This window comes from Streptomyces carminius, from assembly GCF_002794255.1.
Taxonomy (GTDB): domain Bacteria; phylum Actinomycetota; class Actinomycetes; order Streptomycetales; family Streptomycetaceae; genus Streptomyces; species Streptomyces carminius.
Genome location: NZ_PGGW01000008.1, coordinates 55,340 through 113,010 on the forward strand (window position 1 = coordinate 55,340; position 57,671 = coordinate 113,010).

The window sequence follows — 57,671 nt, forward strand, 5'->3', positions numbered from 1 at the left end:
GGCCGGGTCGGCCGGCGCCCAGGCCAGCACGGTGACGCGCCCGTCGCCGTGCCGCGTCACCAGGTGGTCCTCGCCCCGGGCGAGCACCTGCTCGCCCATCTCGGCCATGAACGTGTACAGGTGGTAGGTGGGCTTCTTGATCTGGCGGTGCGTCAGCAGTCCGAAGCCGCCGTGGAACGGCGCGGTGGGGATGCCCACCTCCTCGAACACGTCGCTGAACGTCCAGTACGAGAAGGAGTCCGCGATGTCGCCCCCGTTCACCAGCACCGGCGCGAGGTACGCCGCGTGGAACGCGGTGTCGTGGATCGGGTTGTCCGGCCGGTACGAGGAGTTGAACTCGGTGATGTGGACCGGCAGGTCCGCGAGCCCGGTACCCGCCAGTTGCCGACGCGGGGCGCCGAACTGCTCCAGCAGCGCCGACGCCGGCATGAGCGTCTGGTGCGTGCCGAACGGCACGGACTGTTCGGGGCCGGAGGAGTAGGCGTGGCGGCTCACGAAGTCGATCGGCAGGTCGCGGGCCTCGACGAACTCGGCGAAGCGCCGGATCCACCCGTCCTCGTAGCCCGGCGCCAGTGAGGGGCCGCCGACCTGGAGCTCGGCGTCGACCTCCTTGACGGCCAGCGAGGTCACCTCGTAGAGGCGGTGGTAGGCGTCCTGGTCCGCCGCCCAGAAGATCTCCAGGTTGGGCTCGTTCCACACCTCGATCGGCCACCGGCGCACCTGGTCGATGCCGTAGCGGTCGACCAGGTGCCCGATGACGGCGCGGACGAGGTCCGCCCACTCCTTCTCGTCGCGGGGAGGAGTGATGTTGCCCTTCCACCAGAACACGGTGTCGTCGCCGGAGGCGAGCCCGGAGGGCATGAAGCCGAGCTCGAGGAAGGGCGCGATGCCCGTCTCCAGGTAGGCGTCCACCACCTGGTCGACGTACGTGAAGGCGTGGCGCACGCGCCGCTCACCGGCGTGGTCGTAGGGGCGGTGGACGCCCGTCCCGTCGCTGAGCAGGCCGTGCCCCCGGATGTGCCGGAAACCGATCTCCCGCTGGACGAGGCCGAGCGATTCCTGGTAGTCGCGCCGCAGCGCGAGGTCGAACCGGCCCGTGCCGACGCAGTGGCGCCAGGCGTCGGAGAGCTGAGCTGTCGGCTGCCGGGGAACGACGATCCGCATGGTGGAGGTCCCTTTGCTGCGGTGCGGTGCGTGTGAGGTGAGGCTCGCCGGGGACGGGAGGTGGATCAGCGGTGCCCTCGCCTGATGTGTTGCGCACCGTAGGGAGCCGGTGAAAACCGTGTCAAGAGGCGGAGCGGCCCGCCTGCCGGCGCCCGGTGGCCTCCCGGTGCGTGTGCCGGCGGTGCGTGTGCCGGCCGGTCAGGACCGTGGCGAGCATCTCGTACTTCCTTCCCGCTCGGCGACAGCCGTTCCCGGGGCCTGTGCCCCGGAGGAGCGCCAGGGGCGTCCACATGGGAGCCGGCCTCCCCGGATAGGGCCCGGACAGGGCCCGGACAGGGCCCGGAAGCCGGGGCCCGGCCGGGTGTGACTGAGCCCGCCGCCGGCCGTCACCGCGTCCGCTCGTGACCGCGTACGACGGCGGCTGGATCGGTAACGATTGCGCAACTTGCGAAAACTGTTGGTTGCCCCTTGTTCGTTTCTGACTGTACACCTTAGCTTCCGCTTCGCGGATGGCTCATTAGTTTGCGCAAACTAACGGCAGTTGGATCACTGACAACAGATCAGGGAGTTTCCACGATGATGAGGAAAACCCGCAGCGCGACGGCTGCCGCGATCGGCCTGTGCATCGCCGTCGCCGCCACCGGCTGCGCCGGCGGCGGCGACGACAGCGGCGGTTCGTCCGACGGCCAGGCCACGTTGACCATCTGGACGAACGCGATGGAAGGGCGCGGTGCGGAGTACTGGAAGGAGGCCGCGAAGGAGTACCACGCGCTGCACCCGGACGTCACGATCAAGATTCAGTCGGTCCAGAACGAGGACCTCGACGGCAAGCTGCAGAACGCGCTCAACTCGAACTCCGCGCCCGACATCTTCCTGCAGCGTGGTGGCGGCAAGATGCAGGCCATGGTGGACGCCGGTCAGATCCAGGCGCTGGACCTGACCGACACCGACAGGACGAATGTGGGCGAGGCAGCACTCGAGGGGGTCTCGATCGACGGCAAGGTCTACGCGATGCCGCTCGACACGCAGCCCGAGGGCATCTACTACAGCAAGGACCTGTTCGAGAAGGCCGGCATCACCTCGCCGCCGACGACGATGGACGAGCTCAAGGACGCCGTCGCGAAGCTGAAGGCGATCAAGGTCGCGCCGATCGCGGTCGGCGCCAAGGACGCCTGGCCGGCCGCGCACTGGTACTACAACTTCGCCCTGCGCCAGTGCAGCCAGGAGGTCATGCAGGAGGCCGCCAAGTCGCTCACGTTCGACGACGCGTGCTGGACCAAGGCCGGTGAGGACCTGGAGTCGCTCCTGGAGGTCGACCCCTTCCAGAAGGGTTTCCTGACGGCATCGGCGCAGCAGGGCGCCGGGTCCTCGGCGGGCATGCTCGCCAACCACAAGGCGGCCATGGAACTCATGGGCAACTGGAACCCCGGTGTGATCGCCGACCTGACCCCGGACAAGAAGCCGCTCCCCGACCTGGGCTGGTTCCCCTTCCCCGCCGTGCCCGGCGGCAAGGGCGACCCGACCGCCATCATGGGCGGCGCCGGCGGATACTCGCTGTCCAAGAACGCGCCGAAGGAGGCCCTCGGCTTCCTCCAGTTCGTCGTGACCAAGGAGCAGCAGGAGGCCTACGCCGAGGCCTTCGACACGATCCCGGTGAACAAGGAGGCCCAGGGGGTCGTCACCGAGCCCTACAACATCTCGGCCCTGGAGGCCTTCAACAAGGCCGCCTACTCGATGCAGTTCCTCGACACCGTGTACGGCCAGAACGTCGGCAACGCCATGAACATCGCCGTCGTGAACCTGCTGGCCGGCAAGGGTTCTGCCGCCGACATCGTCAAGGACGTCGAAGCTGCCGCCGAGAAGGGCTGAGTAAGCAGACATGAGCAACACCCTGGGTACTGACACGGCCGACGGCCGCCAGTCGCAGGGCACGCCTCGAGCCGGGGACGCGTCCACGTCCGCGTCCCCGGCTCCGCCGCGAGCGGCTGCGCACCGCCGGGGCCGTGCCAGGGTGCGACTGGAGATCGCGGTCCTGTCCGCACCGGCGATCATCACGTTCCTGGCGTTCGTGATCTTCCCGGTCGCGCTCGCCGCGTACTACGGCTTCTACCAGTGGAAGGGCTACGGGGAGCCCACGGACTGGGTCGGCCTGAACAACTACAAGCTGATCCTCACCGACCCCCTGTTCCACGACGCCCTGGGGCACAACGGCCTGATCCTGGTGCTCTCCCTGCTCATCCAGGGTCCGCTGGCGATCGTCCTGGCGCTCCTGCTCAACCAGCGGATCCGCGGCCGCTCGGCCATCCGTGTCCTGATCTTCGTGCCCTACATCATCTCCGAGGTCATCGTCGGCACCGGCTGGGGCCTGATGCTCCAGAGCAACGGAGCCGTCAACGACCTGCTGCACCAGATCGGTCTGGGCTCCCTGGAAGCCGACTGGATCGCCGACCCGGACCTGGCCATCTGGTCGCTGATGGCCATCATCTCGTGGAAGTACATCGGCTTCGCGGTGATCCTGATGCTCGCCGGCCTGCAGTCGATCCCCGACGAGATCTTCGAGGCCGCGCAGATCGACGGTGCCTCCTACTGGCAGATCCAGCGCCGCATCACGCTGCCGCTGCTGGGGCCGACGATCCGCATCTGGGCGTTCCTGTCGATCATCGGCTCGCTGCAGTTGTTCGACCTCGTCTACATCATCTGGGGCCAGTACGTCTCGGGCACCGCGGGCACCTCGACCATGGCGATCTACATGCTCGCCCAGGGCCGCAACGCGGGCAACTACGGCTACGGCAGCGCCGTCGCGGTCGTGATGTTCGTGATCTCGCTCATCGTCGCGCTGATCTACCAGCGCTTCGTCCTGCGCCGCGACCTCAAGGGCGCCGTCACTGAAGGGACCGTGTGATGAGCGCGACGACCGCCACCCCCGGTATGTCCCCCGAGGTGGAACAGAAGGCGCCCACCGGCCGCCGCGGCAACCGCGACAAGCCCCAGAAGTGGGGGAGTCCCGTCACCTACTTCGTCGCGCTGCTCTTCGTCGGCATCTGCGTCGCACCGGTGCTCTACATCGTGATCGGCGGATTCCGCACCAACGCGCAGATCACCACGGACCCGGCCGCCCTGCCGAGCCCCTGGGTGGTCGGCAACTACATCGACATCCTGAAGTCGACGGTGTTCTGGGGCGAGTTCGCCAACTCCCTCATCGTCGCGATCGCGAGCACCGCCGGCACCGTCGTGCTCGGCCTGATGGTGAGCTTCGTGATCGCACGCTACGACTTCAAACTCAAGGGCGCGATGTACTCCCTGTTCGCCGCGGGCCTGATGTTCCCGCTGGTCGTCGCGATCACTCCGCTGTACCTCGTCATCAAGGACCTCGGCCTCGTCGACAACCTGCTCGGTGTGATCATCCCGCAGATCGCCTTCGGACTGCCGGTGACCGTCATCATCCTGGTGCCGTTCCTGCGGGCCATTCCGAACGAGCTCGAGGAGGCCGCCGCGATCGACGGCATGAGCCGGCTCGGGTTCTTCTTCCGCATGGTGGTCCCGCTGTCAGTGCCCGGTGTGGTCACCGTCGGCATCCTCGGGTTCATCGGCAGCTGGAACAACTACATCCTCCCCCTGTACGTCCTCAACACGCAGGCGAACTACACCCTGCCGCTCGGCGTCCAGGTGTTCTCCTCGCAGTACTCCACGGACACCGCGAAGGTCCTCGCGTTCACCTCACTCGCCATGCTGCCCGCACTGATCTTCTTCTCGGTCTTCGAGAAGCGCATCGTCGGCGGCCTCACCGGCGCCGTGAAGGGCTGAGGCCGGCACAGGATCCCAACCGGACCGTCCCACGCCTGCCCCTGCCACGCCTCCGGCGGGGGCGGGCCGCTGACCGACGGCATCGCCCAGCCCGCGGCACGCCCCGTGCCATCCCCTGGAAAGGACCGCCGAATTGCCCCGCGCCCACATCGAGCTCGACAGGCAGGCCGTCATCGCCCCTGTCCGGCGCCGCACCTTCGGCTCGTTCGTCGAGCACCTCGGCCGCTGCGTGTACACCGGGCTCTACGAGCCGGGACACCCGAGCGCGAACGACGAGGGGTTCCGCATGGACGTCGTCGAACTCGTCAGGGAGCTCGGCAGCACCACCATCCGCTATCCGGGCGGCAACTTCGTCTCAGGGTTCCGCTGGGAGGACTCCGTCGGCCCGCGCGAGAAGCGCCCGGTGCGCCGCGACCTCGCCTGGCGCTCGATCGAGTCGAACCAGGTCGGCCTCGACGAGTTCGCCAGGTGGCTCAAGCTCACCGGCTCCGAGCTGATGCTGGCGGTCAACGTCGCCACCCGAGGCATCCTGCCCGCCCTGGACCTGCTCGAGTACGCCAACCACCCGTCCGGCACGGCCCTGTCGGACCTGCGCATCGCCAACGGCACGCCGGACCCGCACAACGTGCGCATGTGGTGCCTCGGCAACGAGATGGACGGCCCCTGGCAGACCGGGTTCATGACGGCGGACGACTACGGAAAGCTCGCCGCCCGTACCGCCGCCGCGATGAAGCGGGCCGACAAGGACCTCGAACTCGTCGTCTGCGGCTCCTCCGGGTCCGACATGCCGACCTTCGGCGACTGGGAGCGCACGGTGCTCGAGCACGCTTACGACCATGTCGACTACGTCTCGTGCCACGCGTACTACCAGGAGCACGACGGCGACCTCGGATCCTTCCTCGCCTCGGCGACCGACATGGACTACTTCATCGACACCGTCGTCGCGACCGCCGACCACGTGGGGCACAAGAAACGCTCCCACAAGAAGATCGACGTCTCCTTCGACGAGTGGAACGTCTGGTACCTCAAGGAACACCAGGAGTCCGAGGAGGCCTACGACGAGTGGCGCCACGCCCCCCGGCAGCTCGAGGACACGTACACGGTGGCGGACGCCGTCGTCGTCGGCAATCTGCTGATGACGCTCCTCAAGCGCAGCGACCGCGTCACCTCGGCATCGCTCGCGCAGCTCGTCAACGTGATCGCTCCGATCATGACCGAGCCCGGCGGCCCGGCCTGGCGGCAGACGACCTTCTACCCGTTCTCGATCACGAGCCGGCTCGCGTCCGGCGAGGTGATCCGGCCCGTGATCGAGGCGCCGGTGTACGAGACGGCGCGCCACGGCGAGGCATCCGTCATCGACGCCGTCGCGACCGCCGACGAGGACCGGGCCGCGGTCTTCCTCGTCAACCGTGACCTGGCGGAGACCGCGCAGGTCACGATCGACGTGCGCGGCCTCGGCTCGTCACGCATCGACGAGGCGGTCACGCTCGCCGACTCCGACGTGTACGCGAAGAACACGCTCGACAAGCAGGACCGGGTGACCCCCGCCGCGAACCCGAGCGCGACACTCGCCGACGGCCTGCTCACCATCGAGCTGCCGCCGACGTCGTGGACGGCGATCGCCCTCCGGTGAGCGACGACACGGAACCCGGCCGGGAGCCGGCCCGCTCCCGGCACGGCGGCCCGGTCCGGAAACCGCCGGCCTCCGTCGCCGAGCGCCGCGAGGTGGCCTGTGCGCTGCGCGACGGAACACGGCTCCGGACCGTCCTGCTGGTTCCGCACGGGACCGGGCCGTGGCCGGCCCTGCTGACCCGTCACCCCTATGACGTGACCGGTGACGAACACGACGGGATGCTCGACGTCGGGCGCCTGGCCGCCGCCGGATACCTCGTCGCGCTCCAGGACGTGCGGGGGCGCTTCGGCTCCGAAGGCGTCTTCGACCCGTGTGCGCAGGAGGTGGCCGACGGCGCCGACGCCGTGGCCTGGCTCGCGGCACTTCCCGAATGCACCGGCGCCGTCGGAATGTGGGGCGCGTCCTACGCCTCGGAGACCCAGTTCAGCGCTTTTCTGGGGGGCGCCCCGGCGCTGCGGGCGATCGCTCCCGCCCTGACGCCGGCGATGTCGGCGCTCGACGGTTTCCGGTTTCGCGGCGGGGTGCCGGAGATCGGAAGCACCCTCGCGTGGTCGCACTACGCGATCGCCCCGGACCTGATCACGCGCATCGACTCCGCCCGTGAACGGGAGGCCGAGCAGAGGCGGTGGGAGGCGACCGAGCGCGCGATCACGACCCGGGAGGCGTTCCGGGCCGGCACTCTGCGGGCCCGCCCGGATGCCGATCGGGACGCCGAGTCGATCGTCGTGTGGGGTCTGGACCGGCTGCGGGAGCCGCTCGGGTCGGCGCGGCACCGCGCCGGGAAGATCGTCGACCGAATCGACGAGATCGACATCCCGGTCCTCCTGACCGGCGGGTGGTTCGACGTCTTCCTCGGGTCGACCCTGGAGATCTACCGGCGTCTGCTGCGCCGTGCGAAGGACACCGGTGGGCCGGTGCCCCACCTCCTTGTCGGCCCCTGGACGCATGACAACCTGTCGGGCCGGACAGCCGGGGTGGACTTCGGGCCGGGAGCGTCCGCCGACGACCTCGGCGGCAGTGGGGACCTCACCGCGCAGCACGTGCGGTGGTTCGACGCCGTCCTTCGCGCGGGCGCGGCGGACACGCCGCCGGTGCGCGTGTTCCTGATGGGCTCGAACCGGTGGATCGGACTGGAGGAGTTCCCTCCGCGCGACACGCGGACGCTCGAGCTGTACCTGAGCGCCGGGGAGTCACTGACGGCCGAGCCGGCCGGGAGCGGTGAACGGCGGCTGACCAGCGATCCGGCATCCCCGGTGCCGACGTGCGGCGGCGCGGTGCTCCTCGTCGCGCCGTTCGAGGCGGGACCCGCCGACCAGACGGCGATCGAGTCGCGGCAGGACGTGGTCTCGTGGCGCACCGTGCCGCTCGCCGAGGAACTCACGGTGCTGGGCGCGGTCCGTGCCGTCGTCCACCTCGCGACCACGGGAACGGACGCGGACGTGGTCGTGCGGCTGTGCGACGAACACCCGGACGGCAGCAGCCTCGTCATCGCCGACGGGGTGCAGCGAGGGTCGGCGCGGTCCGTCGACCCGGTCACGGGCCGCGGCGACAGGCGACCCGTCGAGCCGCATCAGGTGCAGGAGTTCACCGTGGACCTCTGGTCGACGGCACACACGTTCCTGCCGGGCCACCGGGTACGCGTCGACATCGCACCGAGCTCGTCACCCCGCTGGGATGTCGGATGCAACGCCTTCGACCCGGCCGGGGCGGTCACGGAGCCCGCCGTGGCGGAGTGCACGATCCGCCACGGCGCCGCCCATCCGAGCCGCCTCGTCCTGCAGATGGTGGGGACGGCGCCGCGATGAGAGCGGGCGCCGCGAAGAGAGCGGTCGGCACACGCCTGCCCGCGTCATCGGCGTAGTGCCGCGGTCGCCGGGGCGGACCCGGTGGAGGCACGGACGACCAGCTCGGTGGCCAGCTCCATGCGGACGGGGGACCGGGCACTGCCGTCCTCTCCCCGGGAGAGCTCGATCAGCAGCTTGACCGCCGCGGCACCCAGCTCGGTGCTGGGCTGTCTGACGGTCGTCAGCCCGGGGGTGACGTACTGCGCCTCGGGCAGGTCGTCGAAGCCGATGACGCTGACGTCCTCGGGAATCCGCAGACCCCGAGCGCCCAGCGCGTCGTAGATGCCGAGCGCCATCGGATCCGAGCAGGCGAAGATCCCCGTGATCCGCGGGTCGCCGTCGAGCAGGGCGTGGGTGGCGGTCGTCGCCTTGGTGCGGTTCCACCCGCCGTAGACCACGGACACCGCGGCACCGCCGGCGGTCGCCGTGTCGGCCGCCGCACGGAAACCGTCGACACGCGCCCGGCTGAAGAGATGGCGGGCATGGCCGGCGACAACCCCCATCCGCGCATGGCCGAGGGACAGCAGGTGCTCAGCGGCCATGCGGCCGCCATCCCAGTTCGCCACGCCGATGCTCGCCACCCCTGACGGCGGTGTGCTCATCGGGTCGATCAGCACCACGGGGACGCCCGCGGCGGACAGCGCGTTGAACTGCCGCGAGGTGGGATCGATCAGCGTCCCGATCGTGCCGGCGGTGCGCCTTCTCAGGACCCGCGACACCCAGTCGCTGTGCGGTTCGGCGAGCGTCAGCACGACATCGAGCCCCGCTGCCGCCGCCTCCCGCCCGACCCCGGCTATCAACAGGTTCGCCCATGACCCCTCGAAATGGGTGACCACGAGATCGAGCACGCCGGACAAGCCGCTCTCGTCCCGCACGCTGTCGCTCTTGGACCCGGCCCGGCGGGTGTAGCCGACGGCTCGCACGGCTTCCATGACCTTCGCGCGCGTCTCGGCCGAGACGTCGGTCCCGCCTCGCAGCACCTTGGACACGGTGGGCACGCTCGTACCGGCAGTCTTGGCCACCAAGGACAGGGTGGGGCGCGATCCGGCGGGACGGGGGGGCATGGGGACAGATTAACCGGCGAGGAGGCCGCCCAGGACGCCGGGTCGGCACCGCGGCCGGCCGAGCCGGCCGCGGACGAGGGCTCCGGGGCGGTGCGGGCGGCCCGGGCAGGCGAGGACGGTCGTGAGCAGGGCAGCGGTGCGAGTGGTGCTGCGGAGGTGCTCGCCGCCGGCGCCTGCCGGATCAACACCGCTGCTCCTGGTCCTCAGCGCGTGGTCTCCTGGCATGCCGGGTGCGGCATCCGCACGGACGCAGGTGCCGCACACGGCCGCGCGCCGGGCGTCACGCGGAGGGGGCCGGGGCCGGGGTGTACTCGAACCAGTCGAAGGCGACCGTGCCCTCGGTGGCGTACATGCCGATCACACGGCCGGTGAAGCCGCAGGCGACCTCGGTGGAAAGGTAGCGCCCGTCCAGTTCGGCGAGCGGCCGGGCGTCCGGGGCGCCGGGATCGCCGAGCCAGAAGGCGACGGTGTCGGGGCCCGTGGTCCCGCCGTCGGTGAGTTCGGGTGACGCGGGCACGAGGCCGGACGTCCGGATCGTCACGGTGAGGGTCAGCGGCCCGGCCGGGACCGGCCGGGCCGCCATGGTCTGGCGCAGCGGGCCGATCCGGGCGACGACGCGGACCTCCCCGTTTCCGACCTCCAGTTCGTAGTGGTGGGCCTCGTCCAGGCGCACGCACAGGCCGCCGCGTCCGGTACCCGGGTCGATCGCGGCGGTGACGCGGCAGTCGTGGTGCTGCTGGCGGCGGCCGACGAAGGTGTACCCGGGGCGGTCGAGGGTGGAGCCGGTGGCGTTCAGGACCAGCAGGCCGGGGCGCTCGGTGAGCGACCAGGAGCCCTCCGGGCGGGCGAACGGCGAGACCCAGTGCGGCGCGAGAGCGGCCCCGTCGAAGTCGTCGCGGGCGGGCGGGGCCGGAACGGGATGCCAGGCACCGCCGGGGGCCGCATGGCGCTCGGGAACGGGCGCGACGACGGGCCAGCCGTCCTCGTCCCACTCCACGGGGGTCAGGAACGTCTCGCGGCCGAGCACGTGCACGTCGGGAGTGAAGCCGCGGGGGCGGACGCCGAGCAGCACCATCCACCAGCTGCCGTCGGGAGCCTCCACCAGATCGGCGTGGCCGGTGTTCTGGATGGAGCGGGCGGTACCGCTGTGGGACAGCAGGGGGTTGGCGGGTGCGCCCTCCCAGGGACCGCGCGGCGAACGGCCGCGGGCGACGGACACGCTGTGGCCGCGTTCCGTGCCGCCTTCCGCGATCAGCAGGTACCACCAGTCGCCGATGCGGTAGAGGTGCGGCGCCTCGGGGTACTTCAGGCCACTGCCCGACCAGGTGGCGAAAGGCCCCTCCAGCACCTCGCCCCCGACCGGGTCGATCCTGGCCATGTTGATGCCGCCCTCAGGCCCGGAGAAGGCACACCAGCAGGTGCCGTCCTCCTCCCACGCCAGGTCGGGGTCGATCCCGGACAGGTCGATCCACACCGGGTCGCTCCACGGACCCTCGGGCCGCTCGGCCGAGACGACGAAGTTGCCGCCGCCGTCGATATTGGTGTTGACGACCCAGAAACGGCCGTCGTGGTGGCGGATCGTGGGGGCGTAGAGGCCGCCGGACGCCTTGGCGCCGGGGAGGGGCAGCGGCAGTTGCCCGGGCCGGTCGAGCACGTTGCCGATCTGCTCCCAGTGCACGAGGTCCTTGCTGTGGAAGAGCGGCAGCCCGGGGAAGTACTCGAAACTGGAGCACACCAGGTAGTAGTCGTCGCCGACCCGGCACACGCTCGGATCGGGATGGAACCCGCTGATCACAGGGTTGTCGTACGTATGCACGGAAACGTGCTCCCTCCGAGCCGCCGGGCGCCGTGGAGCGAGTCTAGTGCTGTGACCGGGAACGTTCGCCGGGGGCAGCTCGATCAGTCCGGCCGTGCTGCTTCCCACCTCCATGAGGTCTGGCGGGGGAGCCCGTCGAGTTCTCCGCGGCCGGTGCACCAGAGGAGTACCCGAGTGGCATCTCCGGGCGGGGCGGCGGGGAGGAGCCGGTTGAGTACTGCCGCGCTCAGCGGTGCCGGTGGCAGCCAGTCCACGGACAGTCCCTGCGTGATGTCGTGGGTGTGCAGCAGGATTTCGGCGACGCCCATCGCGGCGAACCCTTCGGGGTCGCACGGGCCCCAGTGCCAGGCCCGCAGGGTCGGGCCGGCTGTGGCCAGGGCGCTGCTGAGCAGTCCGCCGCAGGCGGTGACGGCCTGGAGTACGCCGGCCGACGAGGCGGTGGGACGGATGTTCAGGTCGATGGGAAGGCAGGCGTCGGCGGGCTGTGCCGCCGGCTGCCCTGCGTAGGCCGGCAGGTCGTGGCCGATGTGGGCGGGGATGTTGTCCGGGATGATGCGGATCGGGGCGCCGTCGGGTCGGGCGGCGCGGACCGACTTCAGAGCCGTCAGGCTGTTGCCGGTGCCCTTGCGGCGGCGGTCGACACCCCACAGACGGTCGTCGCCGTCGGAGTTGTGCCGCCCCAGCAGGCGCTCTCGTGGCCGCAGCCGTCCCGGTGCGGCAGGATCGATGCGGGCGGCCCCGGTTTCCGCTTCGTGCGCTGTTCCCGCGACTACGCGGACCACCCCGGCTGGGAGGGTACGGGGTCCGCGCTGTGCCGCCGTTTCCGCGCGTACGACGCCGCCCGCCGGGAGAAACGACGTACCGCCGGAGCGGCCCTGGGGCAGGGCGGTGGCCCGGTGCCGCCGGGCTCCCCCGGCAGGGAGTCGGCGGCGGTACGCCGGTCACACCGTCGCCGGGCCGCCGTCCCGCCGGAACGGGGCGATGATCTTCCGTACGGCCTCCGCGGCCCCCCAGTCGTCGTCGTCATGGGCGATGACGCTCAGGAGTTCCCGGAGATGGAAGAGGTCCATCCGGTCCCGCCAGCCGCCGTTGATCCCGGTGATCTCCTCGTACACGGCGAAGAAGCGGTCCGAGGCGGGCGGGCGCGGGGAGCACCACAGCATGCTGAGGTCGATCTCCGGCCAGTTGTAGGACACGGCGGGATCGATGAGTACGGGCGCGCCGTCGGCGGTGGCGACGATGTTCTCCTGCCACAGATCGCCGTGGGTCAGGCACGGGGGCCGGTCCGGCACGAGTTCGGGCAGGGCGGCGCAGAGCCGTTCCAGGGCCTGCCGTTCCGCGGTGTCGAAGGCCGCCGCGACCAGAGGTTCCGACAGCCAGCGCAGGATGCGCCGCTCCGCGAGGAACGCGTGGCCGTCGCTGTCCCACGTGTTGTCCTGGCGCAGTCGGCCCAGCCAGCCCGGACGATGCCAGCCGAACCGCTCGGCGGTCGTGGAGGTGTGCAGGGTGGCGACCGTGTGGGCGAGCCGCTCCCAGAAAGGCTCGTCGTCGCGGCGTGGCCGCATCCTCTCCAGCACGAGCAGCCGGGGTGAGGCGCACAGCACCTCCGGCGTGATCACCCCGCCGGTCTCGCGGAGCTCCGTCAGGCCGGCGGCTTCGACGGGGAAGATGTCCCGGTCCGGCCCGAGAAGTGTCTTCGCGAATATCTGGGAATCGTCCTCGAGGGTTGCCAGACCGGCGATTGCGACCACTCCGCCGGTGGCTTTCTTCACCTCTCTGGCCGCGTATCCCGCTTCCTGGAGACGCTTGGTGAGTATCTCTTCGTCAGACACCCGGAAATCGCATCATATTTTTCCCGGACACGCCAGGGGACCGTTCCGGTCACATTCATCGGTGGCCGCGGGCCGGGAGCGTGTACAGCTCCGCGTGGGGACCGTCGCGTCACAGCGGTACGGCGCGGTCCCCGGCTTCCGCGATCCGGCCGTCCTCGACCACGACGACGAGGTCGGCCACTCCCGCCGTGGAGAAACGGCGGGAAATCAGCAGCGTGATCCCGCCGTCGGTCGCCGGCCTTTCGGCCCGCACGGCATATTGACCCGAGACCGTTGGGTCTCTGATTCGCTTATCGCCATGAGAGTGAGATGTCGGGGAATGCGCGCCGCTTGTCGCCATCGGCGCAGGAAGCGCTGCGGGCGCGGGCGGTGGCCGCACTGGCCGGAGGAAAAGCGGGTCGGCGAACACCAGGTGCTGTCGGAGGCAGAACAGCAGGCGGTGAGGCAGGCAGTGCTCGACCACCGGCTGTGTGACCTGGGACTTCGGGGTGTTTGTGGGCTCGGGGCCGGATTGGCGCGCTCGTCGCGAAGCTGTATCGGGTGAGGACGACCGAGCCGGGGTGGGTGCGCACCTGCGCCGCTGGGCCCTGTCGTTCCGGCGTCCGGACAAGCGCACGGCCGAGCAGGCTCCGGAAGCGGTCCGCTTCTGGCACGAGCAGACCTGGCCGGAGATCCGGGCCCAGGCAAGGCAGAGGGCCGCGAGGTGCTGTTCGCCGACCAGGTCGGGATCCGCTCGGACCGGGTCACCGGCCGCACCTGGGGCGCCAAGGGGCACTTCATGGTGTTCACCGAATCCCTCGACGCGAAGGTCGTGTGCCGTTTCCCGGACCGGCTCGTCGGACACTTCCATCACAAGATCCGCCTTGTGGTGGACCGGCACTCGGCACACCGCTCCAATCAGACTGAGGCAGGAAAGATCCACCACCCCTGCGGGGTTCCGGTCAGCGACAAGAGGCCGGACATCACTCTTGCACCGCCGTGACCGGCCAGGCCAGGGGCGCCGCATCGGCGGTGCCCCGCTGCCCGGCGGTCCGCTAACGCAGTGACTCGATCTCGATCGCCGGGCAGCGGTCCATCACCATCTCCAGACCGGCCGCGCGGACGCGCTCCCAGGCCGCCTCGTCGACCACGCCGAGCTGGAACCAGACCGCCGAGGCACCGATCTTCACCGCCTCGTCCGCGACACCGCCCGCCGCCTCGGAGTTGACGAACACGTCCACCACGTCCACCGGGAAGGGGATCTCCGACAGGGAGGCGTAGCCCCGCTCGCCGTGGACCGTCTCCGCCTTCGGGTGGACGGGCACGATCCGCTTGCCGAAGCGCTGGAGGACCTGGGCCACGCCGTAGGCCGCCCGGTTCCGGTTGGAGGACAGGCCGACCACCGCCCAGGTGTCGCCGGTGGCGGTCAGGATCCTGCGGACTGTCTCTGCGTCTCCGTACATGTCCGGCTCAACCGGCGGCCCGCCCGGGCCATTCCCGGGCGCACGGCCTAGGGTGGCCGGATGCGGGAGCAGTATGTGACGGTCGCCGGTGAAGGCGTGCACGAGACCGAGGTCAACCGGTCGCGCTTCATCTGCACGCTCGCCCCGGCCGCCACCGAGGAGGAGGCGCAGGCGTTCGTCGCCCGGGTGCGGGCCGGGCACGCGGACGCCACCCACAACTGCTGGGCCTATGTCATCGGCGCCGACGCGGGGGTGCAGCGGGCGAGCGACGACGGTGAGCCCGGCGGCACGGCGGGCGCCCCCATGCTCCAGATGCTGCTGCGCCGCGAGGTGCGCTATGCCGCCGCGGTCGTCACCCGCTACTTCGGAGGGGTGAAACTGGGCGCGGGCGGACTGATCCGCGCCTACGGCGGCGCGGTCGGCGCGGCTCTGGACACGCTGGGCACCGTCACCCGGCGGCGGATGAGGCTGGTCACCGTCACGGTGGACCACCAGCGGGCGGGGCGTGTCGAGAACGAGCTGCGCACCGGCGGCCGGGAGGTGCGGGAGGTGCGCTACGGCGCCGAGGTCACCATCGAGCTCGCGCTGCCCGAGGCCGGGCTCGACGCCTTCCGCGCCTGGCTCGCGGACGCCACCGCGGGAACCGCCCGGCTCCAGCCGGGCGGCGAGGTGTACGGAGCCGCCTAGGCACCGCACCCGCCGGCCGCCACGGGCGGCCGCGGGGCTCTCCTGCCGTCGGTGTCCCGTGGCTTCCGGCGGCTCGTGGGGCGGCGTGTGTGTTTTTGAGACAGTTTCGGCGGCGTGAAGCCCTGTCGAACCCCGCAGGTCGGCGGTGTGACGGCCGGAGCCGGCGGCGGGCGGCCGGCGCCGGCGTGCCGTGATGAGCGCCTGTGGGGCGGGAGCGCCGCCATCGGGTCTTCAACGGTTGCGGGCGAAAACCTGACCAAATGTTCACTGGCGCTTCACGTGTCCTGTGTGAACCGCGCGTCGCAAGTGGTCGCAGCTTGGGTGAACGGCAGCCAAAATCGGCAATTGTGTTCTAGTCTTCACTCTCGGTACGGAGGCGACTGCAAAGCCGACAGTGTCGTCGGCCGAGTGGGGAGGAAGGGGCGCACCACCGAACAGTAGGGGGGCAGGGGATTGTCCGAAGCTGCCGGATCGCGGGTCATCGAGTCACCCGCGGACTTAGCAGAGCCGTTCCGCGTCCGGGTACGCGAGCGGCGGAGAAAGAGGAGACCGAGGGCGGACCGGCGCCTGCCGTTGATGCTGGCGGTGGACCTGCTGGGTGCCGCCGTGCCGGCCGGTGTGCTGTGCGCGATGGCGAATCTGCCGCATCCGCTGTGGACGGGGGCGCTGATCGGCGCGGCCTGGCCGCTGACCGCGGCGCTGCGGAAACGCTACGCCGCCGGTTCGCTGGGCGAGAGCGGCGCGGTACTGCCGGTCGTCCGGGACTGGCTGGTGATGCTGGGCGTACTCGCCGCGGTGTGTGTCGCGGCGCGGATCGAGGTCCCGGTCGCGAGCTGGCTGCTCGCGCTTCTGCCGTGCCTGGTGCTGACCGCCGTCCACCGCAGACTGGTGTTCCGGCGCACCCTGGCCCGGCGGCGCAACGCCCGGGGGCTGCGGCGGGTGCTGGTGGTGGGCGAGGCGGCGGCCGTCGACGGCATCCTGGCGCGGCTGGCCGCCCGCACCGACAACCAGTACCTGGTGGTGGGCAGTTGTGTGACGGGGGGTGGGGCCGCCGGCGCCGGGCTGCCCGCGTCCGTCCGGCTCCCCGGTGGCCCGGGAGGCGGGGAGGACGCCGACACCGTCCTGCGGTGCGCGACGGAACTCGACGCCGAGCTGGTCTTCGTCGCCCCGGGCGGGCGGATCTCCGGGGACTGGCTGCGGCGGCTGTCCTGGACGCTCCACGGCAACGGCCTGGAGCTGGCGGTCCTCCCGGGCCTGTTCGACGTCTCGCGGCACCGGGTGCGGCTGGCCGGGGCCGCGGGGCTGACCGTGCTGCACGTCGCCCCGGCGGCGCGTCACGGGCTGCCGGCACTGCTGAAGCGGGCCACCGACGTGGCGGGAGCGCTGCTGCTGTCCGTGCTGCTGGCACCCCTCCTGCTGGTGGTGGCGGCGGCGGTGCGGCTGTCCTCCCCGGGGCCGGTGCTCTACCGGCACGTCCGTGTCGGCCGGGGCCGGGTGCCGTTCCGGATGTGGAAGTTCCGCACGATGGTGAACGACGCCGACCGGATGCGCCGGGAGAAGGAGGTGCCGAACGAGCACGACGGCGCGATGTTCAAGCTGGAGAGGGACCCCCGGGTCACGCCGCTGGGCCGGTTCCTGCGCCGCTACTCCCTGGACGAGCTGCCGCAGCTGTACAACGTGCTGGCCGGCCACATGTCGCTGGTGGGACCGCGCCCGCCGCTCCCGGACGAGGTGGAGCAGTACGACGACACCGCGCTGCGCCGGCTCGCCGTCAAGCCCGGCATCACCGGGTTATGGCAGGTCAGCGGACGGTCGGACCTGTCGTGGGACGAGACCGTCGCGCTCGACCTGAGCTATGTGGACAACTGGTCCTACGCCCGGGACATCGACGTCCTGGCCCGTACGTTCCGGGCCGTGGTGAGTGGCCGTGGCGCCTACTGACCCCGCGGGCACCGGCCCGGACCGGAGCCCGGGCCCGGCCTCACACCGGCTCCGGGGCGCCCCGCCAGGCCCGGTAGGTCGCGGCGACACCCTCGGCGAGGCCGATCGAGGGGGACCAGCCCAGCTCCCGTATGCGGCCGATGTCCAGCAGCTTGCGCGGGGTGCCGTCGGGCCGGGCCGGGTCGAAGGCGATCCGGCCGCCGTACCCCACCACCGAGGCCACCAGTTCGGCCAGTTCGCGGATGGTGAGATCCTCGCCGCAGCCGACGTTGACGGGCTTGTCGCCGTCATAGCGGCGCAGCAGCACCTCGCACGCCGCGGCCAGGTCGGCCACGTGCAGGAACTCGCGGCGCGGGGTGCCGGTGCCCCACAGCACGACCTCCTCCAGACCCTGCTCCCGCGCCTCGTGGAAGCGGCGGATCAGGGCGGGCAGGACGTGCGAGGTCTCGGGGTCGAAGTTGTCGCCCGGGCCGTAGAGGTTGGTCGGCATCGCCGAGACGAAGGAGGCGCCGAACTGCTGCCGGTAGGACTGGATCTGGACGATGCCGGCGATCTTGGCGAGCGCGTAGGCCCGGTTGGTCGGCTCCAGCGGGCCGGTCAGCAGGGCGTCCTCGGTGATCGGCTGGGCGGCGTGCCGGGGGTAGATGCAACTGGAGCCGAGGAAGAGCAGCCGCCGCACCCCGGCGGCGTGGGCGCCGGAGACCACCGAGAGCTGGATGCGGAGGTTGTCCTCCAGGAACGGGACGGGGTACGTGCTGTTCGCCATGATCCCGCCCACCTTCGCGGCGGCCAGCACCACGGCGTCGGGCCGGGCCTCGCGCAGGTACGCGGCGGTGGCGGCGCCGTCGCGCAGGTCGAGTTCGGCGCGGGTGCGGGTGAGCACCTCGTAGCCGCCGCGGGACAGGTGCCGGGCCACGGCGGAGCCGACCAGGCCGCGGTGCCCCGCGACGAAGACACGGGCGGGCGGAGGCAGCAGATCATCCATGGCGCGGATTCTGCCAGGGACGGACCGCGCCTGTCGTACAAGCCATGAAATATGAGTAGTTATCGCCGCCGGAGACCGCCCGGCGACCACCCGGCCGGACGTCCCGCCGGGCGGCCCTCCACCCGAAACCCCCAGCAGAGGAAGCACATGTCGCGCACCGCTGTGATCACGGGCATCACCGGACAGGACGGCTCCTATCTGGCCGAACTGCTGCTGAGCAAGAACTACACCGTGCACGGCCTGATGAGACGCTCGTCCAGCTTCAACACCGAGCGCATCGACCACATCTACGAGGACCCGCAGACCCCGGACCGGCGGCTGGTCCTGCACCATGTCGACCTGTCCGACGGGGTGGCGCTGGTCAACCTGCTGCGCGACGTGCGGCCGGACGAGGTCTACAACCTCGGGGCGCAGTCCCATGTGCGGGTCTCCTTCGACACCCCGCTGTACACCGGCGACGTGACCGGCCTGGGCGCCTTACGGCTGCTGGAGGCCATCCGCGCCAGCGGGGTGCGCACCCGGGTGTACCAGGCGTCCTCCTCCGAGATGTTCGGCGCCACCCCGCCGCCGCAGAACGAGTCCACGCCCTTCCACCCGCGCAGTCCGTACGGCTGCGCCAAGGTCATGGCGTACTGGAGCACCGTCAACTACCGCGAGGCGTACGGCCTGTACGCGGTGAACGGCATCCTGTTCAACCACGAGAGCCCGCGCCGCGGCGAGACCTTCGTCACCCGCAAGATCACCCGCGCCGTCGCCCGCATCCGGGCCGGCCTGCAGGAGCACCTGTACCTGGGCAACCTCGACGCCGTCCGCGACTGGGGCTACGCGCCCGAGTACGTCGAGGCCATGTGGCGGATGCTCCAGCGCGACGAGCCGGACGACTACGTGGTCGCCACCGGCCGGGCCGCGACCGTCCGGGACTTCCTGCGGACCGCCTTCGGCGCCGCCGGCCTGGACTGGGAGCGGTATGTCCGCCACGACTCCAAGTACGAGCGCCCCACCGAGGTGGACGCCCTGATAGGGGACGCCTCCAAGGCCCGCAGGCTCCTGGACTGGACCCCGGGGACGCACTACGACGAGCTGGCCCGGATCATGGTCGAGGCCGACGTCCAGCAACTGGAGGCCGAGCTGTCCGGCCGCCGGGTGAGGGTGGACCGGTGACCGCCCCGCCGGCGGAGCGCCGGCTGCGCGGCTTCACCGGCGCCGGCTACGACAAGCAGCGCGGTCTGCTGGCGCAGGCCGCCTGGTTCGCCGCGCTCAACGTGCTGTTCGTCAAGTGGTGGTTCCCCGCGCGCTGGCGGCCCGCGCTGCTGCGGGCCTTCGGCGCGCGGGTGGGGGAGCGGGTCCTCATCCGGCACCGGGTGCGGGTGCACTGGCCCTGGAAGCTGACGGTGGGCGACGACGTGTGGATCGGAGAGGGCGCCTGGCTGGTCAATCTGGAACCGGTCACGATCGAGCACGACGTGTGCGTCTCCCAGGAGGCGGTGCTGTGCACCGGCAGCCATCTGCGCACCTCGCCCACCTTCGAGTACGACAACGCCCCGATCCGCCTGGAGCGCGGCTCCTGGGTGGCCGCCCGCGCCCTCGTCCTGCGCGGGGTCACCGTCGGCGCGGGCGCCGTGGTCGGGGCCGGGGCGGTCGCCCACCGCGATCTGCCCCCGGGCGCCGTGCACACCGCCGGAGGCAGCCGGTGAGAGTCGTCCATGTGGTGACCCTGGTCGGCGACGACGGCGCCTACGGCGGCCCGGTGAGCGTGGCCACCGGCCAGCTGGCCGAGCTGGCCGCCCGCGGGCACGGTGCCGAACTGCTGTCGCTGTGGCGCGGCGCCGGCCCGGTGCCGCGCACCGCGGACGGCGTCCCGCTGTACGCCCACCGGGCCCGCACCCTGGTGCCCGGCCAGGGGTTCCTGGGGCTGTTCCACCCCCTGCTGCTGCTCACCCTGTGGCGCCGGGCGGGCCGGGCCGACGTGGTGCACGTCCACGCCGGGCGCGATCTGGTCTCGCTGGCCGCGCTCGCCGTCGCCGTACTGCGCCGCCGGCCCTTCGTGGTGCAGACGCACGGCATGGTCCAGCCCCGCCGCTCGGCCGTGGCCCGGATCTTCGACCGCTGCTACGTACCGCTGCTGCGCCGGGCGCGCGCCGCGCTGGTGCTGACGGAGGAGGAGGAGACCGGACTGCGCCGGGTGCTGGGGCCGTCCGGGCCGGCCCTGGTCCGGCTGCCCAACGGGGTGGCCCCCGGGCCGGCGGACGGCGGTGGACGGGACGGGCGGGAGGACGGGCGGGCGACGGCCGAGGTGCTCTACCTCGCCCGGCTGCACCCGCGCAAGCGCCCCGAGGCCTTCGTGCGCATGGCGGCGCTGGTGCACCGCAAGCACCCCGAGGTCTCCTTCGTCCTGCACGGCGCGGACGAGGGCTGCCTGGAACGGGTGCGCGCGCTGATCGGGAGCGAGGGGCTGGCGGGAGTGGTGGAGTACGGCGGGCCGCTCGGCCACGCCGACGCGGTGCGGCGCCTGGCCCGCGCCACCGTGTACGTCCTGCCCAGCGTCGACGAGCCGTTCCCGATGAGCGTGCTGGAGGCACTGGCCGCGGGTACCCCCGTGGTCTGCACGCGCAGCTGCGGTGTCGCCGCGTCCCTGGAGCGGCGCGGGGCCGCCCGGATCACCGACGGCTCCCCGGAGCAGCTGGCCGACGCGGTGCTGCGGCTGCTGGAGGACCGCCCGCTGCGGGAACGCACCGCGGAGGCGGGGCGGGCCGCGGTGGCGGAGGAGTTCTCCATCGCCTCCGTGGCCGGCCGGCTGGAGGGGCTGTACCGGTCCGCGGTCCGGCCCGGCACGGGGTGAGGTCCGCGCCCGCGGCGGTGGCGGACGGGACGGCGGACGCGGCGGGCCGGCGGCGGCCCACGCCGCCCTCCGACCCGCCACGCGGCCCGTCAGCCGTCGGCCAGCGCCTCCCGCAGCAGCCCCGTGACGCGTTCCAGCCCGGCCCGCCGGCTCAGCCGCCGCTCGGCGTACGCCCGGCCCCGCTCGCCCAGCTCCGCGCAGCGCTCCGGATCGCCCGCCAGCGAGCGGACCGCGGACAGCAGGGCCCCGGGGTCCTCCGGCGGCACCACCACCCCGCCCGCCGAGTGCTCCACCTCCCGCGCGGTGCCGCTGGCGGCGGCCACCGAGGCGAGAACGGGCCGGCCCGCGGTGAAGTACGAGGTCAGCTTGGAGGGCAGGCTCATGTCCAGCACCGACGCCTTCTGGGTGACGGCCAGCACGTCCGCGGCGGCCAGGATCTCGGGGAACTCCTCGTCGCCGGCGGGCGGCAGGAAGGCCAGCGACCGCACCCCCTCGGCCAGCCCCAGCAGCCGCTCGCGCTGGTGGCCGTCACCCATCAGCACGATCCGCACGCCGCCCCGTCCGTCGCCGTCGCTCCCGCCGTCTCCGCCGTCACCGGTGCCTTCGGCGTCGGCGAGCCGGGCGGTCTCCACCAGGACCTCCAGACCCTGCTTGAGCCCCATGTTCCCGGAGTGCAGCACCACCGTGGTGTCGTCGGTCCAGCCCAGCCGGGCCCTGGTCCGCGCGCGGTCGCCGCTGGGGGCGCGCACATGCGTCCAGTTGGGCACCACCCGCACCCGCTCGCGCGGCACGCCCATCGCCGCCACCCGTTCCGTGAACGACTCGTGCACCACCCCGACCAGCGCGGCCGAGCGCAGCACCCGGGCCTCCAGGCCCCCGGCCAGGGCGGCGAACCGGCCGGCGCCGCTCATCCCGCTCTGCCCGGCCGCCGCGCCCATCAGGTCCTGGACGACCACCACGTGCGGCACACCCGCCCGCCGCGCGAGCCGGGCGCCGAGCACACCCCCGGCCAGCGAGGGCAACTGGCTGAGCACCACGTCCGGGCGGACCCGCGGCGGTGCCAGCAGCCCGTGCGTCAGGATGCTCGCCTCGAACAGCCCCCGTCGCACGGCGGTCTGACGGGCCGGTACCGTATGGCGGCGGCGGTGGACGGTGACCCCCTGCCGGGTCTCGCGCAGCCGCCACCTGCCCCGGTAGTCCTCGTGCACACGCCACGCCGGGTAGTGGGGCATCCCGGCGAGCACGTGCGTGTCGGCGCCCGAGGCGGCCAGGTGCTCGGCGATCTGCGTCGAGTACGGGCCGATTCCGGCGTGCTCCGGCGCGTAGTTGGTCGAGACCACGAGCACACGGCGGCCCGCGAAAGAGTCCAGCACTGCTGTTCCCCCTCCGAAATAGCGGTCATCCTAGGCGTCCGCGGACCGGCGCGGTGCCGGATCGGACGGGACACCGGACGGGACACCGGACGGGAGAAGGCACCAGAACACGGCCCCGCCCGCCGCCGTCCCACGGATTGTGGGGCCGGCCGGCGGACGGGGGGAGGAGAACCGGCCATGTCCGACAGGGAACCGGCCCGCGGCGGCGGACCCCCACGACACGCGGAACGGCGCAGCGTGCCCGCACTGTGCCTGTGGACCGTGGTGCTCGTCCTGCTGCTGCCCGCGCTGGTGCTGTACGGGCAGCAGGTGCGCCCCGGTGCCGCGCTCGCCCTGCAGTGCGTGGTCGTCGTCCACACCGGGACGGCGCTGGCCCGGGTGCTGACCGACCCCCGGGTACGGGTCGTGGCCTTCGGCTTCTGGCTCTTCTGCTACGTCTGGCTGGGCCTGGCGGCGCTGGCCATGGTCGCCACCGAGGCCTACCCGTGGGGTTTCGCCGTCGATCCCGGCACCGCCTTCGGCGCGGCCGCCGTGGTGGAGGCCGGGCTGCTCGCCTACAGCGGCGGCGCGGCCCTGGCCGGACGGCGGCCGGGCGCCACCCCCGCCACCCCCGGTGCTTCCGGTGCCCCCGGCGTCCTGGAGCCGCTGCTCGCCCGCCGGGTGACGCCCTTACGGGTCCTGCTGCTGTGCGGGCTCGCGCTGCTGCTGGCCGCCGTCCTGGTGCCCGCCCAGGGCGGCCTGGCGGTGTTCTTCCAGAGCCGCCAGGCCGTCAACGAGGCGGCGGCGCAGAGCGTGCCGGGCGCCGCCGCCGACCAGGCGCTGGCGGCGTGGAGCCTGTCGGTCCCGGCGTTCTGGGCGCTGGTCGCGCTGCTGTACGTGCCCCGGGCCGGGAACGGTGACCGGACCCTGCGCGGACTGCGGTGGATCCTCCTGCCGGTCCTCCTCGCGCTGAACGTGGTGGTGAACAACCCCGTCAGCCAGCCGCGCTTCTGGGCCGGCACGGTACTGCTGACGATCCTGTTCGGCACCTCCCTGCTGCGCCGGCCGCGCGCCTTCCGGATCGGCGCGGTGGCCGTCACCGTCGCGGTGCTCACGGTCTTCCCGTACGGCGACTACTTCCGCCACGACAAGCGCCGGCCGGTCGAGGTCGTCTCACTCGCCGAGCAGTTCACCTCCAACGGCGACTACGACGCCTTCCAGCAGATCGCCACCGGACTGGACCACGTACGGGAGAACGGCCACTCGCCCGGCGCCGCGCCGGGGCCGCCGCTGTTCTTCGTGCCGCGCGCGGTGTGGCCCGACAAGCCCGAGGACAGCGGGATCCTGCTGGCCCGGCACGCGGGCTACTCCTTCGAGAACCTCTCCGCGCCGCTGTGGATCGAGACCTACATGTGGGCCGGGTTCCCCGGCGTCGTCGCCTTCTTCGCCCTCTTCGGCGCCGTGAGCCGGCGGATCGACGGCATCCGCGACCGGCTGCGGGAGCACGGCGGCACCCTGGCGGCGCTGGCCGTGCCCGCGTTCGGCTTCTACCAGCTCATCCTGCTGCGCGGCAGCCTCATGTTCGTCATGGGACCGCTGGCCCTGCTGATCGCCGTGCCCCTGCTCGTCACCGCCGGCGTGCGCCGCCGCCGGCCCGCCCCGCCGCCCGGCGGCGGGTCCGCCGGGGGCCGCGCCGGAACCCCGGCCGGTCCCGCGCCACCGGCGGCGTACGAGCCGCCCGCGCCCGCACGGGTGCCGGTGTCCGCCGCACGGCGCACCGTCCCCTCACCTCCGTCCACGGGAGAAGCACGCACGTGAGCCACACCGACCCCGTCCCGCGCGAGCCCGACCAGCTCCGCGACCAGTTGCGCAGGCTCTTCCGCCACCGCGCCGCCATCGTGCTCGGCCTGCTGCTGGGCGTCCTCGCCGGCGGTGCCTTATCGGCCGCCGGCGGGACGGAGTACACCGCCACCGGCGAGGTCGTCGTGCAGCCCGTCGGCGCCGGCCTCCCGGAGAGCGGCGGGATACCCGCCGACCGGCAGCTCAGCATGGCCACCGAGCGGCAGGTCGCGGGCAGCGCGGCGGTCGCCGCACGGGCCGCGAGGGCCCTGGGCGGCCGGACCGACCCGGCGGGCCTCCGGCGCGGCCTGCGGGTGAGCAACCCGCCCGAGACGCATCTGCTGGAGTTCGCCTACACCGCGGACTCGCCGCGCACGGCCGTCCGGCGGGCCGACGCCTTCGTACGGGCCTACCTCGACCACCGCGAGGAGACCGCCGAGCGCCGTGTCGAGAGCATCCTCACCGGACTCTCCGAGGAACTCGAACCCCTGCTGGCACGGCGCGCCGAACTGGACCGGCGGATCGCGGACGCGGACGGGGCGGTGGCCCGGGAGAGCGCCCGGGCCGAGCGCGAGACCCTGGGCGCCCGGATCGCCGATCTCCAGGGCCGCGTCAGCGCCCTGCGGTCCCTGGACACCTCGCCCGGCGACGTGGTGCGCGAGGGGGAGGTGCCCGAGGCGCCGTCCGGCCCCGGGGCGGCGGCGCTGATCGCCGTGGGGGCGGTCGTCGGGCTGGCCGGCGGGCTGGTGGCAGCCTGGCTCCGTTCCCTGCTCGACCCCCGGGTGCGCTCCGCCGCCGAGGCGCGCGACGCGCTGGGCGCGCCGGTGCTGGGCACCCTGCCGCGGCGGCGGGGCAGCACGGGAACCCTGGAGGTCGGCCCGGTGCGCGGCGGCGAGCGCGCCGAGACGTACCGGGCGATCGCCTTCCGGGTGCTGCGCCATCCGCGGCTGGCGCGGCCCGGCAGCCTGCTGGTCGTCTCCGCGCGGGAGCACGCCGAGGCCGTCTCCACCGCGGTCAACCTCGCCGCCGCCCTGGCGGAGACCGGCAGCGGCGTCCTGCTGGTCGAGGCCGATCCGCGCGCGCCGGAGGTGGCCGGGAGGGTGCCCGTGCGCGGCGGTGCCGGTGAGCGGCCCGGGGCGGACTGGCCCGGCGGGACGCGGCTGACGGTGGACGCGGACACCGCCGGAACCCTCGAACTCGTTCCGGGGCGCGCGGTCCCCGACGCGACCCGGGCGCTGAACTCCCCGGAGCTCGCCCGGCTGCTGACCGGACCGGAGGACGGCGACGGCACCGGGAACGACGGCACCGGGAACGACGGCACTGGGAACGGGACCGCGGGGAGTTCCACCGGAGGGAGATACACGGTGGCCCTCACCAGGCCGCTGCTGTCCCACGCGGACGGCCTGGCCGTCGCCGGTGCCGTACGCGGTGTGCTGGTGGTCTGCGTCCCGGACCGCACCCGCCGGGAGGACCTGGAGCGGGTACGGGAGCTGGTCGCCTCCGTGGGAGGGCACGTCGTGGGCGCGGTGCTGCACCCGGGCGGCGGCGCCCGGCCCGTGGGCGGGCGTACGGGCCGGTGGCCCGTACGCCTGGCGGAACGGCTGCCGCTCCGTCTGCCGGGCCGGGCGCGCCGGGGTCCCGGGTCCGCCGCGGCCGATCCGTCCCCGCGCAGCGCGCCGGGGGAACCGGGGGAGCACCCCACCGTTCCGGCGGACGCCGGGTCCGGTGTGCCCGGCCCGGACGGACCCCGGGCGCGTACCGGTGACGACACCGCCCTGCGCGCATGACCGGCGTCCGTCCCGTCCCGGCCGGCGGCACGGGCGGTACCGGGGCCGGGAGCGACGCCCCGGGGGATGCCCCGGAAGGCGCCGCGCAAGGCACCCCGGGAGGTGCCGGGCCCTCCGGCCGGGGAGTCGCCGCCACGGTGCGCGGCGGCTGGTTCGGCTTCGCGGGCTCGGCGGTGAACGCGCTGTTCGGTTTCGCCCTGGTCGCCGTCGTCACCCGCGGACTCGGCGCGCACGGGGCCGGAGCGGTCTTCGCCGGTGTCGCCGCGTTCACCATCGTGAGCAACGCCTGCAAGCTGGGCGCCGACACCGCGCTGGTGCGCTTCGTCTCCCGCGATCTGGAGCTCACCGGCGGAGCCGGGGTGCCCGCCCTGCTGCGCACCGCCGTGCCGCCCGCCCTGGCCGCTTCCGCGGCGGCCATGGCGGCGGTGCTGCTGGCACCGGGGTCGGCGGCCTGGCTGCTGCCCGGGCTGCCGGACGGCCAGGCGGCGGCGGTGCTGCGGCTGTTCGCGGTCTTCCTGCCGGTGACGACCGTGTCGCTGGTCCTGCTCGGGGCCACCCGGGGCTACGGCTCGGTGGTGCCCTTCGTGGGTGTGGAGCAGATGGGCAAGCCCGTGCTGCGGGTCGCCGTCGCCCTGCCGGTGGCGCTTCTGGCGCCGGGCGTGGTGGCGCTGTCCGCCGCCTGGCTGGCGCCCGCGCTGCCGGCCGCGGCGGTGGTCTGGCTGGCGCTGCGCCGGTCGCGTGCCGCGCACCCCGGCACACCGGGGACGCCACCGGTCACCCCGGGCGAGTTCTGGTCCTTCGCCGGACCGCGCGCCCTGTCCTCGGTCTTCGACATCGCCGCCGTGTGGATCGGGGTGGTCCTGCTGTCGGTGCTGGGCACCAGCGCCGAGGCCGGGATCTACACCGCGGTCGGCCGGCTGGTGACCGCCGGCACCCTGCTCCAGCTCGCCGTCCGGCTGGCGGTCGCCGCCCAGCTCAGCCGGCTGCTCGCGGGCGGCCACCGGCCGGAGGCGGAACGGCTGCACCGGCTGTCCACCCGCTGGATCGTGCTGTTCTCCTGGCCGCTGTTCGTGTATCTGGCGGCCTTCCCCCGCACCGTGCTGTCGCTGTTCGGGGAGGGGTTCGACGACGGCGCCACGGGACTGGTGGTGCTGGCGGCGGCCTGCGCGGTCAACGTCGGGGTCGGCAACGCGCAGACCGTCATCCTGATGGCCGGCCGCAGTGTGTGGAACCTCGCGGTCGCCGGCGCCGGGTTCGCCGTCCAGCTCGGTCTGGGCTTCTGGCTGGTACCGCGGTACGGGGTGGCGGGCGCGGCCGTCGCCTGGGGGCTGGCGATCGTGGTGGACAACGTGGCCTCGGCACTGCTGGTGCGCCACCGGCTGGGCTTCCGCACGGTCGACCGCGGCTATCTGTGCGCCGCCGCCGTCGCCTTCGCGGCCGTCGCCCCCCTCGTGCTCGGTGTGCGGCTGACCGGCGGCGACACCGTACCGGCCGCTTCCCTGGGCATGGCTTTGACGGTTTGTGCCTTCACCGTCACCGTCTGGCGCTATCGTGTGCCGCTGGGGACGGGGGAGTTCTTCCGGGTGCTGCGCAAGGGCGGGAAAGGGAACTCACGGTGAACACGGATGTGGCGTCCGTGTCCGCCGCCGCAGCCGGCGGACACGGCTCCCGCCTCGCCCCACCCGTACTCGCCATGTGCTTCCAGGGGGGAACCATGCGCAGGAGAAGATCCGTCAGAACACTGCTCGCCGCCGTCATGCTCGGCCTGGCCTCGACGGCCCTGGGTGCGGGACCGGCCCAGGCGGCGGGCGAAACCACACTCACCGCCGATCCGCTCAGCACCTGGCAGACCGACGGCATCGTATGGGCGTTGACCTACGCCAAGGGCGTCGTCTACGTGGGAGGCACGTTCGGCAACATCCGGCCGCCCGGCACCTCCCCCGGCAGCTCACGCGAGCTGCCCCGCAGGAACTTCGCGGCGTTCGACGCCGACACCGGTCAGCCGCTGCCGTGCGCGCCGGCCTTCACCGGGGGAAGCGGAACGGTCCGGGCCCTGAAGGCCTCGCCCGACGGGGAGGTCCTCTACATCGGCGGCTCCTTCGGGAGCGCCGGGGGAGTGGGACGCGCCAACACCGCCGCCCTCGACACCGACGACTGCACCATCGACGACGACTGGCGGCCCACCGTATCCTCGACGGTCCGGGCCATCGACGTCACCGACACCACGGTCTACCTCGGTGGCCAGTTCTCCACCGTGCAGGGCCAGCCCCGGGAACGCGTCGCGGCCCTGCGCCGCGACAGCACCCTGCTGCCCTTCCGCGCCGTGATCGAGGGCTCGTCCATCTCCAACGACCCCACCCCGGGTATCAACGCCATCACCGTCGCCCCGCACCTGAACAAGGTCATCATCGGCGGCCGGTTCACCTCGGTGAACGGCAGTCTGTTCAACAGCGTGCACGGGCTGGTCGGCCTGGACGCGACCACCGGCGAGATCGTCCACCGCTTCACCGGCTGGATCCCCCGCCGCTCCGCGGTCAAGGGGCTCGTCAACGACGGCACGAATTTCTACCTCGCCGCCGAGGGCACCGGCGGCGGGGTCTTCGACGGCCGCGCGGCGGGCCGGCTCTCCGACGGCGAACTGCTGTGGAAGGACACCTGCCTGGGCGCCACCCAGGCCGTCGTGCCCTGGCAGGGCGTGCTCTACAGCGGTTCCCACGCGCACAACTGCTCCTCGACGCCGGGCGGCTTCCCGGAGCACAACAACCGCCAGCACCTGCTGGCCCAGTCGATCGCCGACGAGACGATCCTGCCGTGGTTCCCGGACACCAACGACGGCATCGGCGAACAGATCGGCCCGCGTGCCATGGTGATGGCCGAGGCCGAGGGCATCCTGTGGACCGGCGGCGAGTTCACCACCGTCAACGACCGGCCGCAGCAGGGGCTGACCCGCTTCGCGGCGGGACCCGACACCGAGGCCCCGCAGGTGCCGATCCTGAGCGGCACCAGCACCTCCCCGGGGGAGGTCACCCTCAGCTGGCGGGCCTCGTGGGACCGGGACGACGGCACACTGACCTACCGGATCCACCGGGACGGCACTTATCTGACCTCCGTCGAGGCGGAGTCGCGCCACTGGGACCGGCCCGTGATCACCTTCACCGACACCGTGGAGCCGGGTACGACCCACCGGTACTCGCTGGAGGTCACCGACGGCACCAATCTCTCGGGCCGCAACGGCCCCGTGTACGTGACAGCCGGCAACTGACCGCACGCCGAGGAGAACAGCGGATGACACATCGAGTGGGCTACGCGCCCGGGGTCTACGACTTATTCCACATCGGGCACCTCAACATCCTGCGGCACGCCAGGAGCCGGTGCGACTACCTGGTGGCCGGCGTGGTGTCGGACGAGATGGCCCGGGCGGCCAAGGGCCGCTCCCCGGTCGTCCCGCTCACCGAACGGCTGGAGATCGTCCGCAGCATCCGCTTCGTGGACGCGGCGTTCGTGGAGACGGTGCCCGACAAGCTGGAGACCTGGCGGCAGGTCCGCTTCGACGTCATCTTCAAGGGCGACGACTGGCGGGGCACGGAGAAGGGGGAGAGGCTGGAGCGGGACTTCGCCGGAGTCGGCGTCGACGTCGTGTACTTCCCCTACACCGTGCACACCTCCAGCACCCTGCTGCGCCGGGCCCTGGACGGGATCGCGGGCCCCGCCGGGCCGGCGGCGGAGTCGACGGAGTCGGCCTGACCGCCGAAGCGGCCCCGGCCGCCGGGCCGGGTCAGCGGGTCAGGGCGGACAACTCCCGGTACCACTTCACCAGGAACGCCGCCATGAACAGCAGATGGGCGGCGAGCAGCACGCAGTACAGCGCCACGAACAGCCCGCGGACGCCGAGGAAGAGGAACACCGCGCAGAACACCCCGTAGTCCACGGGCAGCAGGGCGACCGAGCGGAGGGTGGAGGGCGGCGCCGCGGGGGCGGGCCGCTCCACCCTCCGCTTCAGCTGCTCGGTGAGGATGCCGCCGAAGAAGACCAGCACGGCGGCGAACTGGAAGGCGACGGGAATGAGCAGGTACACCGGGTCGGAGAAGCCGAAGTACCGGTGGAACGAGACCAGTACCGCCATGTGGAGCGCCAGCATCTTCGCGCAGTCCACCACGTGGTCCAGCCACTCGCCGGCCGGGCTGCCCGTCCCCGTCAGCCGGGCGAGCTGCCCGTCGGCCGAGTCCAGGGCGAAGCCCACCACCAGCGCGGCGAACACCCCGGCCGCCAGGGCGTGCGACGGCGGCAGGGCGGCGATCAGCCCGATCCCGGTGAACGTGGAGACCGCGCTCGCCAGGGTGACCTGGTTGGGCGTCAGGCGCGCGGCGTAGGCGGCCGCGGCCAGTAACCGGCCCGCCGGCCGGTTGACGTACCGCGAGTACAGCGACACCCCCCTGGCTGATTTCTGCGCAGCCGACAACCGCTCCACCGCGTAACCGAACCGGCTCACTTTCCCCCCACTCGACGCACCCGCACCACGGACTTCTCGAAGGAGCATCATCATGGCAGGCGACTCCTTACGGCGGACCGGTACCACCAGCCGCCGCGCGGTGCTGACGGCGGGCACGGCGGGTACGGCCGCCGCGCTGACGGCCGGCCTCGCGGGCTGCGAGACGGCGGGTACCGCGGACGCGGCGGACTCCGCGGCGGACGAGGCCCGCACCCTGTCCGTCGGCGGCCGCAGGCCCAAGGGGAAGGACACCGTCGACGTCGTCGCCGACTTCGGCGCCCGGGGCGACGGCCGGACCGACGACAGCCGGGCCTTCGTCCGCGCCTACCGGCACGCCGTCGACCGGGTGTGGAACGGCACCGGCCGCACCGTCGTCGACATACCGGCGGGCGTCTACCTCATTCGCGAGCCGGACGCGCTGATCGGCGCGGCCGGCGGCCGGCCGAAGGCCAACGGCCTGCGGTTCCGGGGCGCGGGCAAGCGCATGACACAGCTCCTGTTCGCACCCCGCCGGGCCGCGGACTCCTATCTGTGCCGCAACGAGGACGCCTGGGCGAACATCGTGTTCGAGCACCTCGGGTTCCGCTCCGGCACTCCCGGCGCCTCGTTCTTCTACTCGTACTCCACCGGGCAGGCCCAGGACTACCGGTTCACCGACTGCGAGTGGCTGGGGGAGTGGACCTACGGGCTCGCGCTCGACGGCAGCAACACCAACTCCGAGATGCGCTGGGAGGCCTGCCGGGTGGGCGGCGCCTGGCGCCGGGCGTTCCTGTACTCCGGGCTGTCACAGCGGTCGCGGGACCCCGGGCAGCAGGACCAGTTCCTCAACTACTGGTTCAACGACATGAAGGTGGAGTACGAGTGGGGAAACTTCCTGGAGTTCCCCTACGGCGGCTCCGTCACCTGCCGGGGCGGCTCCTACATCGTCACCGGCCGCCGTCCGGAGCGGACGGGAGGGCCCGGGGAGTCCGGGGAGTCCGGGGAGTACGGCCGCACCAGCACCTTCTTCCGCTTCCCGCGCGCCGACCACCACGGCTCCGTGCAGCGCTTCCACGCCGAGGACATCCGCTTCGAGGTGCGCGGCCCGGACACCTTGGTGATCGACTGCGCCTGGGAGAGCGGCACGGTGCACTTCAACGACTGCGACGACACCGCCCACGCCTTCAAGGACTTCGCGCCCGGCTCCCGTCCGCACCGCTACCGCCCCACCGGGCCCGGCCCGCTGGTGCGCTACGACTCCTGCCAGCTCTCGGGGAAGCACACCTACCGGCCCGCCGGGGACGGCGGGGGACCGGCCGCCCGCTACGACATGTGCCTGCTGGCCAACCACGGCCAGGAGGACTTCGCCGAGGGCGCCACGGAGCGGATCCGGTACGTCGACTGCCGGGGGCGCTGACCGGCGGCCCACCGGGCGGACCGCCCAAGGACCGGGAACTCCGGCGGATTCCCCCGCGAGGGGCATGCCGGCGGACGAACCGTGCCACAATCCAGATCTTGACCGACAGGGGCGGGGAGAGGGGACACGTGCGGGACGGAGCGGGCCGTTGAGACTGCTGCACACCTCGGACTGGCACCTGGGACGGAGCTTCCACCGGGTGAACCTGCTGTCCGCCCAGGCGGCCTTCGTCGACCATCTGGTGGAGACGGTGCGCGCCGAGGGCGTCGACGCGGTGCTCGTCGCCGGCGACGTCTACGACCGGGCGGTGCCGCCGCTCGCCGCCGTCGAACTCTTCGACGAGGCCCTGCACCGCCTCGCGGACCTCGGCGTGCCGACCGTCATGATCTCCGGCAACCACGACTCGGCCCGCCGCCTGGGCGTGGGCGCCGGGCTCATCGGCCGGGCGGGTGTCCACCTGCGCACCGACCCCGCCGGCTGCGGCACCCCCGTGGTCCTGGCCGACGCCCACGGCGAGGTCGCCTTCTACGGCCTGCCCTACCTGGAACCGGCTCTGGTCAAGGACGTCCTCGGGGTGGAGCGGGCCGGACACGCCGCGGTGCTGGGCGCCGCCATGGACCGGGTGCGCGCCGATCTGGCCGCCCGCCCGGCGGGCACCCGCTCGGTCGTCCTGGCCCACGCCTTCGTCACCGGGGGCGAGGCGTCCGACAGCGAACGGGACATCACCGTCGGCGGGGTCGCCTCCGTCCCGGCCGCCGTCTTCGACGGGGTGGACTACGTGGCCCTGGGCCATCTGCACGGCTGCCAGACGCTCACCGGGCGGATCCGCTACTCCGGCTCCCCGCTGGCCTACTCCTTCTCGGAGGCCCGCCACCGCAAGTCGATGTGGCTGGTCGACCTCGGGCCCGGCGGCGAGGTGAGCGCCGAGCGGACCGACTGCCCGGTGCCCCGCCCGCTGGCCCGTGTCCGCGGCCGGCTGGCGGACCTGCTCGCCGACCCCGGTCTGGAGCGCCACGAGCAGGCGTGGGTGGAGGCCACCCTCACCGATCCGGTCCGCCCGCGCGAGCCGATGGCCGCCCTCACCGCCCGCTTCCCCCACGTCCTCACCCTCGTCCTGGACCCCGAGCGGCCGCCCGAGGACGCTTCCGTCTCCTACGGGCGGCGGCTGCGCGACCGCACCGACCAAGAGATCCTGGAGGGCTTCGTCGCCCACGTGCGGGGCGGTGCCGGGCCCGACGAGCACGAAAGCGCCCTGCTGGGCGGTGCCCTGGACGCCGTACGCGCCGAAGCGGCCCGCACGGAGGCCCCCCGATGAGACTGCACCGCCTCGCCGTCACCGCCTTCGGCCCGTTCGGCGGCACCCAGACGATCGACTTCGACGCGTTGTCCGCGGCCGGCCTGTTCCTGCTGCACGGACCGACCGGTGCGGGCAAGACCTCGGTGCTGGACGCCGTCTGCTACGCCCTGTACGGCGGGGTGCCCGGCGCCCGCCAGACCTCCGGACCGGCCCGGCTGCGCAGCGACCACGCCGACCCCGGCACCCGTACCGAGGTGGTCCTCGACCTCACCGTCGGCGGCCGGCGGCTGGAGGTCACCCGGCAGCCCGAGCAGCGGCGCCCCAAGAAGCGCGGCACCGGCCTGACCACCGACAAGGCCCAGTCCTGGCTGCGCGAGTACGACGCCGCCACCGGCACCTGGAAGGCGCTCAGCCGCTCCCACCAGGAGATCGGCGAGGAACTCGCCCAACTGCTGGGCATGAGCCGCGAGCAGTTCTGCCAGGTGGTCCTGCTGCCCCAGGGCGAGTTCGCCCGCTTCCTGCGGGCCGGCGCGGAGGACCGGGCCAGACTGCTGGGCCGCCTCTTCGACACCCACCGCTTCGCCGCCGTCGAGCAGCACCTGGCGGAACTGCGCACCGCCGCGCAGCACCGGGTGCGCGGCGGTGACGAGCGGCTGCTCGTGCTGGGCCAGCGCATGCGGCAGGCCGCCGGGGGCGGTCCCGGACCCGGCGGGACACCGCTGGACGGCCTCGCGCCGGGCGATCCGGGCCTGGCCGGTGCCGTGCTGGAGTGGGCGGCCCTGGCCCGCTCCACCGCCCGGGAGCGGCGGGACATCGCCGCGGCGGCGCTCCGGGCCGCGCAGGAGGCCCATGCCGCCGCCGGGCGGCGGCTGGAGGAGGCCCGGGAGCTGGACCGCCGCCGGCGCCGGTACGCCGCCGCCCGGCAGCGCGCCGCCGCCCTGGCCGCGGGGGAGGAGGAGCACCGCCGCGACCGCGCGCGGCTGGAGCGGGCCCGCGCCGCCGAGGTGGTGGCCCCCGTCCTCGACGCCCGGGAACGGGCCGAGGACGAGCGCCGCCGCACGGCGCTCGCCGAGGAGGCCGCCCGCGGCCTGCTGCCCGCCGCGGACGCCCAGGCCCCCGCGGAGCGGCTCGCCGGACTCGAACGTGCCGTCCGCCGGGAGCTGGGCACCCTGGAGGCCGCCCGGCAGGCCGAGGAGCGCGCCACCCGTCTCACCGCCGAACTCGCCCGGCTGGAGAGCGAGTCGGGCGCGGACGAGGAACTGCTGCGGGAGGCGGACGAGTGGCTGGCGGACTGGGAGACCACCCGCGACGCCCACCAGCGGCGCGTCGAGGCCGCCGCGGAGGCCGCGTCCCAGGCCGAACGGCTCGCCCGGCGGCTCGACACACTCCGGCGGAAGCTGGCGGCCGCCCGCCATCGCGACGCCCTCACCGCCGAGGAGAGCGGAGCCCGGGCCGAGCTGACTGAGACGCACGAGCGGGCACTGGCCGCCAAACAGGAGTGGCTGGACGTCAGGGCACGGCGGCTGGACGGCATCGCCGCCGAACTCGCCGCCGAGCTGAGCGACGGCGCACCGTGCATGGTCTGCGGCTCGCCCGAGCACCCCGAGCCGGCCCGGCCCGGCGCGCGGCACGTGGACCGGCGGGCGGAGGAGGCGGCCCTGGACCGCCACCGGGAGGCCGAGGAGGCGCACCGGCGGGCCGAGCGGCGGCTGGACTCCCTGCGGGAGCGGCTGACGGCGGCCGCGGCGGAGGCGGGGGAGACCTCCGCCGCCGAACTCGCCGACGAGGCGGCCGCCCTGGAGACGGAGCACACGGCCGCCCGCCGTACCGCGGCCGGCGCGGCCGACGCCCGCGCGGCCTTCGACCGGCTGCTGCGCGAGCACGACAGCCGCCGGACCGCCCGGCAGGACGCCGGGCGCCGGGCGGCCGCCCGCACCTCCACCCGCGAGGCACTGCTGCGGGAACACACGGAACTGGCGCGGCAGGTGGCCCGGGCCCGGGGCACGGCACCCTCCGTGGCACACCGCGCCGCCGAACTGGAACACCGCGCCGCACTGCTGGCCGCCGCCGCCGAGGCCGCCGGCGCCGCCGAGACCGCCGCGCGGCGGCTCAAGGACGCCGACGCGCGGCTGGCGGACGCCGTCTGGCGCGCCGGGTTCGACACCCCGCGGGCCGCCGCCGGCGCCCGGCTCGCCGAGCTGGAGCAACGCGCGCTGCAGCACCGCCTCGACGAGTGGCAGGCCGAGGAGGCGGCCGTGGCGGCCGAGCTCGCCGACCCCGAACTGGCCGACGCCGCCGAACTGCCGCCCGATCGCCTCACCGGGGCCGAGACAGCGCTGAAGGAGGCCGTCGCCCGGCTGAACGCCGCCTCCGCCGCCCACGCCGAGGCAGACCGGCGGTGCGCCGAACTCGACGGCCTGTCCGCCGACGCCCTGGCCGACGCCCGCCGGCTGGCCCCGCTGCGCGAGGAGTACGACCGGGTGGCCCGTCTGGCGGGCCTGGCGGCCGGGACGTCCACGGAGAACGAGCACCGGATGCGTCTGGAGTCCTACGTCCTGGCCGCCAGGCTGGAGCAGGTGGCCGCCGCGGCCGGTGCCCGGCTGGCGTACATGTCCGGCGGCCGCTACACCCTGGTCCACTCCGACGCGCGCGGCCCCGGGCGGGGCCGCTCCGGTCTGGGACTGCACGTCATCGACGCCTGGACGGGCCGGGAGCGCGACACCGCCACCCTCTCCGGCGGTGAGACCTTCTTCGCCTCCCTCGCCCTCGCCCTGGGCCTGGCCGACGTCGTCACCGAGGAGGCGGGCGGGCTGCGGCTGGACACCCTCTTCATCGACGAGGGGTTCGGCAGCCTGGACGACCAGACCCTCGACGAGGTGCTGGACGTACTGGACTCCCTGCGCGAGCGCGACCGCAGCGTCGGCATCGTCAGTCATGTCCCCGACCTGCGGCAGCGCGTTCCCGTCCAGCTGGAGGTGGTCAAGACCCGCACCGGGTCGGCCGTCCGGCACCGGGGACCGGCGGCCGGGTGAGGGACGCCGGGTGCGCCGGGCAGACGGTACCCGGAGGAAAACCGGGTGACGGCCGGTGTGGCCCGCCGCGATCATCGGATGCCATGAGTCCCGGCACCCCGCACACCCCCGGCACCCCGCACCGCGACCCGCTGCCGCTGCGCGGCCGTACCGCCCTGGTGACCGGGGCGAGCCGCCGGGCCGGAATCGGCTGGGCGATCGCCCGCCGGCTCGTCGCGTACGGCGCCGGTGTCTACCTCCACCACCACGTCCCCCACGACGCCGCCAAGCCCTGGGGCGCCGACCCGGGCGGCCCCGGGGCGCTCGCCGCCGGACTGCGGCCGCTCGCGGCCGACGGCGCGGCCGTCGCCCACGGCCCCGCCGACCTCACCGCCCCCGGCGCTCCGGCGCGGTTGGTCGAGGCGGCCGCCGAGGCCCTCGGCGGGCGACTCGACATCCTGGTCGCCAACCACGCCCTCAGCGGCGAGGACGGCCCGCTGGACGAGATCGACGCGGACATGCTGGACGCCCACTGGGCGGTCAACACCCGCTCCACGGTGCTGCTGGTCCAGGCGTACGCCCGGCGCCGGCAGGCGGCGCGGGAGGGCGGCCGGGTGGTCATGATGACCTCGGGCCAGGACCGGGGCGGCGGTATGCCGGGCGAACTGGCCTACGCCCTGAGCAAGGGGGCGCTGGCCTCCGTCACCCGCTCCCTGGCCACCGCCCTCGCCCCTCGTGGCGTCACCGTGAACACGGTCAACCCCGGTCCGGTGGACACCGGCTACCTCACCGGCGAGGAGCACGCGGCCGTCGCGGCCATGTTCCCCGGCGGACGGTGGGGACAGCCGGACGACCCCGCGCGGCTGGTGGCCTGGCTCGTCACCGACGAGGCGGCCTGGATCACCGGACAGGTCATCGACTCCGAGGGCGGGTTCACCCGCTGACGGCCCGTCCGTTCGCCGGGACGCGTCCGGTCCCGGCGGACGGACGGATGTATTTACGAGACCGGCTTGAGGTGCACCGGCAGCTCCCGGTGCCCGTTGGCGATGAACGACGGCTGGGGGACCAGCTCCTCGGGGGCGACGGCCAGCCGCATCTCGGGGAAGCGGTCGAACAGGGCCGGCAGCGCTATGGCGGCCTCCAGCCGGGCCAGCGGCGCGCCCAGGCAGTAGTGCACGCCGTGGCCGAAGGCCAGGTGCTCCCGCTCGGTCCGGGTGAGGTCGAAGGTGTCGGCGCTCTCCCCGTACAGCGCCGGATCACGGCCGGCGGCACCGAAGCCGAGGATGATGGCGTCGCCCTTGCGGATCGTCACGCCGTCCAGGTCGATGTCCTCCACCGCGTACCGCAGCGGCATGTGCATGATCGGAGCATGGGCGCGCAGGGTCTCCTCGATCACGTCGTCCCAGCCGGCCTGGCCGGACCGGACCAGGGCGAGCTGTTCGGGGAGCGCGAGCAGGGAGCGTACGGCCTCGGCGATGAGGTTGACGGCGGTCTCGCTGCCGGCCCCGATCATCAGGACGAGCGTGCTGATCAGCTGGTGCTCGTCGAGCCGGAAGTCGCCGTCGCGGGCGGCGATGAGCTCACTGGTCATGTCCTCGCCCGGCCGGGCGCGCTTGATGTCGGCCAGCGCCCGCATGCAGGCCCACATCTCGGCGTAGTCGGCGCGGGCCTGTTCGGGGGAGGCCTCGGTGTTCAGCACGGCGTCCATGACCCGGCGGGTCCAGGGGCGCATGTCGGCCGGGACGCCGAACAGCTCGCATATCACCTCGTTGGGGATGACGTAGGCGAACCGGGCGCGCAGGTCCACCGGTTCGCCCGGATCGGCGCTCTCCAGTCCGGTGATCAGGTCGTCGACGATCTCCTGGACGCGGGGGCGCAGCGCCTCGGTGCGGCGGGGGGTGAAGGACGGGGCGATCAGGTTGCGCAGGCGGCGGTGCTCGGCGCCGTAGCTGGTGAAAGCGCTCTCCACCCGCACCCACACGTTGAGGGCCCAGTCCTGGGGTATTCGCTCCAGCTCCGGCCAGTGGCGCCGGGCGTCCCGGGAGACCCGGCGGTCCCCGGCCAGCCGCTTGATGTACTCGTGAGCGGTCACCGACCACGCAACCACGCCACCGGGGAGCTCCACCGGCGTCGCCGGCCCCCGGGAACGGAGTCCGGCCGCCTCTCCGGGACGGTCACGGCCGGTGGGATCGAGGACGGGGACGTCGAGTGGTTCCATGACTGGCCTCCGGAGGTCTGTTCGGACGCGGCGGATGTCTGGACGGGCGTGCTCGCGGGCCCGGGTTCGGGCACGGACTCGGGTACGGGTTCGGATGCGGAGAGTGCCGGGAAGATCACAGGCAGCGCGGCAAGGCTACGGTGAAAGGGTCCCGGCCGCCAGACCAGATCCCCTGCCGGCACGGCCAGTTCCATGTCGGGCAGTACGTCGAGCAGCGTCTCGATCGCCACATCGGCGATGATTTCCGACAGCCCCTGGGCGGGGCACACGTGCGGCCCCCCGCCGAAGGCCAGATGGGCGTGGTTGGAGCGGCGGTCGCCGGCCGTGCCCCGGACGGCGTGGGAGTTGACCGCCTCGTGGCTGATGAGCACCGGGACTCCCGGGGGGATCAGCAGCCCCGCGCCGGAGTCGTCGCGCAGGTCGTACTCGTTCGTCGCGTAGTGGAAGCAGAAGTTCGCCATCGGCGACCGCTTCCACAGGACCTCGTTGAGCGCGTCGGAGACGGTGAGGCTGCCGCCGGAGAGATCACCGGCGAACCGGTCGTCGGTCAGCAGCAGCATGATCGCGCTGGATATCCAGGCGGACTGCGGCACGGTGCCCGCACCGATGAGGACCACCAGCTGGTGGAGCATCTCCTCGTCCGACAGCCGCAGCGGATGGTGCAGCAGCCAGGAGGTCAGGTCGGCGCCGGGGGAACGGCGCTTGTCGGCGATCAGCCCGGCCAGGCAGCGGGCCAGGTCCTCGCTGCCCCGTTGGGCGGTGGCGGGTTCGGCGGCGATCATCTGCGCGCAGGCCCGGGCCATGCGCTCCGTCTGCTCGTCGGAGCAGCCGAACAGCTGGGTGAACACCAGCGGCGGGATGCGGTGGGAGTACTGGCTCACCAGCTCCGCCCTGCCCATCGGGCCGAACTCGCCGATCAGCCGGCCCGCCCCGCGCCGCACGTAGGAGCGCACCCGGTAGGAGTCGACCCGGGCCAGCGCGTCGTCGACGGTCTTGCGCAGCCGCAGATGCCGGTCGCCGTCGGCGAACAGCAGGCTGGGCCGGAAACCCATCATGGGGACGACCTCGTTGTCCATGGGGATCCGCCCCTCCATCAGGGCGGTCCAGCGGCGGGCGTCCTTGCTGAACTGCGAGCTGCGCAGCACCTCCAGGGCCGCGGCGTAGTCGGTGACCACGACGGCGGGCACACCGGGGGCGAGTTCCACCCAGTGGGCCGGGCCCTGGGGGCGGAGCCTGGCGTAGAGGGCGTCCGGGTCGGCGGCGAAGCCGGGCCCGTACAGGGCGGGCAGGCCGCTGCCGGAGCCGGGAGTGCCGCCCGGGGCCGAGTGCGCCGGGCAGCCCGGCGGGGGAGCGGTGTCCGGGCCGGGGGACGGGGTTGTCACGGAAGGTGCTCCTGGTAGTAGGTGTGGACGTGTCCGACCAGGGCGATCAGCGCCCGTGCGGCCGAGGTGCGGTCCCGCGCGTCGCAGCTGACCAAGGGGGTCCCGGGTTTCAGGTCGAGTGCCTCGCGGAGTTCGTCGTCCGGGAAGTGCGGGGCGTCGGGGAAGGAGTTGAGGGCGACCGCGTACGGCAGGCCGTGCCGCTCGACCATCTCCATCGCGTCGAAGGAGGCGTCCAGTCGGCGGGTGTCGGCCAGTACCAGGGCGCCGTAGGCGCCGCGGACCAGCTGCTGCCACACCGGTGCCACCTGGTTGAAACGCCGCTGGCCGGGAGCGCCGAACAGGTACAGCACCAGGTCCGGGGAGAGGGTGAGCCGGCCGAAGTCCATCGCGACGGTGGTGGTCCGCTTGTCCTCGACGCCCCTCAGATCGTCCACCAGCGCGCCGGCCTGTGTCATGACCTCCTCGGTCCGCAGTGGCTCGATCTCGCTGACGGTGCCTATCAGGGTGGTCTTGCCGACCCCGAACGGTCCGACGATCAGCAGTTTCGCGGTGGTCTCGACAGTGTCGCGCACGTAGATCCCGCTGTCGGCGGACCTGTCAGAGGATGTTGTTGAGGCCATCCAGGACCTTCTCCAGGACGTCGAGATCGGTGGGCTGGGCCGCCGGCGGGGGCCTGCGCGCGACCACATGGCCGCTGTCGATCAGGTCCGCCAGCAGGATCGTGGTGACCGCCACGGGCAGCCGCACATGGCCGGCGACCTCCGCGACCGACAGATAGCCGCCCTGGCACACCCGGACCATCCGCTGCTGCTCCGGCTCCAGTTCCGCCACGGGGCGGTCGCCGGTGGCGGTGACCAGGGTGACCAGGTCCAGGGCGTGGGTGTTGCGGCTGGGCTCGTGGCGGCCGCCGGTGATGACGTAGGGGCGGACCAGGTCCATGCGTACGCGGCGGGGTGTCATGTCGGTCCGCCGGCGTCGTGGCGGGGCTCGCTGGTCATCTGCCCGCCGAGCTGGGCCACCAACTGGTGCATCCGGAAGCTGATCGCCTCCACGTCCGCCGTGCCGGAGGTCGCCGCGGTGAGGAAACTGCCGTCGCCCGCCCGGATGGTGAGGACGTATCCGTCGCGGAACTGCGTCAGGCTCTGCTCCCAGGAACCGGGGTCGGACCGGCACAGCCGCGCGCTGGCGCTGGAGGTGGCCTGCACTCCGGCCAGTGCCGCGGCCATCTGCTCCGCGGTGTCCCGGTCCAGCCCCGGAGTACACGCCCGGACCAGGCCGTCTCCCGACACCAGCAGGGCGTCGTAGACGTCCGGCTGGTCCATGAGCTGGGCCAGCATCCAGGCGAGTTTCTCGTTGTCGAAGATCATGGCTTGTTCTCCCCCTCGGGTTCTCCGGACGTCGGCGTGGTGCGCTGGGCGGCCCGTGCCGCACGGGCGAAGCCGCCCAGCGTGGCCGCGGACTGCCGCGGTGAGCGGCCGGTGGCGGTTTCCCCGTCGGAGGGGCCGGCCGGATCGGCCGGTGTGGAGGCCGGTGCCGCGGCGGACGCCTCCGACGTGTACCGCCGCCGCTTGGGCAGCCCGCCCGCGGTCTTCGCCCCCGCCGCCGTCGCCGGACCGGCGGCACCGGACGCGCCGCCCGGGGCGGGGCCGGCCGCGCCGGCCGCGCCGAACAGGGCCACCGGCTGGGTGGGCACGCTGTCGGTGAGCAGCGTGCTGGGCAGGAAGGTCACGGCCCGTACCCCGCTGTAGGGGGACTTGGTCACCGACACCTCGAATCCGTACCGGGCGCTGAGCAGTCCGATCACCGCGAAGCCGAACTTCGGCGGGTCGCCCAGCCGGGTGATGGTGACGGGCCCCTCGCCGGACAGCAGCCGGGTGGCCCGCTCCCGCTCGCCCGGCTGCAGGCCCACGCCCTTGTCGTCCACGACGACGGACAGGCCGTTGTGCGCGCGCTCGAACTGCACCAGCACCTGGGTGTCCGGATGCGAGTAGCGGGTGGCGTTCTCCAGCAGTTCGGCGAGGGCGAGCACCAGCCCCTCCACGGCCCGCCCGACGACGGCGCGTTCGCCCTCGTCGTGGAAGACCTTGACGCGCCGGAAGTCCAGGATGCGGCTGACCGCGCCCCGCACCACGTCGCTCAGCGGGGTGGCGTTGTGCTGCCGCCCCGGGTAGGAGCCGCAGACCACGGTGATCGCCTGGGCACGCCGCAGGATCTGGGCGGTGGCGTGGTCGACCACCTGCAGGTCCCCCAGCACCTGGGGCGAGTCGTGCCTGGCCAGCATGTCGGTGACGGCCATCTGCTGCTTGTTGGCCAGTGCCTGGAGCGTGCGGGCCACGGACAGCAGCGTCGTCTGGGTCATCTGGGCGGTACGCCCCTCGGCGTCGGTGAGGGCTCGTACGACCAGGGTCCGCAGCTCGTGGAGGTGGTGGGCGAACGGCGTTCCGGCCAGTTCGGCGTCCACCGGCGGGGAGGCCGGGACGGGCCGGCGGTCGCCGACGGACTGGACGGCCGCCGGCAGGCTCACCCCGGCCAGCCGGGCCAGTTCGGCGTCCCGGGCGCGGATGCCCGAGCGGGCGCCGGACAACTGCGTCCGCAGCTCACGGATACGTCGGGCCTGACGCACCGCCACTGGTGTGAGGGCCACACCCAGGCCCGAGCCGAGCAGGCTCGCCACGGTCGTTATATCGGTCATCGGCTTTCCTCGCGGACGCGTCGTTGCGGGAAGAAACGGTCAAGCCGGTGCGTGGAGGGCTGACCTGAGGATCACGGTTCGCGTGCCACGACAGCGTAGGGGGCCGAGGAAGGCGGGGGAGGGAAAACGGCCAGGTTGCCGCCACCTCGGTGACTGTCTGGTATGAGTCCGGCACGTTTCGGTATGTGCCTACGGATTATGCTGGTGTCCTGCTTGTGGGAAATTCGTTCTGTACGACCGCAACGTGCGGGAAACGTGGCGGCAACGCCGGGTGAACGCGGAGGCGGTGTGATGGGTTCCGAGGGCTTCCCGCGAACGTGTGATGGGGATCGTGCGGAGTACGCGGCCGGTGTTCTGGGAGCGACGACCGGAAGGAAGTCCGTCTCGTAGGGGCGCGCGAATCAGGCTGCGCGCCCCTACGAGGACCACACGCGGAGCCGGGCAGCCCCGGCCCGTTCAGAGCGCGGAGAGCTCCGCCACCAGGTCGTCCAGACCCAGCGATCCCAGCGACAGCGCCGCCATGTGCCACCGTTTGGCGTCGAAGGCGTCGCCGTGCGCGGCACGGGCCGCCGCGCGGCCCGCCAGCCAGGCGCGTTCGCCCAGCTTGTAGCCGATGGCCTGGCCGGGGAGGCCCAGATACCGGACCAGTTCGCTCGCCACGAAGTCGGCCGGACGTCCGGAGTGCGCACCGAAGAACTCCAGGGCCAGCTCCGGGGTCCACCGCTCCCCGGGGCGGAAGGGGGAGTGGCCCGGGATCTCCAGCCCCAGATGCATGCCGATGTCCACGACGACCCGCAGGGAGCGCATCATCTGCGCGTCCAGATAGCCCAGCCGCAGCTCGGGACTGTCCAGGAAGCCCAGCTCGTCCATGAGCCGTTCCGCGTACAGCGCCCAGCCCTCGGCGTTGGCGCTGACCATGCCGACCGTCGTCTGGTAGCGCGAGAGCCGGTCGGCGACGTACACCCACTGGGCGAGCTGGAGATGGTGGCCGGGCACCCCCTCGTGGTACCAGGTGGTGACCAGGTCGTAGACGGGGAAACGGGTCCGGCCCGCCGTCGGCAGCCAGGTGCGGCCCGGCCGGGAGAAGTCCAGTGACGGCGTGGTGTAGTAGGGCGCGGCGGCGCTGCCGGGCGGAGCGATCATGGCCTCGACGCGCCGGATCGGCCCGGCCAGCTCGAAGTGCGTGCCGTCCAGTCCGTCGATCGCCTCGTCCATCAGGTCCTGGAGCCATGCCCGGACTTCCGCCACCCCCTCGACCGCCCTGCCGTGGTCGTCGAGGTGGCGCAGCGCCTCCCAGGGAGTCGTGGCGCCGGGCAGCACCTTGTCGGCCTCGGCCCGCATCCGGGCGTGGACGCCGTGGTACTCCTCCCAGCCGTACGCGTACGCCTCCTCCAGGTCCAGGGCGGTGCCGTTCCAGTAGCGCGACCAGAGCCGGTACCGCTCGCGGCCCACGGTGTCCGGGGCGTCGGCGACGGCGGGGGCGTAGGTGCCGCGCAGCCAGTCGCGCAGGGCCGCCATGGCGCCGGCGGCCTCGGCGGCCCCCTTGTCCAGCTCGGCGCGCAGGGCGCCGGGCCCGCCGGAGACCAGACCGGCGAACCAGCTCTCCCCGCCGTCCGCGCCGGTCCACTCGCCCAGCTGTCCGATCACCGTGGCGACCTGCCGGGGACCGGCCGGGAGCCCGCCGCGCAGGCCCTCCGCCAGTGCGGCGCGATAGCCCTCCAGCGCCGCCGGGACGGCGCTCAGCCGCCGGGCGAGGGCCGCCCAGTCCTCCTCGCTCCCGAGGGGCATCATGGTGAAGACGTTGCGCACGGAGTGCAGCGGGGAGATGAGGTTGCCGACCGCGCGCAGTTCCTCGCCCGCGTCGTGCACGTCGAGTTCGGCGGTCAGCCGCTCCCGCAGCAGGCGTGCGCAGCGCCGTTCGGCCGCGCTGTCGCCACCGGGGCGCCGCTCGGCCTCCGCGAGCCGCTCCAGGGCGGTGCGGGCCAGGTGGGCCCTGGCCCGCAGGCCGGCCGGGGAGAGGTCGGGCAGCCGTTCCGCGCTCCCGGGAAGACCGAGGTGGGTGCCGAGGACGGGGTCGATTTCGACGAGGGCGTCGACGTACGCGTCGGCGACCTGGCGGGGCAGGGGCGCGTTCTTCGTGGCATCGGACATGGGCCACATCCTCGTACGGCACCGCCCGCCGCGTCACCGGTGGCCGGTCCGCGGCGACGCGCACCGGTCACCGCGGACCGCCGCGGCTCACCGCGGCGGGGCCGGGGGCAGCAACGGACCGCACGTCCACTGCTGGAAGACCAGACGCGTCTCGACCCGGGCCACCTCCCGGCGCGAGGTGAACTCGTCCAGCACCAGCCGCTGGAGATCTGCGGTCCCGGCCACCGCCACATGGACCAGGTAGTCGTCGGGGCCGGTCAGATGGAACAGTGCCCGGGCCTCCGGCAGAGCCCTGATCCGCTCCACGAACGGACCGACCAGTTCCCTGCGGTGGGGCCGCACCTGGACCGACAGCAGGGCTTCGAGGGGCCTTCCGAGTCTGGCCGGATCCAGTCGCAGGGCGTGGCCGAGGATCACTCCGCCGCGGCGCAGCCGCGCCACCCGGTCCAGGCAGGTCGACGGGGCCACGCCGACGGCGGCGGCGAGATCGCGGTACGTGGTCCGGGCGTCGTTCTGCAGCAGCCGCAGGATCTCCAGGTCCACCGGATCGAGTACGACGGATTCCGGCATTCGCCGAACATAACACGGCCTTCCGTCGTCGAATCCCGGGCGATGCCCAGGATTCCCGTATGACTCAGCTGGAAGGCATGGACGTCTCGTCCGCGACCCCACACCGTTCGCCGGACACCGAGGCCGTGCACGCCGGGCGCGAGGACCTCGCAGCCCTGGGCCTGCACGCCGCTCCCCTGGACCTGTCCACCACCTACCCGTCCCACGACAGCCGCGCGGAGGCCGCCCGGCTGGACGAGTTCGCCGCCACCGGCGCCCTGCCGCCGGGCCCGCCGGTGTACGCCCGGCTGGACAACCCCACCGTGGCGCGCTTCGAGCGGGCGCTGGCCCGGCTGGAGGGCACCGGGGCGGCCGTCGCCTTCGCCAGCGGCATGGCGGCCCTGACCGCCGTGGTGCTGGCCCGTGCCGCCCGGGGACTGCGGCATGTCGTGGCGGTGCGCCCGCTGTACGGATGCAGCGACCACCTGCTCGGCGGCGGGCTGCTGGGCACCGAGGTGACCTGGACGGACCCGGCCGGGATCGCCGCCGCCCTCCGCCCCGACACCGGTCTGGTGGTGGTGGAGACCCCGGCCAACCCCACTCTGGCCGAAATCGATCTGAGGGCCGTGGCGGAATCCTGCGGCCCGGCGCCGCTGCTGGCCGACAACACCTTCGCCACCCCGGTGCTGCAGCGTCCCGCCGAGCACGGCGCGCGGTTCGTGCTGCACAGCGCCACCAAGTACCTGGGCGGCCACGGCGACGTCCTCGGCGGCGTCGTCGCCTGCGACGAGGAGACGGCCCGGGAACTGCGGAAGGTGCGCTTCGCCACCGGCGGCGTACTGCACCCGCTGGCGGGCTATCTGCTCCTGCGCGGCCTGGCCACCCTGCCGGTGCGGATGCGGGCGCAGTCCGCCACGGCCGCCGAACTGGCCCGGCGGCTGGCGGACGACCCCCGGGTCGCCCGCGTCCACTACCCCCGGATCGGCGGTGCGATGGTCTCCTTCGAGGTGCACGGGGATCCGCACGAGGTGATCGCGGGGGTGCGGCTGATCACCCCGGCGGTCAGCCTCGGCAGCGTGGACACCCTCATCCAGCACCCCGGATCCATCAGCCACCGGGTCGTCGGCCCGGCCGACCGCCGGGCCGGCGGCATCGGTGAGAAGCTGCTGCGCATGTCGGTCGGCCTGGAGGACGCCGAGGACCTGTGGCACGACCTCGACACCGCGCTCGGCGCCCGCCGCGGCACGGGGGAACGCGCCTCGGCGGGCGCCGGTGAGGCGGACAGCGCCGGGAGCGGCGCCGGTGAGGCGACCGGCGACGGGGAACTCAGTGCCCGCTCGTCGGCTCCGCGGCGGCGGGAACCGGAGCGAGCCGGGCGGTGATCACCAGGGTGCCCTCCTCGACCTGGTAGTCCAGCGGCAGTCCCAGCCCGCGCATCGCCGAGACCATCCCGGTGTTGGCCGCCTTCGTCACGGCGTAGACGCTCTCGCCGCGCGCCTCGGCGGCCATCGCCACCAGGCGGTGCAGCAGTTCGGTGCCGATGCCGCGGCGCTGCCAGACGTCCTCGACGAGGAGGGCCACCTCGGTCTCGTCGCCGTCCCACAGCAGATGGCCGAGCGCCACCAGCTTGCCCGAGGCCGTCTCGGCGGCCAGGGTGCGGCCGAAACGCGGGCTGAGCAGATGGTCCAGGTAGCGGTCGGCGTCCCGTACCGGACCGTGGTAGCGGGAGGACAGCGTCCGTTCGGAGCACCGCCGGTGCAGCGCGCGGGCGGCCTCCAGATCGCGGCTGTCCGCCCGCCGCACGGTGATCTCGTTCCCCTCCGGGAGCGTGAGCCGTTCGCGGCGGCGCGGCGTCCTCGTTCCCGCGCCCTCGGTGGCGGGGACCGTGTCCAGCCGGGCGTCCAGCTCGACCAGGGCGCGTGCCCTGGCGAACTCGGTGGGGGTGAAGGGCAGGCAGGGTCGTTCCACGACGATCGTCCCGCCGTGCGGGTCGGGCAGCTTCATCACCGTCTCCTCCAGTACGCCCCCGGCCGGGACCGGCTCCCCGGGCGGCCGTGCGGCGCCGGACCGCGCGGGCACCGAGCGGATCGTGCAGCGGCCGAGCAACTGCCGCAGGGCGAGCGGGAGCTCCGCGGTGTCCAGTGCGGTACGGGCGGCCAGGCCCAGCACATGGGTGGCGATGTCCACCAGTTCGTGGGCGTCGGCCCGCTCCAGCCAGGTGTCCCGGCCGCCCGCCGCGGCGGCCGCCCGGCGCAGTTCCTCCGGGCCGAGTTCCCGGGGCGCGCGCAGCAGGAACTCGTCCACCGTCACCTCGCCCAGCGGATGGGTCTGCAGGCTGATGACGTCCACCCGGTGCCCGGCCAGCGAGGCGCACAGCGCGGCCAGCGAGCCGGGCTTCTCCCGCACGGTGGTGCGCAGCCGCCACAGCACCGGTGCCTCCGCTCCGGGGGACACGGGTGCGGTGGGCCCGGCGGCCGCCGGGCCGGGCTCGGGGGAACCGATCTTCTTCACACCCTTTCCACGTTCCGCGCCGTCCGCGCGTTCACCGGGTTCGGGCGGCGGATGGTGGGGATGGCGCCTGGCCCACCACAGGTGCAGGCCCGCGGCGCCCAGCAGCGCGGCGGCCGACAGGGCCAGCAGGACGGGACCGTCCGGCCCGTGCGCCACCGTCTTCGCGGCGCTGTCGGCCACGGCCACGGCCGTGAACAGGGCCGCCAGCTCCACCAGGTCCCGCCGCCAGTGGTGGGAACGGGCGCCGGGGGCGAGGGCACGGCGGAGGGCACGGCGGGAGGCGCGGCGCTCGGGGGAGCGGTCCGGCCGATGCGTGGACGATGCAGTCATGCCGTCACTCTCGCCGACCGGTGTTGCGCGCTCACGAACGGTCTGTGACCTGCGGGTTAAGGACATTCCGCAAGGAAAGGGAGGCTATCGCCCCTTCCGGGCGAGCCGCCGCAGCGTCACCCCGCACCACCGGGCGTACAGCCGCTGGAGCGGCGGGACCAGCGGGCCGGCGGCCCGCGTCCACCACACCCCGGGGCGGCTGAACGCCCGCACCTCCAGCCACACCGTCCCGTCGTCCGCCCGCTCCACGACGAACGCCTCCTCGCCGCTCTGCGGGTGTCCCGCCAGCGTCCCGTACCCGAAGCCGGCCCGCCGCCCGCCGTGCTCGGACCACACCACCCGGCACGGGGCGCGCAGCCGCAGCCGCCCCACGCCCAGACCCACCACCACGCGTACCCCGGGGTCGGCGCGCGGCCCGTCCGCGGCGATCTCCACCCCCATGGCCCGGTGCATCCGCCAGGACAGCACCGCCTCGGCGGCGGCCTCGAAGACCGCCGTCCCGGAGCCGAGCCGGGTGCGCACCCGCAGCCGCCCGAAGCCGGGCGGGAAGCGTCCCTCCCGGGTCGCTCCCGCACCGGTGTACGTCAGGGCGGGACCACCGCCGCCGTCCCGGCGGCCGTTCCCGCCGCCGTCGTGCTCGCTCATGGCGCCAGCGTAGGCGCCCGGAACGCTACTGACCGACCAGACCCGGCCGCAGCACCTTCGTGAACAGCACCCCGCCGCCCTCCTCGCGCAGCCGCACCGTCAGCTCGCCGCTGTCGCCGTCGATGTCCACCTGGCCGTAGAACTGGTAGCCCTCGCTCGGCGGGACGTTCCCCCGCTCGGGTGCCTTGACGAAGACCCGCTCGGGACCGAACGTGCCGTCCAGCGCCGAGGCCGGGAAGGCGCCCGCGTTCAGCGGGCCGGTGACGAACTCCCAGAACGGCGCGAAGTCGCCGAACGCCGCCCGCTCCGGGGCGTAGTGCTGGGCCGAGGTGTGGTGCACGTCGGCGGTCAGCCACACCGTGCCGGTGATCCGCCGGTGCCTGACGAACCGCAGCAGCTCGGCGATCTGCAGTTCCCGGCCCAGCGGCGCGCCCGGATCGCCCTGCGCCACCGCCTCGACGTCCGTGCCGTCGGAGACGATCAGGCCCAGCGGCATGTCCGAGGCGATCACCTTCCACACCGCGCGCGAGCGTGCCAGCTCCCGCTTCAGCCAGGCCAGTTGCCCGGCGCCCAGCACACCCTGCGGGTCAGAGGTCTGCGTCCCGGGGGAGTTGGCGTTCCGGTAGGTGCGCATGTCCAGCACGAACACGTCCAGCAGCGGACCGTGGCGCACCACCCGGTGGATCCGCCCGGCGCCGTCGCGCCGGAGGGAGGACTGGGGGAAGTACTCGCCGAAGGCCTGCCGGGCCCGGGCCGCCAGCACGTCCACGCGCCGCTCGGTGTAACGCTCGTCGGCGAGGACCTCGCCCGGGTACCAGTTGTTGGTCACCTCGTGGTCGTCCCACTGCACGACCGAGGGCACCTGGGCGTTGAAGCGGCGCAGCGACTCGGCCAGCAGGTTGTAACGGAAGTTGCCCCGGTACTCCGCCAGGGTCTCGGCGACCTTCGCCTTCTCCTCGGTGACGACGTTGCGCCAGGTCCCGCCGCCGGGCAGCGCCACGGTCTCCGCCAGCGGTCCGTCGGCGTAGACGGTGTCCCCGCTGAACAGGAAGAAGTCCGGGTCCAGCCGGGCCATCTCGTCGAAGACCGGGTAGCCGCCCCGGTCGGGGTTGATGCCCCAGCCCTGCCCGGCCAGGTCCCCCGACCAGAGGAACCGCACCCCGTCCCGGCGCCGTGCCGGGGCGGTGCGGAAGGTGCCGTACACCGGTTCGCCCGTGCGGCGCGGGTCGTCCGGGTCGGCCAGCACCACCCGGTAGTGCACCTGCCGGCCCGGCGGCAGCCCGTGCAGCGCCGTCGTCCCGGTGAAGTCGGTGCCCGGGCCCAGCAGCGGGCCGTACCGGCGCCGGACGTTGCGGAAGGACTCCGTGGCGGCGGTCTCCACCACCATCCGGGCCGGCCGGTCCGAGCGCACCCACACCAGGGCCGAACCGGCCGTCACCTCGCCGGTCTGCACACCCCAGCCCGCCCGCGGCCGGCCCGACAGCGACTGCGCGGGCGCGGCGAACACCGGGCTCGCCGCCGCTCCCGGCAGTGCCAGGGCCGCCGAGGCGGCCAGCGAACCGCGCAGCACCGCCCGCCGCCCGGGTGCCGGGTGGTGGGACGCGTCCCCTCGTGTCATGGGTGAAACCTCCTGGAGAGCTGGAGCCACGGACCGGAGACCGGCGGGAGCCGGCCGCGGAGAGCGCCCATGGTGGCCGCGGAAGGAGAACGCCGGGGAACCGGACCGCCGCCGGAGGGGCTGCGCTGGGTGAACGCCCGTGCCCCGGAGCCGCGGAGCGGGCAAAGAGCGCCGCGAAAATGACAACTCCATTTGCCGCCTGAGCATTACACCGCTTCCGCGAGCAGAATCGTTCAGGTATGCCCGGAACGGGTGACACGTTGCGTAACCTCAGCGTCACTTCCGCACCACAGGTGGGTGCGGCCGCACACTGCGCGGGAGGTGAGCACGCGTGCCCGGAATCGACGAGTGCCTGCTCGAAGTCATGACGCTGCCCGGAGCCCGCGGCGCCGCCGTGGTCGACCGGACCAGCGGGCTCGCACTCGGCACGATCGGCGAACCGGCGGGCGAGGACCACGAGAGCGCGGCCGCCGAGACGGCGGAGCTCGCCCGGGTGGCAGCCGAGCATCCCGCCTTCACCGCGCCCGGGACCGGCGGCCCGGAGGACGGCGGGGAAACCGGCGGGGAAGCGGGCGGCACGGCCTTCGTGGAGGACCTCATCGTCACCACACGCACCGGCTACCACCTGCTGCGCTTCGTCGACCGCGTCCTCGACGACGGTCTCTTCATCTGGTTCCTCCGAGGAGGCCCCCGGCTTCGGCCGGGGGAGGAATCGGACTTCTGCGGGGCAGGACAGGAGGAGCCGGTTCGCCGACGGGGCGGATCGGCGTCCACCCCCCGGACCCCCGCAGAGTGTCACAAGTTGATGTGATAGTTTGTGAGATATGGCCACGTATGTGAAGCGGGCGTATCGGTACCGCTTCCACCCGACCCCGGAGCAGGCGGCCGAGCTTGCCCGGACCTTCGGGTGCGTGCGCAAGGTCTACAACATGGCCCTCGCCGCCCGCACCGAGGCGTGGGCCAGACAGGAGCGGGTCACCTGCAACCAGACCTCGGCGATGCTGACGGCCTGAAAGAAGACCGAGGAACTCGCCTACCTGGGCGAGGTGTCCTCCGTCCCGCTCCAGCAGGCGCTTCGGCACCTGCAGGCGGCGTTTGCGAACTTCTTCGCCCGGCGGGCCAGGTACCCGCGCTTCAAGTCGAAGAAGAAGTCGCGCAAGAGCGCCGAGTACACCAACAGCGCCTTCCGCTTCCGGGACGGCAGGCTCACACTGGCGAAGATGACCGAGCCGCTGGACATCATCTGGTCCAGGCCGCTTCCCGAGGGAGCGAAACCCTCCACGGTGACCGTGACGCAGGACGCGGCCGGGCGCTGGTTCGTGTCCCTGCTGGTGGCCGACCCCGCCGTGCGGCCGCTGCCGGCCACCGATACGGCTGTCGGGGTGGATGTGGGTCTGGACCACCTGCTGACTCTCTCCACGGGGGAGAAGACCGCCAACCCCCGGCACGAGCGCCAGGACCGGGCCCGGCTCGCGAAGGCCCAGCGGGAGCTGTCCCGCAAGGCCAGGGGAGAGGGGGTCAACCGGGCCAAGGCCCGGCGCAGGGTCGCCCGCATCCACGCGAGGATCACCGACCGGCGCCGGGACCTGCTGCACAAGCTGTCCACCCGACTCGTCCGCGAGAACCAAGTGGTCGTGATCGAGGACCTGACCGTCCGGAACATGGTCAGGAACCACACGCTGGCCCGAGCGATCTCGGACGCGGCATGGACCCGGTTCCGGAGCATGCTGGAGTACAAGTGCGCCTGGTATGGGCGGGAACTGGTGGTCGTGGACCGCTTCTTCCCCTCGTCCAGGCTGTGCTCCACCTGCGGCACTCTCGCCAAGGCGATGCCGCTGAACGTCCGCATCTGGACGTGCGACACCTGCGGAACGACCCACGACCGGGACGTGAACGCGGCACGCAACCTTCTGGCCGCCGGGCTGGCGGTGTCTGTCTGTGGAGCCGGTGTAAGACCTCAACGGAGAACTCCGGGCGGGCAGTCGGCGACGAAGCAGAAAACCCCACGGCGCGAGCCGTAGGAATCCCCCTCGGTTCACGAGGGGGAGGAAGTCAACCATCTGTGGCTCGACCGGGACGGCGGCAACATCGCCCTCGCCCGCATCCGGCTGCGGTACCTCGCCGAGCGGCTGGTGCTCGCGTGAGCGCCACCGGAGCGCTGCTGTGGGGAAGCGGAACGCTCTACCTGAGCGGCGGGGAGGTCGTGTACGCCGAGAGCCCCGCCGCTCCCGGCCTCGACGTCCTGCTCGCCAGGGGCGGCTGGCTCCCCGCCGAGGGATGGCGGGAGGCGCTGGACCGGGCTGGGGCCCGCCGGCAGGTCGGCCGCTTCCTGGTGGACAACGGTCGGCTGTCCCACGGCGAGCTGGAGGTCTACCACCTGAGCGCACTGCACGACGCCGCCTTCTTCGTCCTGGCCCCCGGCAGCGGACCGGCCCGCTTCCGCAGCGGCGCCGCCCACTGGCTGGGACCCGTCCGCCCGGTGGGCGCCAGGGCCCTGCAGCGGGAGATCCTGCGCCGCAGGAAGCTGCTGGCGGACCTGTGGCCGCACCCGGAGGTGGACGCCGCGCCCCTGGTCCGCCGGGGCCCCGGCCCCGACCCGGGGGCAGCGTGCCGTACTGGGACTCGCCGACGGCACGCGCACCCCCGCCGACATCGCCCGGCACCTCGGCCGCCCGGCCTTCCACGCGCCGGTCGACGTACGGCGGCTGGCCGCCGCGGGGCACGTCGAGACGCCGCCCGCCCGCCGGCCCCCCCGTCGCCGGCCGGATCCCGGAGGTGTCCGCCGATCCGGACACCGCCCTGCTGCGCGCCAAGGTGCGGACCATGGAGATGCTGGGGCTGAAGGACGAGATCGAGGACATCCTGATCACCCTGGGCGGCCAGTACCACCTGATCCGGCTGCTGAAGGGCCGCGGCAACAACGGCCTCTTCCTGTACCTGGCGCTGGAGAAGTCGCGGGCGAACCTGGCGATGGCCCGGCACCAGCTGCGGAAGATCGAGGCCGGGCTGGAGATCTGACCCGCGGACCCGGCCGGGTTCAGGCCGGCAGGCGGCCCGGACCCGGCCGGGCCGCCTCGGCAAGCAGCCGTACCCCGTGCGCGATCCGGCCCGGCGTCAGATGCGCGTATCCCAGTACCAGCCGGACATGTCCGTCGCCGGGCGGGGAAGCGCCGTAGTGGGACAGCGGACGCACCGCCACCCCCACCCGCGCGGTACGGGCGAGGAAGCGCTCCTCGGGACCGTACCGGGCCGGCAGGGTGACGATGACGTGCAGCCCGGCGGCGATCCCCGTCGTCTCGGCGCCCTCGAAGGATCCGGCCAGCGCCCGCAGCAGCGCGTCGCGCCGCTGCCGGTAGGCGCGTCCGCAGCGGCGCAGCTGCCGGTCGTAGTCGCCGCGGGAGACGAAGTCGGCCAGCAGCGCCTGGTCCAGGACCGGATGGCCCAGGTCCATGGTGCGCTTGCGCTCCACCACCTCCTCGGCCAGCCGGTCCGGCACCACCAGCCACCCCAGCCGGAGCCCGGGGGCCAGGGACTTGCTGACCGAGGAGGTGTAGGCGACATGCCGCGGATCGAGTCCCTGCAAGGCGCTGATGGGCGCCCGGTCGTAGCGGAAGTCGCCGTCGTAGTCGTCCTCGATCAGCAGTCCGCCGGTGGTACGGGCCCACCTCAGCAGGGCGGAGCGGCGCGCGGCGGAGTAGGCGATGCCGGACGGGAACTGGTGGGCGGGGGTGACGACCGCGGCCCGTGCGCCCGAGGCGGTCAGCTCCTGCGGGACGAGGCCCTCCGCGTCCATGCCGACCGGTACGGTCGCCAGCCCGGCCGCCGCGAACAGCGCCGTGTGCTCGGGGCTTCCGGGACTCTCCGCCGCCACCGTCCGGTGCTCCCGCCCGCGCAGGGCCAGCCCCAGGAGCGTCATCGCCTGCGCCACACCCGAACAGACCACCACCCGGTCCGGTTCGGCGACCACACCGCGCCGCCGTGCCAGCAGGGCGGCCAGGGCGGCGCGCAGGGCGGGCAGCCCACGCGGGTCCGGGTAGCCCAGCTCCCGGTACGGCAGCCGGGCCAGGGCACGCCGGTGGGCGGCGGCCCACGCGGCGCGGGGAAACAGCGACGGATCGGGGGAGCCCGGCCGGAAGTCCACCACGGGCTCCGGGGCCCGCTCCCCGGCGGGTGGCGGGTGGGCCGGGGCGGTGCGTGCGGCGTCCCCCACCCAGGTGCCCGCCCCCCGGCTGCTGGTGAGGTACCCCTCGGCGGTCAGCTGCTCGTAGGCCTCCGTCACCAGTCCGCGGGACACCCCCAGATCGGCGGCGAGTTCGCGGCTGGACGGCAGCCGGGTGCCGGGCGCCAGCCGCCCCGAGCGCACCGCCTCGCGCAGCCGCTCCCGGAGGGTGTGGCCGCGCTGTCGCGGCGGTGCCGAGGCCAGCGGCGGCAGCAGCCCCCAGGCCGCGGCCCCGCCGGACTGTCCGCCGGGGCCGGGAGCGGGATCGCCGGGCGGCTCCGGGCCGGAAGTGGTCCTCTTGTCGCCCATGGAAGTGGACCTTAAACCGGACCGCGCGGCCGCCTAGCGTCGGCCCCATGTCCTCCCCGAGATCCGCGCACCCTCCGGTCGTCCCGCCTCCGCCGCCCCGGCCGCCCTCGCGGCCCGCGCCGTCCCCGCCGTTCCCCGCGGCCCGGCGCCGTTCCCGCCGACGCGGCGCCCTGCTCGCGGCGGTCGCCTGCTGCCTGGTCGGCGCGTCGTTCACCGCCAACAGCGTGCTCGGCGACTACCCGCACGCCGGCGGTCAGACACTGCGCTACGGCCTGGCGTGCCTGCTGCTCCTGCCGCTGGCCGGCCGCGGCGCCCGCCACGGCGTCCTCGGCCCGCTGCGCGCCCTGACGGCCCGCCAGTGGATCCGGCTCGCACTGCTGGCCGCCGTCGGCATGGTCGGCTTCAACCTCGCGGTGCTGGCGGCCGAACGCACCGCCGAGCCGGCGGTCCCCGGCGTCCTGGTCGGCTGCGCGCCGGTCGTCGTCGCCGTGATCGTTCCCGCGCTGAACGGCCGCCGGCCCGCCCGGCCGGTGGTGTACGGGGCGCTGCTGGTGGCGGCCGGGGCGCTCGCCGTCCAGGGCTGGGGCCGCACCGATGCCACCGGTCTGCTGTGGTCCGCCGGGGCGCTGGCCGGGGAGGTGGGGTTCGCGGTGATCGCCGTCCCCCTGGTGCGTCCGCTCGGCGCCCGGCTGCTGTCCGCGGCGGCCTGCGGGCTGGCGGCGGTGGAGGCCGCGCTGCTCGGTGCGGTACTGGACGGCGGGGACTGGCTGCGATTCCCGGAGCGGGGCGAGGCGGTGGCGCTGCTGTGGCAGGCGGTCGTCGTCACGGTGGTCGGTTTCGTGTGCTGGTACGCCGGGATCGGACGCATCGGCGCGGAGCGGGCCACGCTCTTCTCCGGGCTGATCCCCGTCAGCGCCGCGCTGACGGCCCCGGTCGTGGGCACCGGCTCGTACGGCTGGGCCCAGGCGGGCGGCAGCCTGCTGGTCGGCCTGGGAGTCGCGGTCGGGGCGGGAGTGCGGGCCCGCCGCCGGCCGGCACCACCCGCACCGGAGGGTGCCGCGGCCGTCCGGCAGGCCGCGGCGCGAGGCCCGGGATGACCCGGGCCGCCGTTCACCGGGTACGGGCGCACGGCCACCGGCGTCCGCCCTAGGATGGTCCCGTGGTCCGGGACGGCACCGGTGCGGGCACCGGCGGAAGCGGGGACGAGGACGCGGCGGAGGTCTTCGAGGAGCACCGTCCGGTCCTGCTCTCGGTGGCCTACCGCATGCTCGGCCGGGTGGCCGACGCCGAGGACGTCGTGCAGGAGACCTGGCTGCGCTGGTACGCGGCCGACCGCCCGGCCGTGCGCGAACCCCGCGCCTATCTGGTGCGCGCCGCCACCCGTCTCGCCGTCGACCGGCTGCGCCGGATCCATGCCCGGCGCGAGGCGTATGTGGGGCCCTGGCTGCCGGAACCGCTGGTCACCGACTACGTCCGCACCGTCCCGGACGGGACCGAGCGGGTGCTGCTCGCCGAGTCGGTCTCCCTGGCGGTGCTGGTCGTCCTGGAGTCGCTCTCCCCGCTGGAGCGGACGGTGTTCGTGCTGCGCGAGGCGTTCGGGCTCCCCTACGGTGAGATCGCCGGGACTCTGGACCGGAGCGAGGCGGCGGTGCGGCAGCTCGCCGTGCGCGCCCGCCGTCATGTCGCCGAGCGCGTCCCGCGCTTCGACGTCGACCCCGCGCAGCGGAGGAAACTGACCGAGCGCTTCCTGGCAGCCGCCCTGGAGGGCGATCTGGAGGGGCTGCTGGCCCTTCTGGCCTCGGACGCGCGGCTGGTGGGCGATGGCGGCGGCCGGGCGAAGGCGCCGCTGCGGACCATCCTCGGCGCCGACAAGGTGGCACGTTTCACGGTCGCGGTCATCCGGACCCCGGTCCGGGACCTGGAGATCGTTCCGCTGGAGGTCAACGGCGGTCCCGCCCTGCTCGCCACCGCCGGCGGCCGCCCGTACGCCGTCCTCGCGCTGGAGACGGCGGGCGGTCTCATCCACTCCGTCCACCTCATCAGCAACCCGGACAAGCTGGCTCACCTGGCCCCTCCGGTCCGCCCGGTCCGCCCGATGCCCTGACCGCGCCGGTGCCGCCGCCGCTCACAGTCCGCCGCTCACCCGCAGCACCGCGCCCGTGGTGTACGAGGCCTCCGGCGACAGCAGCCAGGCGACCGCCCCGGCCACCTCCTCCGCCTCCCCGGGGCGGCCCATCGGGATGACCCCGGCCTTGCGCCACGGACGCTGCGGGTCGCCCATCGTGGCGTGCATGTCGGTGAGGATCGCCCCGGGCTGCACGGAGTTGACCCGCACCCCGTCCGGGCCCAGCTCCTTGGCCAGCCCGACCGTCATGGCGTCCAGCGCCGCCTTCGTCGCGGCGTAGTGGACGTACTCACCGGGGCTGCCGAGGGTGGCCGCGCACGAGGAGACCGTGACGATCGCGCCGCCGTTTCCCCCGTACCGCGTGGACAGCTCGCGCGCGGCCCGCCGCGCGCACAGCAGTGTCCCCATGACGTTGACGTCCACCACCCGGCGCATCACCTCCGTGGCGGTCTCGGTGAACCTGCCCAGCGGACCGGTGATCCCGGCGTTGAGGACCGCGCCCGTGACGGGCCCCAGCCGGGCGGCCGTCTCCTCGAAGAGGGTGTCGACCTCGCTCTCGACACTGGTGTCCAGCTGTACGGCGATCGCCTCGGCGCCCGCGGCCCGTACCTCCTCCACCGTCCGGCCGGCCGCCTCGGCCGACCGCTCGTAGCCGACGGCGACGTCATGTCCGGCCCGCGCCAGCCGCCGGGCGACGGCC

At 73.5% G+C, this 57,671-nt stretch carries 47 protein-coding genes and 2 pseudogenes (2 of these 49 running past the window's edge); 26 read left to right on the forward strand and 23 right to left on the reverse strand.

The window, feature by feature from the left end:
• A protein-coding gene (locus CUT44_RS01105; RefSeq protein ID WP_100200187.1) for a GH39 family glycosyl hydrolase crosses the window boundary here: on the reverse strand, positions 1-1,164 show its 5' portion. It extends 384 nt beyond the left edge of the window; only the first 1,164 of its 1,548 coding nucleotides appear in the window; its start codon is at positions 1,162-1,164; the stop codon falls past the left edge of the window.
• A gap of 576 nt (positions 1,165-1,740) precedes the next feature.
• Between CUT44_RS01105 and CUT44_RS01110 the strand changes: the two genes are divergently transcribed.
• From CUT44_RS01110 to CUT44_RS01130, 5 genes are all read left to right on the forward strand, one after another.
• A complete protein-coding gene (locus CUT44_RS01110) occupies positions 1,741-3,033 on the forward strand; it encodes an ABC transporter substrate-binding protein (RefSeq protein ID WP_100200188.1) in 1,293 nt (430 codons plus the stop codon).
• 142 nt (positions 3,034-3,175) lie between these two features.
• The gene (locus CUT44_RS01115; RefSeq protein WP_233221070.1) at positions 3,176-4,066 is read left to right on the forward strand and encodes a carbohydrate ABC transporter permease; all 891 of its coding nucleotides are present in this window, start codon (positions 3,176-3,178) and stop codon (positions 4,064-4,066) included.
• A complete protein-coding gene (locus tag CUT44_RS01120) occupies positions 4,066-4,968 on the forward strand; it encodes a carbohydrate ABC transporter permease (protein ID WP_100200190.1) in 903 nt (300 codons plus the stop codon). The genes CUT44_RS01115 and CUT44_RS01120 overlap by 1 nt, the downstream gene beginning before the upstream one ends.
• Positions 4,969-5,101: 133 nt before the next feature.
• A complete protein-coding gene (arfA, locus tag CUT44_RS01125) occupies positions 5,102-6,601 on the forward strand; it encodes an arabinosylfuranosidase ArfA (RefSeq protein WP_100200191.1) in 1,500 nt (499 codons plus the stop codon).
• A complete protein-coding gene (locus CUT44_RS01130; protein WP_100200192.1) occupies positions 6,598-8,406 on the forward strand; it encodes a CocE/NonD family hydrolase in 1,809 nt (602 codons plus the stop codon). Before arfA ends, CUT44_RS01130 begins: the two co-directional genes overlap by 4 nt.
• A gap of 44 nt (positions 8,407-8,450) precedes the next feature.
• On the opposite strand, the gene CUT44_RS01135 is transcribed toward CUT44_RS01130, so the two are convergent.
• The 5 genes from CUT44_RS01135 to CUT44_RS32945 all read right to left on the reverse strand — a co-directional run bounded on the left by CUT44_RS01135 (position 8,451) and on the right by CUT44_RS32945 (position 13,410).
• Positions 8,451-9,467 (reverse strand): LacI family DNA-binding transcriptional regulator, encoded by a 1,017-nt coding sequence (locus tag CUT44_RS01135; protein ID WP_233221071.1) that lies wholly within the window; start codon positions 9,465-9,467, stop codon positions 8,451-8,453.
• 322 nt (positions 9,468-9,789) lie between these two features.
• Positions 9,790-11,325: a glycoside hydrolase family 43 protein gene (locus tag CUT44_RS01140; RefSeq protein WP_100200194.1), complete on the reverse strand. Its 1,536-nt coding sequence runs from the start codon at positions 11,323-11,325 to the stop codon at positions 9,790-9,792.
• An 83-nt stretch (positions 11,326-11,408) separates the two neighbouring features.
• Complete coding sequence (locus CUT44_RS33715) at positions 11,409-12,107, reverse strand: hypothetical protein (RefSeq protein WP_233221072.1); 699 nt, start codon at positions 12,105-12,107, stop codon at positions 11,409-11,411.
• A 159-nt stretch (positions 12,108-12,266) separates the two neighbouring features.
• Positions 12,267-13,157: a fructosamine kinase family protein gene (locus tag CUT44_RS01150; protein ID WP_100200195.1), complete on the reverse strand. Its 891-nt coding sequence runs from the start codon at positions 13,155-13,157 to the stop codon at positions 12,267-12,269.
• A gap of 109 nt (positions 13,158-13,266) precedes the next feature.
• Complete coding sequence (locus CUT44_RS32945) at positions 13,267-13,410, reverse strand: hypothetical protein (protein WP_158239550.1); 144 nt, start codon at positions 13,408-13,410, stop codon at positions 13,267-13,269.
• Positions 13,411-13,860: 450 nt separating this feature from the next.
• On the opposite strand from CUT44_RS32945, the gene CUT44_RS34790 reads away from it, so the two are divergent.
• The gene (locus CUT44_RS34790) at positions 13,861-14,139 is read left to right on the forward strand and encodes a hypothetical protein (RefSeq protein WP_408646694.1); all 279 of its coding nucleotides are present in this window, start codon (positions 13,861-13,863) and stop codon (positions 14,137-14,139) included.
• 52 nt (positions 14,140-14,191) lie between these two features.
• Here CUT44_RS34790 and CUT44_RS01160 read toward each other — a convergent pair whose 3' ends face one another.
• Complete coding sequence (locus CUT44_RS01160) at positions 14,192-14,599, reverse strand: CoA-binding protein (RefSeq protein WP_100200196.1); 408 nt, start codon at positions 14,597-14,599, stop codon at positions 14,192-14,194.
• Between the two features lie 60 nt (positions 14,600-14,659).
• On the opposite strand from CUT44_RS01160, the gene CUT44_RS01165 reads away from it, so the two are divergent.
• Both CUT44_RS01165 and CUT44_RS01170 read left to right on the forward strand, forming a co-directional pair.
• On the forward strand, positions 14,660-15,286 hold the full coding sequence (locus CUT44_RS01165) for a YigZ family protein (RefSeq protein ID WP_100200197.1): 627 nt from the start codon (positions 14,660-14,662) through the stop codon (positions 15,284-15,286).
• Between the two features lie 576 nt (positions 15,287-15,862).
• Positions 15,863-17,227, forward strand: a complete 1,365-nt coding sequence (locus CUT44_RS01170) for an exopolysaccharide biosynthesis polyprenyl glycosylphosphotransferase (protein ID WP_199185542.1) — start codon at positions 15,863-15,865, stop codon at positions 17,225-17,227.
• A gap of 40 nt (positions 17,228-17,267) precedes the next feature.
• Here CUT44_RS01170 and CUT44_RS01175 read toward each other — a convergent pair whose 3' ends face one another.
• Complete coding sequence (locus CUT44_RS01175; RefSeq protein ID WP_100200199.1) at positions 17,268-18,212, reverse strand: GDP-L-fucose synthase family protein; 945 nt, start codon at positions 18,210-18,212, stop codon at positions 17,268-17,270.
• A gap of 147 nt (positions 18,213-18,359) precedes the next feature.
• Between CUT44_RS01175 and gmd the strand changes: the two genes are divergently transcribed.
• The 3 genes from gmd to CUT44_RS01190 are packed head-to-tail and all read left to right on the forward strand — an operon-like array spanning position 18,360 to position 21,051.
• Positions 18,360-19,373, forward strand: coding sequence for a GDP-mannose 4,6-dehydratase (gene gmd / locus CUT44_RS01180; RefSeq protein WP_100200200.1), 1,014 nt, complete (start codon positions 18,360-18,362; stop codon positions 19,371-19,373).
• Positions 19,370-19,906, forward strand: coding sequence for an LbetaH domain-containing protein (locus CUT44_RS01185; protein WP_100200201.1), 537 nt, complete (start codon positions 19,370-19,372; stop codon positions 19,904-19,906). Before gmd ends, CUT44_RS01185 begins: the two co-directional genes overlap by 4 nt.
• Positions 19,903-21,051 (forward strand): glycosyltransferase, encoded by a 1,149-nt coding sequence (locus CUT44_RS01190; protein WP_233221075.1) that lies wholly within the window; start codon positions 19,903-19,905, stop codon positions 21,049-21,051. The genes CUT44_RS01185 and CUT44_RS01190 overlap by 4 nt, the downstream gene beginning before the upstream one ends.
• Before the next feature lie 89 nt (positions 21,052-21,140).
• On the opposite strand, the gene CUT44_RS01195 is transcribed toward CUT44_RS01190, so the two are convergent.
• The gene (locus CUT44_RS01195) at positions 21,141-22,421 is read right to left on the reverse strand and encodes a glycosyltransferase (protein ID WP_233221117.1); all 1,281 of its coding nucleotides are present in this window, start codon (positions 22,419-22,421) and stop codon (positions 21,141-21,143) included.
• A gap of 180 nt (positions 22,422-22,601) precedes the next feature.
• On the opposite strand from CUT44_RS01195, the gene CUT44_RS01200 reads away from it, so the two are divergent.
• From CUT44_RS01200 to CUT44_RS01220, 5 genes are all read left to right on the forward strand, one after another.
• Positions 22,602-24,221 (forward strand): hypothetical protein, encoded by a 1,620-nt coding sequence (locus tag CUT44_RS01200; RefSeq protein WP_199185544.1) that lies wholly within the window; start codon positions 22,602-22,604, stop codon positions 24,219-24,221.
• Positions 24,218-26,029, forward strand: coding sequence for a lipopolysaccharide biosynthesis protein (locus tag CUT44_RS01205; RefSeq protein ID WP_100200202.1), 1,812 nt, complete (start codon positions 24,218-24,220; stop codon positions 26,027-26,029). Before CUT44_RS01200 ends, CUT44_RS01205 begins: the two co-directional genes overlap by 4 nt.
• Entirely contained in the window at positions 26,026-27,648 is a 1,623-nt protein-coding gene (locus CUT44_RS01210; protein ID WP_100200203.1) for a lipopolysaccharide biosynthesis protein, read from the forward strand. The genes CUT44_RS01205 and CUT44_RS01210 overlap by 4 nt, the downstream gene beginning before the upstream one ends.
• A gap of 95 nt (positions 27,649-27,743) precedes the next feature.
• The gene (locus CUT44_RS01215) at positions 27,744-29,291 is read left to right on the forward strand and encodes a hypothetical protein (protein WP_100200372.1); all 1,548 of its coding nucleotides are present in this window, start codon (positions 27,744-27,746) and stop codon (positions 29,289-29,291) included.
• 23 nt (positions 29,292-29,314) lie between these two features.
• On the forward strand, positions 29,315-29,773 hold the full coding sequence (locus CUT44_RS01220; protein ID WP_100200204.1) for an adenylyltransferase/cytidyltransferase family protein: 459 nt from the start codon (positions 29,315-29,317) through the stop codon (positions 29,771-29,773).
• 31 nt (positions 29,774-29,804) lie between these two features.
• Here CUT44_RS01220 and CUT44_RS01225 read toward each other — a convergent pair whose 3' ends face one another.
• The gene (locus CUT44_RS01225) at positions 29,805-30,518 is read right to left on the reverse strand and encodes a CDP-alcohol phosphatidyltransferase family protein (protein WP_233221076.1); all 714 of its coding nucleotides are present in this window, start codon (positions 30,516-30,518) and stop codon (positions 29,805-29,807) included.
• A 52-nt stretch (positions 30,519-30,570) separates the two neighbouring features.
• On the opposite strand from CUT44_RS01225, the gene CUT44_RS01230 reads away from it, so the two are divergent.
• The 4 genes from CUT44_RS01230 to CUT44_RS01245 all read left to right on the forward strand — a co-directional run bounded on the left by CUT44_RS01230 (position 30,571) and on the right by CUT44_RS01245 (position 37,166).
• Positions 30,571-31,914, forward strand: a complete 1,344-nt coding sequence (locus CUT44_RS01230; RefSeq protein ID WP_100200205.1) for a pectate lyase family protein — start codon at positions 30,571-30,573, stop codon at positions 31,912-31,914.
• 148 nt (positions 31,915-32,062) lie between these two features.
• Positions 32,063-33,229, forward strand: a complete 1,167-nt coding sequence (locus CUT44_RS01235) for an exonuclease SbcCD subunit D (protein ID WP_100200206.1) — start codon at positions 32,063-32,065, stop codon at positions 33,227-33,229.
• Complete coding sequence (locus CUT44_RS01240) at positions 33,226-36,243, forward strand: AAA family ATPase (protein WP_100200207.1); 3,018 nt, start codon at positions 33,226-33,228, stop codon at positions 36,241-36,243. The genes CUT44_RS01235 and CUT44_RS01240 overlap by 4 nt, the downstream gene beginning before the upstream one ends.
• A gap of 83 nt (positions 36,244-36,326) precedes the next feature.
• Positions 36,327-37,166, forward strand: a complete 840-nt coding sequence (locus tag CUT44_RS01245) for an SDR family oxidoreductase (protein WP_100200208.1) — start codon at positions 36,327-36,329, stop codon at positions 37,164-37,166.
• A 53-nt stretch (positions 37,167-37,219) separates the two neighbouring features.
• Here CUT44_RS01245 and CUT44_RS01250 read toward each other — a convergent pair whose 3' ends face one another.
• The 8 genes from CUT44_RS01250 to CUT44_RS01285 all read right to left on the reverse strand — a co-directional run bounded on the left by CUT44_RS01250 (position 37,220) and on the right by CUT44_RS01285 (position 45,235).
• On the reverse strand, positions 37,220-38,314 hold the full coding sequence (locus tag CUT44_RS01250) for a cytochrome P450 family protein (RefSeq protein WP_233221080.1): 1,095 nt from the start codon (positions 38,312-38,314) through the stop codon (positions 37,220-37,222).
• Positions 38,311-39,822: a cytochrome P450 gene (locus tag CUT44_RS33720; protein WP_233221081.1), complete on the reverse strand. Its 1,512-nt coding sequence runs from the start codon at positions 39,820-39,822 to the stop codon at positions 38,311-38,313. Before CUT44_RS33720 ends, CUT44_RS01250 begins: the two co-directional genes overlap by 4 nt.
• Positions 39,819-40,442, reverse strand: coding sequence for a GTP-binding protein (locus CUT44_RS01260; RefSeq protein WP_100200210.1), 624 nt, complete (start codon positions 40,440-40,442; stop codon positions 39,819-39,821). Before CUT44_RS01260 ends, CUT44_RS33720 begins: the two co-directional genes overlap by 4 nt.
• Positions 40,420-40,782 carry a DUF742 domain-containing protein gene (locus tag CUT44_RS01265; RefSeq protein ID WP_100200211.1) on the reverse strand — a complete coding sequence of 121 codons (363 nt, stop codon included), beginning with the start codon at positions 40,780-40,782 and terminating at the stop codon, positions 40,420-40,422. Before CUT44_RS01265 ends, CUT44_RS01260 begins: the two co-directional genes overlap by 23 nt.
• Positions 40,779-41,189 carry a roadblock/LC7 domain-containing protein gene (locus tag CUT44_RS01270; protein WP_100200212.1) on the reverse strand — a complete coding sequence of 137 codons (411 nt, stop codon included), beginning with the start codon at positions 41,187-41,189 and terminating at the stop codon, positions 40,779-40,781. Before CUT44_RS01270 ends, CUT44_RS01265 begins: the two co-directional genes overlap by 4 nt.
• The gene (locus tag CUT44_RS01275) at positions 41,186-42,514 is read right to left on the reverse strand and encodes an ATP-binding protein (RefSeq protein ID WP_146252153.1); all 1,329 of its coding nucleotides are present in this window, start codon (positions 42,512-42,514) and stop codon (positions 41,186-41,188) included. Before CUT44_RS01275 ends, CUT44_RS01270 begins: the two co-directional genes overlap by 4 nt.
• A 456-nt stretch (positions 42,515-42,970) precedes the next feature.
• Complete coding sequence (locus CUT44_RS01280; RefSeq protein WP_100200214.1) at positions 42,971-44,665, reverse strand: DUF885 domain-containing protein; 1,695 nt, start codon at positions 44,663-44,665, stop codon at positions 42,971-42,973.
• Between the two features lie 87 nt (positions 44,666-44,752).
• Positions 44,753-45,235, reverse strand: coding sequence for an Lrp/AsnC family transcriptional regulator (locus CUT44_RS01285; protein ID WP_100200215.1), 483 nt, complete (start codon positions 45,233-45,235; stop codon positions 44,753-44,755).
• A 59-nt stretch (positions 45,236-45,294) separates the two neighbouring features.
• On the opposite strand from CUT44_RS01285, the gene CUT44_RS01290 reads away from it, so the two are divergent.
• Positions 45,295-46,596 (forward strand): trans-sulfuration enzyme family protein, encoded by a 1,302-nt coding sequence (locus tag CUT44_RS01290; protein WP_100200216.1) that lies wholly within the window; start codon positions 45,295-45,297, stop codon positions 46,594-46,596.
• Here CUT44_RS01290 and CUT44_RS01295 read toward each other — a convergent pair.
• From CUT44_RS01295 to CUT44_RS01305, 3 genes are all read right to left on the reverse strand, one after another.
• Entirely contained in the window at positions 46,541-48,055 is a 1,515-nt protein-coding gene (locus tag CUT44_RS01295) for a GNAT family N-acetyltransferase (RefSeq protein ID WP_107488040.1), read from the reverse strand. The two genes, CUT44_RS01290 and CUT44_RS01295, sit on opposite strands and share 56 nt — an antisense overlap.
• An 84-nt stretch (positions 48,056-48,139) precedes the next feature.
• The gene (locus CUT44_RS01300) at positions 48,140-48,700 is read right to left on the reverse strand and encodes a DUF1990 family protein (protein ID WP_100200217.1); all 561 of its coding nucleotides are present in this window, start codon (positions 48,698-48,700) and stop codon (positions 48,140-48,142) included.
• Positions 48,701-48,725: 25 nt separating this feature from the next.
• Positions 48,726-50,318 (reverse strand): alkaline phosphatase D family protein, encoded by a 1,593-nt coding sequence (locus CUT44_RS01305; RefSeq protein ID WP_100200218.1) that lies wholly within the window; start codon positions 50,316-50,318, stop codon positions 48,726-48,728.
• A 331-nt stretch (positions 50,319-50,649) separates the two neighbouring features.
• On the opposite strand from CUT44_RS01305, the gene CUT44_RS01310 reads away from it, so the two are divergent.
• The 3 genes and pseudogenes from CUT44_RS01310 to CUT44_RS33375 form a co-directional block, all read left to right on the forward strand.
• Positions 50,650-51,129, forward strand: a complete 480-nt coding sequence (locus CUT44_RS01310) for a hypothetical protein (RefSeq protein ID WP_233221083.1) — start codon at positions 50,650-50,652, stop codon at positions 51,127-51,129.
• 13 nt (positions 51,130-51,142) lie between these two features.
• Positions 51,143-52,339, forward strand: a pseudogene (locus CUT44_RS01315) (RNA-guided endonuclease InsQ/TnpB family protein).
• A 778-nt stretch (positions 52,340-53,117) separates the two neighbouring features.
• Positions 53,118-53,336: pseudogene (locus CUT44_RS33375) on the forward strand (hypothetical protein); the annotation flags it as partial.
• 19 nt (positions 53,337-53,355) lie between these two features.
• Here CUT44_RS33375 and pdxR read toward each other — a convergent pair.
• Positions 53,356-54,846 (reverse strand): MocR-like pyridoxine biosynthesis transcription factor PdxR, encoded by a 1,491-nt coding sequence (gene pdxR / locus CUT44_RS01330; protein WP_100200219.1) that lies wholly within the window; start codon positions 54,844-54,846, stop codon positions 53,356-53,358.
• A gap of 47 nt (positions 54,847-54,893) precedes the next feature.
• Between pdxR and CUT44_RS01335 the strand changes: the two genes are divergently transcribed.
• Complete coding sequence (locus CUT44_RS01335; RefSeq protein ID WP_100200220.1) at positions 54,894-55,943, forward strand: EamA family transporter; 1,050 nt, start codon at positions 54,894-54,896, stop codon at positions 55,941-55,943.
• A 62-nt stretch (positions 55,944-56,005) separates the two neighbouring features.
• On the forward strand, positions 56,006-56,950 hold the full coding sequence (locus tag CUT44_RS01340; RefSeq protein ID WP_100200221.1) for an RNA polymerase sigma-70 factor: 945 nt from the start codon (positions 56,006-56,008) through the stop codon (positions 56,948-56,950).
• A 21-nt stretch (positions 56,951-56,971) separates the two neighbouring features.
• Here the strand turns inward: CUT44_RS01340 and CUT44_RS01345 are convergent, their stop codons facing one another.
• Positions 56,972-57,671: the 3' portion of an SDR family oxidoreductase gene (locus CUT44_RS01345; RefSeq protein ID WP_100200222.1), read on the reverse strand. 50 nt of this gene lie beyond the right edge of the window; 700 of the gene's 750 nt are visible here — the last part of the coding sequence; its start codon lies off the right edge, out of view; its stop codon occupies positions 56,972-56,974.

What these genes read in the sequence shown, in the direction of transcription:
- CUT44_RS01305 (WP_100200218.1), bottom strand. Translation starts at nt 50,318, where the DNA reads ATGACACGAGGGGACGCGTCCCACCACCCGGCACCCGGGCGGCGGGCG.
- CUT44_RS01175 (WP_100200199.1), bottom strand. Translation starts at nt 18,212, where the DNA reads ATGGATGATCTGCTGCCTCCGCCCGCCCGTGTCTTCGTCGCGGGGCAC.
- CUT44_RS01240 (WP_100200207.1), top strand. Translation starts at nt 33,226, where the DNA reads ATGAGACTGCACCGCCTCGCCGTCACCGCCTTCGGCCCGTTCGGCGGC.
- CUT44_RS01275 (WP_146252153.1), bottom strand. Translation starts at nt 42,514, where the DNA reads ATGACCGATATAACGACCGTGGCGAGCCTGCTCGGCTCGGGCCTGGGT.
- CUT44_RS01300 (WP_100200217.1), bottom strand. Translation starts at nt 48,700, where the DNA reads ATGAGCGAGCACGACGGCGGCGGGAACGGCCGCCGGGACGGCGGCGGT.
- CUT44_RS01210 (WP_100200203.1), top strand. Translation starts at nt 26,026, where the DNA reads ATGACCGGCGTCCGTCCCGTCCCGGCCGGCGGCACGGGCGGTACCGGG.
- CUT44_RS01260 (WP_100200210.1), bottom strand. Translation starts at nt 40,442, where the DNA reads ATGGCCTCAACAACATCCTCTGACAGGTCCGCCGACAGCGGGATCTAC.
- CUT44_RS01270 (WP_100200212.1), bottom strand. Translation starts at nt 41,189, where the DNA reads ATGATCTTCGACAACGAGAAACTCGCCTGGATGCTGGCCCAGCTCATG.
- gmd (WP_100200200.1), top strand. Translation starts at nt 18,360, where the DNA reads ATGTCGCGCACCGCTGTGATCACGGGCATCACCGGACAGGACGGCTCC.
- CUT44_RS01110 (WP_100200188.1), top strand. Translation starts at nt 1,741, where the DNA reads ATGATGAGGAAAACCCGCAGCGCGACGGCTGCCGCGATCGGCCTGTGC.
- CUT44_RS01285 (WP_100200215.1), bottom strand. Translation starts at nt 45,235, where the DNA reads ATGCCGGAATCCGTCGTACTCGATCCGGTGGACCTGGAGATCCTGCGG.
- CUT44_RS01160 (WP_100200196.1), bottom strand. Translation starts at nt 14,599, where the DNA reads ATGTACGGAGACGCAGAGACAGTCCGCAGGATCCTGACCGCCACCGGC.
- CUT44_RS01230 (WP_100200205.1), top strand. Translation starts at nt 30,571, where the DNA reads ATGGCAGGCGACTCCTTACGGCGGACCGGTACCACCAGCCGCCGCGCG.
- CUT44_RS01245 (WP_100200208.1), top strand. Translation starts at nt 36,327, where the DNA reads ATGAGTCCCGGCACCCCGCACACCCCCGGCACCCCGCACCGCGACCCG.
- CUT44_RS01290 (WP_100200216.1), top strand. Translation starts at nt 45,295, where the DNA reads ATGACTCAGCTGGAAGGCATGGACGTCTCGTCCGCGACCCCACACCGT.
- CUT44_RS01335 (WP_100200220.1), top strand. Translation starts at nt 54,894, where the DNA reads ATGTCCTCCCCGAGATCCGCGCACCCTCCGGTCGTCCCGCCTCCGCCG.
- CUT44_RS01215 (WP_100200372.1), top strand. Translation starts at nt 27,744, where the DNA reads ATGCGCAGGAGAAGATCCGTCAGAACACTGCTCGCCGCCGTCATGCTC.
- CUT44_RS01220 (WP_100200204.1), top strand. Translation starts at nt 29,315, where the DNA reads ATGACACATCGAGTGGGCTACGCGCCCGGGGTCTACGACTTATTCCAC.
- CUT44_RS01265 (WP_100200211.1), bottom strand. Translation starts at nt 40,782, where the DNA reads ATGACACCCCGCCGCGTACGCATGGACCTGGTCCGCCCCTACGTCATC.
- CUT44_RS01200 (WP_199185544.1), top strand. Translation starts at nt 22,602, where the DNA reads ATGTCCGACAGGGAACCGGCCCGCGGCGGCGGACCCCCACGACACGCG.
- CUT44_RS01165 (WP_100200197.1), top strand. Translation starts at nt 14,660, where the DNA reads ATGCGGGAGCAGTATGTGACGGTCGCCGGTGAAGGCGTGCACGAGACC.
- CUT44_RS01120 (WP_100200190.1), top strand. Translation starts at nt 4,066, where the DNA reads ATGAGCGCGACGACCGCCACCCCCGGTATGTCCCCCGAGGTGGAACAG.
- CUT44_RS01170 (WP_199185542.1), top strand. Translation starts at nt 15,863, where the DNA reads ATGCTGGCGGTGGACCTGCTGGGTGCCGCCGTGCCGGCCGGTGTGCTG.
- pdxR (WP_100200219.1), bottom strand. Translation starts at nt 54,846, where the DNA reads ATGGGCGACAAGAGGACCACTTCCGGCCCGGAGCCGCCCGGCGATCCC.
- CUT44_RS01280 (WP_100200214.1), bottom strand. Translation starts at nt 44,665, where the DNA reads ATGTCCGATGCCACGAAGAACGCGCCCCTGCCCCGCCAGGTCGCCGAC.
- CUT44_RS01295 (WP_107488040.1), bottom strand. Translation starts at nt 48,055, where the DNA reads ATGACTGCATCGTCCACGCATCGGCCGGACCGCTCCCCCGAGCGCCGC.